Here is a 56779-nt window from a genome sequence, read left to right as displayed (position 1 = left end):
GGCTTGACCGCGCTTGACGGTGCCACCGGGACGAACGCGAAAACGCTTCTTCGCGCTGCTCTTGGTCTTCATTTTGGGCATGTGAATGCTCCTTTTTCATTTGTGCTCGTGAGGCGCCGCGAACCTTCCGCGGACTTGCTGGCCCCGAGCCACTTTTTGAGAGCCCTCCAAGGAGAGCTCTTTTCGGTCCGCTGCTTATGCAACCGACCTCGATCGGACAGGAAGACAAAGCCTGCCCGATCAATCCTGTCCTGTGACAACCCGACGTGCTGGTGCCCGTCAGGCCGCCGGCTGGGCGGAGGACTCCGCCACAGCCTTGGGAGCACCGCCACCCGCTTTCTTCTTGCCGGGCGCAATCATCATGATCATCTGCCGCCCTTCCAGCTTGGGGAACTGCTCAACGATGATGGCATCGCCCAGTTCATCCCTGATGCGGTTGAGAAGTGCGAGACCCAACTCTTGATGGGTAATTTCTCGCCCACGGAACCGCAGCGTGATCTTGCATTTGTCCCCGTCGTCGAGAAAACGACGAATGTTGCGCATCTTGATGTTGTAGTCACCGTCGTCGGTACCGGGACGGAACTTGACTTCCTTGATCTCAATGACCGTCTGCTTGGCCTTGGCTTCGGCGGCCTTCTTCTGCTCCTGGTACTTGAACTTGCCGTAGTCCATCAGCCGGCACACCGGCGGATTTGCCGTGGCCGCGATCTCGACCAAATCCACGTCCAGCTCGCCGGCCATGCGCAACGCTTCCTGGAGACTCACGATGCCCAAAGGCTCGTTTTCGGGGCCGTTGAGGCGAACCTCGGGGGCCATGATTTCCCGGTTCAGACGGTGTGCACGCTCTTCACGCTGGCGGCGGTCGCGAAAGTTGGTAGCTATGGTGAGTTCCTTGACGTGGGCGATTCAGACAACACAAAAACCCCGACGGGCACACACAGGGAACTGTGGCTAAGGGGCCTTCCGGAGCGTTTGAAATCAAACCTTGGAGGAAACGTCTGTCGCAATCAGATCGGAGAAGCTCTCCAGCGACATGACACCGAGGTCTTTGTTACCTCGTGCCCGCACAGCCACAGCACCAGAAGCCTTCTCCTTGTCGCCCACGACAAGAATGTAAGGCAGCTTTTGCAACGCGTGCTCCCGTATTTTATACGTAATTTTTTCGTTCCGCAGGTCTGTTTCGACCCTAAGCCCTTGTTTTTGCAGTGTTTTCGCCACTTGTTGGACGTAGTCGGCCTGCGCATCGGTGATCCCGGCCACCACAACCTGTACCGGTGCAAGCCACACCGGCAGTGCACCGGCGTGCTGCTCGATCAGAATGCCGATGAAACGCTCCAGGCTACCCACAATGGCGCGGTGCAGCATGATGGGGCGATGCCTTGAGCCATCTTCTCCGACAAACTCGGCATCCAGCCGCTCGGGCAGGTTTGGATCCACCTGAATCGTTCCGCACTGCCACTCTCGGCCCAGCGCATCTTTGAGCGTGTACTCGATCTTCGGGCCGTAGAAGGCACCTTCCCCCGGAAGGTATTCGAATTCGCAACCAGAGGCCTTCAACCCATTGGCCAGCGCCGCCTCTGCCCGATCCCAACTTTCCTCGGTACCGATTCGCTTTTCGGGGCGGGTCGACAGCTTGTAGATGATGTCGGTGAAGCCGAAGTCCCGGTACACCTTCTGAAGCAATGTGGTGAAGGCCACCACCTCGGACTGAATCTGGTCCTCCAAGCAGAAAATGTGACCATCATCCTGGGTGAACGCGCGCACCCGCATGATGCCGTGCAACCCGCCAGAGGGCTCATTGCGATGGCATTGGCCGAACTCGCCGTAGCGCAAGGGGAGGTCGCGATAACTTTTGATGCCTTGCTTGAAGATGATGATGTGGCCCGGACAGTTCATCGGCTTGAGCGCGTAGTCGCGCTTTTCCGAGTCGGTCACAAACATGTTCTCCCGGTACTTGTCCCAGTGCCCCGTTTTCTCCCACAACGCCTTGTCCAGGATCTGGGGGCCCTTGACCTCTTGGTAGCCATTGTCCCGGTACACGCCGCGCATGTACTGCTCCACCGCCTGCCAAACGGTCCACCCCTTGGGATGCCAGAACACGGTACCAGGCGAATGTTCATCAAGGTGGAACAGATCGAGCTCCCGACCGAGTTTTCGATGATCCCGCTTTTCGGCCTCCTCCAGCATGGTCAGATACTGCTGCAGCTCGTCCTTGGTGGCCCAGGCAGTGCCGTAGATGCGTTGCAGCATCTCGTTCCGGTGATCGCCTCGCCAATACGCTCCAGCGACCTTCATCAGCTTGAAGTGCTTGAGCTTGCCGGTACTGGGCACGTGCGGGCCACGACACAGATCCTCAAACCGCCCCTCACGGTAGAGGGACACATCTTCGTTGCTGGGGATGCTGGCGATGATCTCGGCCTTGTAGTGCTCACCCAAGGACTTGAAGTACGCCACAGCCTCGTCGCGCGGCAGCACCCGCCGAACGACAGGCTCATCCTTGCCAGCGAGTTCCGCCATCTTCCTTTCAATGGCCGCAAGATCCTCGGGCGTGAACGGACGCTTGTAAGAGAAGTCGTAGTAGAAACCATGCTCGATCACCGGACCGATCGTGACCTGCGCCTCGGGAAACAACTCCTTGACGGCATAGGCGAGCAAGTGCGCCGTGGAGTGGCGGATCATGTCCAGACCGTCCGCATCCTTGGCCGTGACGATGGCCAGCGAGGCGTCCTCGGTGATTTGGAAGCTGGTGTCCACCAGCTTGCCATCGACCTTGCCGCCAAGAGCGGCCTTGGCCAGACCAGCACCGATGGAAGCGGCCACGTCGGCCACTGTCACCGAGCCGGGAAACTGGCGCTGAGAACCATCGGGAAGCGTGATATTGGGCATGGGCTTGTCTGAAAACAAAAAAAAAGCGCGGCAGGGGCCGCGCTTTGAGAGAACCAGGACAGGAGTGAAAGGCAGGCGCGAACTGCTGACCTCAAAGGGCCACGAAGAAGAACTCCGATGTAGTTCGCGGTGTCATAACCTGCTGCATCCTTCGACGCCCAAACCGATGGGCTCGTTTTAGATTCTCGCACAGTTCAGGCCAGATGCATGCGCATGGCGAAGTGCTGCTACATTGAACCGATCACTCCGCAAGCGGATGCGCCCTGAATCCGGTGACCCCAGATCTTCGCCATGTCGTTCACACCCCTGCGAGTTCTTATCACCAATATCCGCCTAGATGGCCGCAGCGGCACCGAAATCGTCGTCCGCAATCTGGCCAGAGGTCTGAAGGCGGCAGGCCACCTGCCGATGGTCTACAGCCCACGGCTGGGCGCAGTGGCCGAGGGACTTCGGGCAGAAGGCATTCCAGTGTTCTCACGGATCGAACAGATCCGTACAGAGCCTGACATCATCCACGGACATCACGTGATCCAGACCGGGGTCGCCGTCATCCGTTTCCCGCAGGTTCCAGCGCTTTTCGTCTGTCACGACTTCGTGGCATGGCATGACGAACCGCCGCACCTGGAGAACTTGGTGCGTTTTGTGGCCGTGGGCGATGCGACGAGGGACCGGCTCACAATCGGATGCGGCATCGATCCGGCACGGGTCAGCGTCATCGAGAACGCTACCGATATGCAGTTGTTCCTGCCCGGACCGCCACCCGCCATGCCAGCGCGCCGGGCTCTGGTGATGCTCAAGGGCGCCGGGCAGATGGATCCCATCATGGCCGCCTGTAGACAGCGCGGCATTGAGCTACAGGTCGCGGGCTCATTCATCGGCCAGTTGCACGAGCACCCCGAACAGTTGTTCCCGAGCCAGGACCTCGTGTTTGCCAGTGGCCTGACGGCCATCGAGGCCATGGCATGCCTGCGTCCATTGATTCTTTGCGATCACCGAGGCCTGGCTGGTTTCGTGACCCCTGCCCGCTTCGACGCATGGAAGGCGCAGAACTTCGGTTTGAGAGCACTCTCACGCCCGCTGAACGAAGAGACAGTGCTAGAAGAAATCGATCGTGTTCAGGCAGAGGCCGCGACGGCAGTGGGCCTGCGCGTCCGCCAGGAATGCGCGCTTGAACCCTGGGTGGACCGGTATCTGGAGATGTATCGGCGCTGCATCGACGAGGGCCGCGCCGGGCCGCGCTTGGCATCTGCAGCCGCCATGGCCCGGCACATCGAGCAATGGAGCTCTGCAACTGCTGCAGCGACCGAGCGTGAGAGGAACTTGCAGGAATTCAGCCAGACCATGGCCCTGACTGGCCTGACCCCGTTGACACCGGGTGTGCGTACAGCGACCAACGACACCCGACTCCTGTCGCTGTCAGGCTTTCATCAGGCAGAGCCTTGGGGTTGCTGGAGTGCCCGATCGCCTGCGTTGATCACTGCCTTGCGCCCCACATCTGATCAGCCCCAGTGGTTGCGTGTGGACTATGTACCCTATCTGTCTGCAGCAATCCGCACGCGCCATACTCTTTGTTCAATCAATGGTCGGCAGGCTGCTAACTGGACCGACGAAGGCGATCAACCCGATGGCATACGAACCCGCTATCTGCCGGTCGGTAACGCCTTGAACAATACCGGCGCCCTGTTTCTTACCATTGAGACGTCCCACGCCCGCTCCCCAAAGGAAGACGGCCGGGGAGAAGACCCGCGTCATTTGGGCCTTGGCATTGTCGCCGTGACACTGATTCATGCCGACCAATTGCCCTCGGAGGCCGCTACGGCAGTCGAGCCCACGGATCCGAACAGCGGTGGCGATCTGTGTACGGTGGTCCTGTCACACAAGGCACCGGCCACTCTGGTCGACGCGGTTCGCTCGCTGTTGGCCCAGCAGGACGCACGTGACATCCTGGTGGTGAACTCGGGTGGAGGCGGTGCGGCGGCCGCGCTGAAGCAGGCCGGCATCCCCGTCCGGGTTATCGAGCACGACGCGCGACTCTATCCAGGCGGCGCCCGCAACATGGGTGTCGCGGCCACCACCCACCGTTATGTGGCCTTTCTGGCCTGCGATTGCTTGGCCAGCCCCGGCTGGGTGAGCGAACGTCTGGCAGCGCACAAGGAAGGGCATGCCGCCGTGGCCAGCGCGCTGCTATGTCACCGTCCGCGGCACCCGGTCGCCCTCGCGGCGCACCTGACCTTGTTCTGTCGGCGCATGCCGCGTGTCGCCCCCGTGCTGGCGCAGTGCTACGGAGCATCGTACGAGCGCCGCCTTTTCGAGGAGCACGGCTGCTTCCGTGACGACATCGAAGGAGGGGAAGACACTGACTTCCATCGACGGCTACCCGATGATCAACGACCGGTCTGGCGACCCGGCGTACGCACCATTCACCGAGGCCCTTCCTCCTTGACCGGCTTCCTTGTTGACCAATACCGGCGCGGCAGGCGCGCCTCCAACGCTTGGCGGGCCATCGCCGGGCGCAGCCGCTCCTCGTTCGCATGGGGCATCCTCGGGCGCATCGGCTTGACGATCCACGTCTCCCTGCGGGTCTGCGAACCGCGTTCGCGCTTGAGCACCTGGGCTGCTCTTCCGCTGATCGCGGTCGGCGGACTGGTGTACGCCGCGGGAGCCGTGTCCACGCCCCATACAGCCACCGCTTCATCGACCTGATCCACTCCTGCCCATGATCACCGTGCACCACGCCCCCCGATGGCCCACGCATGACCAACGCGTCTTCGCTGCATTCAGTTTCCGCTACGACGCCCAGCTTGTTCCCGATCTCCTGGCCAATATCCAGCCCATGGTCGATGGCTGGGTGGCTTGGGACGACCGAAGCAGCAAGGCCTTCTACAGCGACGAACCGACGCGTCGCCATGCGCTGCTCCAAGCGGCGCAGGCGGCGTCCGCGGACTGGGTGCTGGCAGTCGATCCGGATGAGCGGTTTGAAGCGGGCCTTTCAGACGCCATGGCGTCTCTGACGCAGGTGCCGGGTCCCCTCGCGTACTCGTTCGCTGTGCGCGAGATGTATTCTCCGCTGCACTACCGGGTCGATGGCGTCTGGGGCACCAAGCGACAGACCCGGCTGTTCCGTCTGCCCCCGCAGTGGCAGCCCCAACCCAGGCCCTTGCACACGCCTTGGGATCAAATGATCCCGCAGGTCAAGATCATCGAAACGGACTTCAACCTGTACCACCTGAAAATGCTAACGCCCGAACGACGGCGAGCTCGGGCAGCCCTCTACACCCATCTGGACCCCGAGTGGAGGTACCAGCCGATCGGTTATGACTATCTGGCGGACGACTCGGGTGCTTTGTTGGAGGCCATCCCGCATGCTAAGGCTTACCTTCCGCCCCATGTGGATGATGGCGGTCTATGGATGCCGCCCCTGCGCGGCTGAAAAAAAACGCGGCAGAAGCCGCGCCGTACTATTCGACCAGAATGAGATATCCGGCCTATCCGCTTAGATCAGTTGCACTGGGTTTCCAGCCATCCCGGGATCACGCAACTGGTTCCACCTTTGGCAACACAGTCTGACATTGCTCGGGAGTCGGCCACTTCCTTTGACGACCCGCTGGCAGCGCCCCAGACGTTGTTGTTCCCGCGCGCCGCGGATCCACACGTACCGTTTCCGGAGAACTCCAGGATGACCTCGCATCCCATGCCGGTTCCCACCAGGCGCGCACATTGAGCCAAAGCATCGCTGTTGGCCTCAGGCTGGGAAGCGTAGTTTGTCACAATGGTTCCCACACCGTTGATAGTGTTCACCGCAATGGCTCCACGCGCGGTGGCTTCCCCCCCTCCACCACATCCAGCCATAGTCAGGGACATTGTCAAAACAGATACCAACTTCCATTTGCTCAACACTTGGACTCTCCTGATTTGTAGTGCCGGAACCGCGCACCTTAGCTTGCAAATTCTCCCACGGCCAGCGAGGAATTTCCCCGAAGAGCGCGTCAATGTCTGTAATTGACGACAGAACCGGCATGACCAAAAAGACCAATCCCCGGGCTCGCAAGTCTGCAAGCCCGGGGATTGAATGAGCACTCTGGCGCCTTGGGCGCCAGCATGATCAGTGGAACTGTTCTTCTTCAGTAGATCCGGTCAGGGCCTTCACGGAGGAAGAACCACCCTGGATCACGGTGGTGACGTCGTCGAAATAGCCGGCGCCAACTTCCTGCTGGTGCGACACGAAGGTGTATCCCTTCTCGCGAGCTTTGAATTCCGGCTCCTGCACCATCTCGGTGTAGTGCTTCATCCCTTCGCCACGAGCGTAAGCATGGGCAAACTGGAAGGTGTTGAACCAGTTGATGTGGATACCGGCCAGCGTAATGAACTGGTACTTATACCCCAGAGCGGACAGATCGTCCTGGAACTTGGCGATCTGCTTGTCGTCCAGGTTTTTCTTCCAGTTGAACGAGGGCGAGCAGTTGTAGGACAGCAGCTTGCCCGGACAGGCAGCGTGCACCGCCTGAGCGAACTCACGGGCGAAGCCGATGTCGGGCACACCGGTTTCGCACCACACCAAGTCCGCGTAAGGTGCGTAGGCGACACCCCGGCTGATGGCCTGCTCCAGACCGTTCTTGACGCGGTAGAAGCCTTCTTGCGTACGCTCGCCGGTCAGGAAGGGCTTGTCGTTGGCATCATGGTCGCTGGTGATCAAGTTGGCGGCTTCGGCGTCGGTGCGGGCCAGCACGATGGTAGGCACACCCATGACGTCGGCGGCAAAACGCGCTGCGATCAGCTTTTCAATGGCCTCCTGGGTCGGCACCAGCACTTTGCCGCCCATATGACCGCACTTCTTCACAGCGGCGAGCTGGTCTTCGAAGTGCACGCCGGCGGCACCGGCAGCGATCATGTTCTTCATGAGTTCGAAGGCGTTCAGAACACCACCGAAACCGGCTTCCGCGTCGGCCACGATAGGCAGGAAATAGTCGATGAATTCGGCAGAACCCGGCTCGATGCCACGGCTCCACTGGATCTCGTCGGCACGCTTGAAGGTGTTGTTGATGCGGCGGACCATGGTCGGCACCGAGTCGTAGGCGTACAGCGACTGGTCGGGGTACATGGTCTCGGAGGTGTTGCCGTCGGCGGCGACCTGCCAGCCCGAGAGGTACACGGCCTCCAGGCCGGCCTTGGCCTGCTGCATCGCCTGGCCGGCGGTGATCGCGCCGAAGGCGTTCACGTAGCCCTTCTTGGCGCCGCCATTCACCTTCTCCCACAGCTTCTCTGCGCCACGTTGAGCCAGCGTGTACTCAGGTTGCATGGAGCCGCGAAGACGCACCACGTCGGCAGCGGAATAACCACGCTTGACCAGCTTCCAACGGGGATTGGTCGCCCAGTCTTTCTCCAGGGCTTCGATTTGCTGCTGACGGCTCAGTTGTTCTTTGAGGGATTGAGGCATTTGCGACTCTCCATGAGGTTGATGAATGGGACGGCCTGTTGCTGCTGCAGACTGGGGCCGATGGGAGAACTTTAAGTCTTATAGAAGACTTTTGGAAGCTCTTATGTCTTATATAAGACAGAAAATAAAATGTTTAAAATCAAAGATGTTCTTCATAACTTCTGCATAGTGAAATCATCTCTCTTGTATTGAGAAATTTTTTTGCAGCGCAACACAAGTCATTTTGTAATGCAAAATTGTGTAACTCCATACGGGAACCAATAGGCCACCATGGGCTGAGGCATGATGCGGGCCCTATGCCCGCACAGATTCACCCGCAAACTGCACCTGCAAAACTGGGCGCGTACATCTGCCTCGCAGCCAGCATGGCCCTGGTGGGCAGCTATGTCGCCTTGTCCAAACCTTTGGTTGCCGCTTTTCCAGTGTTCTTGCTGGCGTGGCTCCGCTTCGGCATCGGAGGGCTCGCCATGTGGCAATGGTTGCAAAAGCCCGCAACCGAACCCCAGTTGTCCGCTCGCACCCGACGCCTGCTGTTTCTTGAGTCGTTCCTGGGCAACTTCCTGTTTTCGATCTGCATGCTGTTTGGCGTATCAATGACCACAGCGGTATCTGCCGGCGTGGTGATGTCGTCGATCCCGGCGGTGGTAGCGGTGCTCAGCTGGTTGTTCCTGAAGGAGCGCATTGGCAAACGCACGGCTTTGGGCATCGCGTGCGCTGCGGCGGGCATCGGACTCTTTTCCATGCAGAAAGATGGCTCGACTGTATATGCCGGGGCCGTTGGCTGGCTGGGCCTCGGTCAACAGTTCTGGGGCAATCTGCTGGTGTTCGCAGCCGTGGTGTGCGAAGCGTCCTATGTGGTCATCGGAAAGCGCCTGACCGAGGGCCTTGGACCCAAGCGGATCTCGGCCATCATCAACCTCTGGGGCTTTGTGCTTGTCACGCCCCTGGGACTGTGGACAGCTCGAAGCTTCGACTTCTCTTCCATCAGGGTGTCCCTGTGGGGGTTGCTGATTTTTTATGCACTGGCCGCCAGTGTCTGGACGGTCTGGCTCTGGATGACAGGCCTCAGGACCGTGCCCGCGGCCCGTGCCGGGGTGTTCACGGTGATGCTGCCAATCAGTGCAGCGGCGATCGGCGTGCTGTTCATGGGTGAAACCCTGACACCGGTTCAGATGCTTGCTTTTGGCATCGCCTTGCTGGGCCTGGTTCTGGCGACTCTGCCAGGACGCTCAAGCTGAGGTGCTCAGGCGCACCACAGTCCGGTGGGATTGGTGATGCCCATCCAGAGCGCCCAGCCAGAAGTCGCAGCCAGTGCCGCGCCCGCCAGCCGGACACCCCAGCCACCGGACCGATCCCCCCGCAAACGCAGCAAAAGCCAGGGGCCCATGGTCAATGAAAGCGATGTCCCGGCGGAGAAAAGCGCCATGACCATTGCACCTTCCCATGCATTGGCGGACAGGGAGGCCACCATCAGTGCCGAGTACAGCAACCCGCATGGCATCATTGCCCATGCGATACCCAGCACGGCTGGCGCCTTGGCCCCCAGGCGCCCCAGCACCGGACGCGCCTTGCGCCAGAGGCCCTGAGCCACACCGTCGAGCCATGCCGGCTGGCGGGCCTGCCAAATCAGCACCATCCCGAGCAACATTGCTGCCACGTGGAACATCGTCCAGACCGGCCGGATCACCGACGTGTTGGTTCCCAGCCAAGCCAGGCCCTGCACGGAACCTGCGGCCAAGGCCCCGAACAAGGAATAGCCCAGCAATCGACCAGCCTGAAAGGTGAGCAAAGCGAAAGTGCTCTGGCGCCCTGCCCCACCACGGCTGATGCCCGCACACGCAGCACCACACATGGCCACGCAGTGGGGACCACCTGCGATCCCCATGAACAGCGCCGTCAGGGCCATGGATGTTTGCATGCGAGGACTCTAGCAGCCACCAAGCTCGCGCCGGGCCGCAACCCTAGGAATCAGATGATCTTGGAGAACCGCGCCCGGTCCTGGTCGACCTGAAGGTTCTTGTCGAAAACCATCGCAATCGCGCGAACCAGGTACCACCCTGCAGGCGTGACCTCCACACCTGACTCGTCGATGCGGACCAGGCCGTGTTCGGCATAGCCGGCCAACACCTCCAGCTCGCGTGCAAAGTAGCTCTTGCAATCGATCAGGTGCCCGAGATTGATCGATTCGAACTGAAGCTGCCCCTGGCACATCAGGGACATGATCACAGAGCGGCGCAGCAGATCGTCCCTCGTCAGCGCCAACCCGCGCACGATCGGCAGGCGGCCCTGGTCGAGCGCGTCGTAGTATTCCTCGATCGTTTTGGCGTTCTGGCTGTAGGTCGCGCCAATACGACCGATGGCAGACACACCCAATGCGATCAGGTCGCAATCGGGCTGCGTGCTGTAGCCCTGGAAGTTGCGGTGCAGACGCCCCTGCCGCTTGGCCACCGCCAAGGCATCGGTCGGCAGCGCAAAGTGGTCCATGCCGACATAGACATATCCGGCATCGCTCATGGCATCCAGCGACGCTGACAGCATCGACAGCTTGTCTCCCGCGCTGGGCAGCTCGGCCGCCACGATCCGGCGCTGCGGCTTGAAACGGGCCGGAAGGTGGGCGTAGGCGTACAGAGCAATCCGGTCAGGGCGCAGCTGGTTGACCTGAGCGAGTGTGCGAGCAAACGACTCGGGCGTCTGCAGCGGTAAACCGTAGATGAGATCCACGTTGACCGACTCGAATCCGATCTTGCGAGCGGTATCGACCAGCGCAAACACCTTTTCGACTGGTTGCACCCGGTGCACCGCTTTCTGAACAGCGGGGTCGAAATCCTGAACACCAAAGCTCAGGCGATTGAAACCCAGCCTGGCCAAGGTCTGCAGCCGCTGATCCGTCACCGTACGGGGATCGACTTCAATGGAGTACTCGCCTCCAGGCACCAGCGTGAAGTTGCGACGGATCATGGTCAGCAGATCTTCCAGCTCCGCATCGGACAGAAAGGTCGGGGTCCCTCCTCCCAGATGCAGCTGGGACACAGCGTGGCCCTTGCCGAAATGCTGTACCTGCAGCTCCACCTCCCGGGACAGGTACCTCAGGTACTCTGCCGCACGCTCGTGGTGCTTGGTGATGACTTTGTTGCAGGCGCAGTAGTAGCAAACGGATTCGCAGAAAGGAATGTGAACGTACAGCGACAGGGGCAACGCAAGCGACCCGGCGCGACGCTGCTCCAGCGCCTGGATGTAGTCGCTCTCCGTGAACGCCTCCACAAAGCGGTCGGCGGTGGGATACGAGGTGTATCGGGGGCCCGGGATATCGAACCGCTTGAGCAATTCGTCGGAAATGGCGTGACTCACAAACAATTCTCCAGTTCTCGATGCGAATGTGCACCAATGCAGAAACCGCTCCCTTGATCAAGATCAAGGGCTGTCCAAGCCTCGGGTTTTCCCCCCTTCTCGCAACGAAGATAAGCGTCTTTGCCTTGCTGGCACTTGTGACCATGCGTTAAGCTTCGGGAGAAATCTGGAAGATTTATGGATATTCACAGCATCAAAGTCGCCTGTTCCAGCTGCAACCTTCGCGAGTTGTGTTTACCCATGGGCCTCAACCCCGAGGAAATGGACAAGCTGGACACCGTGATCTCCACGCGCAGACGGATCAAACGGGGGGCGGCTCTTTTCAACACAGGCGACAAGTTCACATCGCTTTACGCGGTGCGCTCAGGCTTCTTCAAGACCTGTGTCACCACCGCAGATGGCAGGGATCAGGTCACCGGTTTTCAGATGACGGGAGAAATCATCGGCATGGACGGCATCGTCAGCGACCGTCATTCGTGCGATGCGATTGCCTTGGAGGATGCGGAGGTCTGCGTGATGCCGTTCGACCAGGTGGAGGAACTCTCGCGAGAGTTCACCACGCTGCAGCACCATGTGCACAAGATCATGAGCCGCGAGATCGTCCGCGATCACAGTGTCATGCTGCTGCTCGGAAGCATGCGCGCCGAAGAGCGTCTTGCCGCGTTTCTGCTCAACCTGGTTCAGCGCCTGCACGCCCGTGGCTTCTCCCAGTCGGAGCTCATCCTTCGCATGACACGGGAGGAGATTGGAAGTTATCTGGGCATGAAGCTCGAAACCGTGAGCCGAACCTTCTCGAAGTTCGTGGAAGAAGGCATCATCGAAGTCAAACAGCGCTACGTGCACATCAAGAACACCGATGCGCTCAAGCAGATCGTGAATCCCCAGACCTGCCGCTGAAGCAGGTCGTTCTTCCCAAAAGAAAACGCTCTGGCCTCAGCAGATCAGCAGCAACCGCCGTTGCGGGCGCAGTCCTGCGGACGCTCCGCTTCGGGCACCGGGCAGCGGTTGACTTCGAACGGAGACATGGAGAGCAGAGTCGTGAGTGCACTCGACGCCATGGTGACTCCCCAGAACACAAAGAACGCCAAGGTGTAGATGGCTTGGCGGGACAGGTCCAGCGGGCTGCCAAACCAGTGGAGATCACCCGGGTCTACCATGGCAAATACGATCATCTCCAGCACCGCAGCGACCAGAAACGCTGGCCAGGCTATCCACATCCACCGCTGGGCCTTCATGAGTCGTCTCCTTCACTCTTGTATTGCAGCGTCCAGTGGTGCGGCGGCGGCCTACTTGTCTGGTGTGGTCGGCACGACCGGTGAAGCCGCGTGGTTGCGGGCCTGATTTGCAGGTTGCATCTTGGCCATGGCATCGATTTTGGCCTGCCCCTCCAGCCTCTGGGCGGCCGCGAGGTCGCGCTCGTAGTCGGACTTGTTGAGAACCGGGTCGGGGTTCTTCACGGCGATGACCACAGTGACCAGTCCCGCAACGATCACCGCGAGCGGGCCACCCACCACCAGCCACATGTGGGGCACCTTCCACCACGGTGTGCCGGGATGGTGACTTGAATTGGCTGACATGAGCTGTTCCATAAATGGGATGAATTTCAGTTTAGCGCGGAACGATGAAGACCGCCTTCTCCACCACCTCCGACACCCGATCTCCGGAGGATCGGACGGTGAACCGGATGGGATGCGAACCGGGTGGGACCGAGTTGGGAGGTATCTGCACACGCACAGCCGCAGAACGCACCTCCGTGGATAGCACATCCACTTCGGTTTCCGAAGCGATCATGACCCCCTCCAATCCATCAACAATGATCCGGTAGCGTTGTGGCGACTCGGTCGCGTTCATGATCTGCACGCGGAATACGTTCTCGATGCGTCCCTGCTCCACCATGCGGGCCAGCGTTCCCCGGTCGCGTATGACGTCGACCTTCAGAGGTGTGCGCAGAAAAAGGCTGACAAAGACCGCCAGCGTGATGACGGCCAGAATGCCGGTGTAGACGAGCACCCGGGGGCGGAAGGCGTGACGGACCATCTGCTCCCGTGACCACCCCTTGGCCATGCCGTTCTGCGTCGAGTACTTGACCAGTCCCCGCGGGTAGCCCACCTTGTCCATCACCTCATCGCATACGTCGATGCAAGCACCACAGCCGATGCACTCGTACTGCAGTCCGTTGCGGATGTCGATGCCCGTCGGACAGACTTGCACGCACAGCGTGCAGTCGACACAGGCCCCCAAGCCGAGCGCTTTGGGGTCTGCTTTCTTGGATCTCGCCCCACGCGGTTCCCCGCGCGCCTTGTCGTAGGTCACGATCATCGTGTCCTTGTCGAACATGGCGCTCTGGAAGCGGGCGTAGGGGCACATGTACTTGCAGACCTGCTCGCGCATGAATCCCGCGTTGCCGTAGGTCGCGAAGCCGTAGAAGAAGATCCAGAAGCTTTGCCAGGGCCCCAGCGAGGCGGCCATGCTGAGGCTCGCGAGCTCCCGGATGGGTGTGAAGTAGCCCACAAAGGTGAAGCCCGTCCAGAGAGCGAACAGGATCCACAGGGCATGCTTGAGTGCACGTTTGCTGAACTTGCGCGCATCCAGGCTTGCTTCGTCCAGCCGGATTCTTGCCGAGCGGTCCCCCTCCACCTTCTTCTCTATCCAGAGGAAGATTTCGGTGTAGACCGTCTGGGGACAGGCGTAACCACACCACAGGCGACCTGCGACCGCCGTGAACAGGAACAAGGCCAGAGCGGAAATGACCAGCAGGCCGGTCAGGTAGATGAAGTCCTGTGGATAGAGGACGAGTCCGAAAATGTAGAAGCGGCGCGCCTCGAGATCGAAGAGCACCGCTTGGCGGGCATTCCACTCCAGCCAGGGCAATCCGTAAAAGATGATCTGGGTGAACCAGACCAGTGCCCAGCGCCACCTGGAGAACAGACCGGACACTGATCGGGGATGGATCTTCTTGCGCGAGGCGTAGAGGGAAACCATCACCTCATCGTCCTCGGGGACACCTTTCGGCGTCTCCGGGACGATGGGAATCACGGGAGTCTGGATGGTGTCGGCAGCGGCTGGGGCAGGAGCACTCACGGATGACCTGAAATGGAGAAGGTGAGTGGATTCAGGCCATCACTGTTTGGCTGCAGGCTTGTTGGACAGACCCCAGACATAAGAAGCCAGCACATTGATCTGGGCCTCGTTCAGCAGTGCTGCCTGAGGCGGCATGTGGTTGTTGAAGCCATTGTTGACGGCACGGATGATCGCCTCTTCGCCCCAGCCGTGCAGCCACACACCGTCGGTGAGGTTGGGCGCACCCACCGCTGCCATGCCCTTGCCTTCCGGGCCGTGGCAGGCTGCGCAGGCAGCGAACTTGACCTTGCCCTGCGAAGCGCGGACCGAGTCGCTCGGGCTGCCCGAGAGGCTGAGCACGTAGTGGGCCACGTCCTTGACGTCTTCAGGCCCCCCCACGGCGGCGGCCATCGGAGGCATCACGCCGGTACGACCTTGCGCAATCGTGGTCTTGATGTAGGCGTGGTCGGAACCACCCAGCCAGTCGCCGTCGGCGAGGTTGGGGAAGGACTTGGCACCGCGGGCGTCGGAACCGTGGCACTGCGCGCAGTAGTTCATGAACAGGCGCTCGCCAATGGCCATGGCCTGGGCGTCGGCCGCAATGTCCTCAGGCTTCATGCCGTTGTACTTTGCGTAGATCGGGGCGATGGCGTCCTCGACCTTTTTCACTTCGGCCGCATGCTGTCCCTGGGACGACCAGCCCAGGGCACCCTGGAACTTGCCGAACATCGGATAGAGGGCGCCATAGACGAGGCCAAAGACCACGGTGATGATGAACAGGTACACCCACCACTTGGGAAGCGGGTTGTTCATTTCACGCAGGTCACCGTCCCACACGTGTCCCGTGGTGTTGTCGGCGTGGGTGGCCGCCTTGGTCGTGCCGCTGATGTACAGCAGCACCGCGCAGGCAATGATGCTGACGAGCGTGATGCCGGCCACGTACAGGTGCCAGAAGTCGCTGATGAAGTCGCTCATGATGTTTTCTCGTGTTCGTTCCGCAAGCGTTTAGTCGTCCTGGAAGGGAAGCTGGGCCGCCTCTTCGAAGTCGCGCTGATTGCGTTTGGACCAGGCCCAGACCAGGATGCCGACAAAGGTCAGCAGGCTGATCGTCGTGACGATGCTGCGAAGATCGTTGATGTCCATGGTCTCGCCCCTTACTGGGTCTTGCCGTCGGCGGCGGGCACGGCGGGTTGGGCGGCTTCGGCAGCAGGGGCTGCCGGGGCTGCATCAGCAGCGGGCGCCGCGGCTGCAGGAGCAAGCTTGGCGGCACTGCGTGCGGTGCCCAGCACTTGCAGGTAGGCGATCACAGCGTCCAGCTCGGTCTTGCCTTTGACTTCTTCCACGGACTTGGCGATTTCCTCGTCGCTGTAGGGCGCACCCAGGGTGCGCAGGGCCTTCATGCGGGCAGGAATGCCTTCGGCGTTGACAGTCTTCTCAACCAGCCAAGGATAGGCCGGCATGTTGGACTCGGGCACCACATCGCGCGGATTGTTCAGGTGGGCACGGTGCCACTCGTCGCTGTAGCGACCACCCACGCGGTGAAGATCGGGACCGGTGCGCTTCGAACCCCACTGGAAGGGGTGGTCGTAGACGTACTCGCCGGCCACCGAGTAGGGACCGTAGCGCAGCGTCTCGGCCTGGAAGGGACGGATCATCTGCGAGTGGCAGTTGTAGCAACCTTCCTTGACGTAGACGTCGCGGCCCGCCACTTGCAGTGCGGTGTAAGGCTTGAGCCCTTCGATCGGCTGGGTGGTGGACTTCTGAAAGAACAGGGGAACGATTTCCACCAGACCGCCGACGGCCACCACGAGGGTGATCAGGACGATCATCAGGAAGTTGCTGGTCTCGATCCGGGCGTGACCGCTCATGTGTTCATTGCTGGCCATGTTGTTCTTCTCCTCAGGCGTGGGCGGGGTTGACGGCCATGACGGGGGCGTTGTGGGCCTTGCCCTGCAGCGCGGTCATGATCACGTTCCAGAGCATCACGATCATGCCGGTCAGGTACAGCAGACCACCGACCAGACGGATCACGTAGAACGGGAAGGTGGCCTTGACCGATTCGACAAAGGTGTAGGTCAGGCTGCCATCGGGGTTGACCGAGCGCCACATCAGGCCTTGCATCACACCGGCGATCCACATCGCGGCGATGTACAGCACGATGCCGATGGTGGCGATCCAGAAGTGCAGTTCGATGGCGGGCACCGAGTACATCTTCTTCTGGCCGAACAGGCGCGGGATCAGGTAGTACAGGGAACCCATGGACACCAGACCCACCCAGCCCAGGGCGCCGGAGTGAACGTGGCCCACGGTCCAGTCGGTGTAGTGCGACAGGGCGTTGACGGTCTTGATGGACATCATCGGGCCTTCGAAGGTGGACATGCCGTAGAACGACAGGGACACGATCAGGAAGCGCAGGATGGGATCGTCACGCAGCTTGTGCCAGGCACCCGAGAGGGTCATGATGCCGTTGATCATGCCGCCCCAGCTGGGGGCCAGCAGGATGAGGGAGAACACCATGCCGACCGACTGCGCCCAGTCGGGCAGCGCGGTGTAGTGCAAGTGGTGGGGACCCGCCCACATGTAGGTGAAGATCAGGGCCCAGAAGTGCACGATCGACAGGCGGTACGAGTACACCGGACGCTCGGCCTGCTTGGGGATGAAGTAGTACATCATGCCCAGGAAGGCGGCGGTCAGGAAGAAGCCCACCGCATTGTGGCCATACCACCATTGCACCATCGCGTCCTGCACGCCTGCGTAAGCGGAGTAGGACTTGAACAGGCTCACCGGAAGCGCCGCGCTGTTGACGATGTGCAGCAGGGCCACGGCGATGATGAAGGCGCCGAAGAACCAGTTGGCCACGTAGATGTGCTTGACCTTGCGGATGCCGACCGTGCCGAAGAAGACGATGGCGTAAGCCACCCAGGTCACGGCGATCAGCAGGTCAATCGGCCACTCCAGCTCGGCGTATTCCTTGCCACTGGTGATGCCCAGCGGCAGGGTGATGACCGCAGAGACGATGACGATGTTCCAGCCGATGAAGGTGAACCACGCCAGCGCGTTGGAAAACAGCGGTGTGTGGCATGTCCGCTGGACAACGTAGTAGCTCGTGGCGAACAGCACGCAACCGCCAAAGGCGAAGATCACGGCGTTCGTGTGCAGCGGCCGCAGGCGGCCGTAGGTGATCCATTCGATCCCCATGTTGAGCTCGGGCCAGGTCAGCTGGGCCGCGATGATGACGCCCACCAGCATGCCCACCACGCCGTAGATCACGGCTGCGATGGAGAACCAGCGCACGACGCTGTCGTTGTAGACCGCCGGTTGGCCGGTCTTTGTTGTCACGGACATACAGAACTCCTCTATTAATGCCACCGGCGAAGTGTCCACATGTAACTCCGTGGACGCCTTGACTTACGTCAATCGCCTCTAAGAATGCGCTCGCCCTCACGCTCGACGTTGTCGAACTGACCTGCATGAAGTGCCCACCAGAACACCCCGATGATCGCGAAGACCAGCACGATAGAGACGGGTATCAACAGATACAGGATGTCCATACCGAATCCTTTAAAAAAATCTCAATCTGATACTCCCGGCCACCAGCTCAGACACTGGACTGCTCTCGCGGCTCCGCAGCCAGTCGCAGCGCGTTGAGGATCACCAGCAGCGAGCTCCCCGCCATGCCAAGACCGGCCAGCCAAGGGGGCATCCAGCCGACCAGCGCCAGGGGGACGCACACGAGGTTGTAGAGCGCGGCCCATACCAGGTTCTGACGGACGATGCGCATCGTGAACCGGGCCTGCCGCAGGGTCAACACCACGTCCTGCACCTTGCCGCCTTGCAGGATGAAGTCGGATTGCGCTTGCGCCAGCGGTGCCGCATGACCCAGCGCGAACGAGGTGTCGGCCCTGGCCAGCACCGGACCGTCGTTGAGCCCATCGCCCACCATGGCCACCCGGTGGCCCTGCGCCTGCATGGACTCGATCTGCGCCAGCTTCTGCTCGGGTGAGGCACCAGCCACCACGTTCTGGACGCCCACGGCCTCACCCACCACTGTGGCTGCCGCCTCCCGGTCTCCCGAGAGCAGCCAGGTGCGCAACCCGGACCGGTGCAGGGCCGCCACGGCCGGGGCGGCGTCCTCGCGCACACCTTCGCTGAGATCAAAGCTGGCCAGCCATCCTCGGGCATCCGACAGGTGAACGCGGCCCACAGGCGCTTCCTTGCCATCGCCGGCCAGGCCGCAGAACGCCGCTGACCCCATGCGAAGCAAATCACCCTGCACATTCCGCGCGGACAGTCCCTGCCCCGCCACCTCGGTCACGTCGGACCAACCCGCCGATCCGGTGACCAGGCCTGCATCGCGCGCAAACGCCACGACCGCGCGGGACACCGGGTGCAGGGACCCTTCGGCCAATGAGGCGGCCAGCGCCCGCACCCGGTGAGGGTCCATCCCCTCGCGAACCCGAAGGCCTGTCACCTCCAGACGGTCGTGCGTGAGCGTCCCGGTCTTGTCGAACACCACCGCGTCCACCTCTGCCAGCGTCTCGAAGGCCTGTAACCGGCGCACGAGAATGCCGCGCCGGGCCAGCGCACCCGCCGAACTCAACATCGCCGCCGGCGTGGCCAGCGACAGCGCACAAGGACAGGTCACGATGAGCACGGCCACGGCGACAGCCAGCGCCTTCGAATGGTCGACCTGCCACCAGTAAGCGAACGCCAATACAGCCGCCGCCAGCACCAGTACCAGGAAAGGCGCCGCAATGCGGTCGGCCAGCACGGCCAGACGCGGCTTCTCGGTGGAGGCCCTTTCCATCAGCGCCACGATCTGCGCGAAACGGGTGTCGCGTCCCAGGCGCAGCACCTCGACCAGCACTGGCCCCGCCAGGTTGTAACTGCCCGCCACCACGCCCTCACCCTGTCGGCGGGTCACAGGATCGGACTCGCCAGTGAGCAGCGCCTCGTCCACGGTCGCGGTGTCGCTGAGCAGCCGCCCGTCACCCGGGAAAGCCTGACCCGCCTGCACCCGCACCACATCGCCCATCGACAGACGACGCACCGAGAGGGACTCGAAACGGCCATCGGAAGTCTGCCGCTCGCACACCTCCGGCAGGCGGTTCATCAGCGCATCCAGCGCCCCGGCGGTGCGGTCCCTGGCCTTCAGTTCCAGATACCGCCCCCCCAGCAGGAAGAACACAAACATGGTGAGGGAGTCGAACCAGACCTCGTGACCCCAAGGCCCGGTCGGATCGAACGTGGCGGCCGAGCTGGCCAGGAAGGCCACGAGGATGCCGATGGACACCGGCGTGTCCATGCCGACCCGGCCCAGCTTGAGATCACGCCAGGCGCCCCTGAAAAAAGGCCCGCTGGCAAAGGTGACCACGGGGACGCTCAGCACCCAGCTGGCCCAGCGCAGCAATTGGTCGATGTCGGCCGGCATCTCGCCCGGCTCGGCCACGTAGGCTGGCCACGCGTACATCATCACCTGCATGGCACAGAAGCCGGCCACGAACAGGCGCCAGAGCGCCAGCCGGGTTTCCTTCAGACGCTCGGAGATGGACAGTGCCTGCTGCAGCGGCAGCAACCGGTACCCAGTCTGTCCCACGGCTTCGGCCAGAGAAGACATGCGCGTGGCACCTGGCTCCCACTGCAGCATCAGGCGCCGCGTGGCGGCATGCACCCGCGCACTGCGCACGCCGGGCAGGTCCTGCAGTGCGTACTCGACAGTGTCGGCACAGGCGGCGCAGTACATGCCCTGCACCAGGAGCACCGATTCGGCCACCGTTTGGCCGTCGATTTCTTTGAATTCGGTGAAGTCGTTCTGCTCCACCGGATCGTCGAGCACCGAAAAGTCGTCGATGACGGTCAGCGGTCCGCGGTGGCGCCCAAACGGGTCTTCCCCGCGCTGCGCCAGGGCAGACGGCTCGTTGCCCGGCAAAAGCCCCGCCGGGGACGCGGTGGCGGCCTCATTCATGCCGCAAGGGTAATTCAGGCCGCTTTTCATACGGTTGATTTAAGTCAACCGCTACCCAGCAGTCAATGCGTAGCCTATATTGTCTTTCCAACCACAACACACCGGAGATCAGCATGTACAAGCGAATCCTCGTGGCCACCGATGGCTCCAAACTGTCCAACATGGCGGTGGAACACGCCATCGGTCTGGCCGACATCACCGGCGCCGAGGTCGTGGCCCTGAAAGTGGTGCCGCGTTACCCGCAAACCTACTTCGAGGGCGGTGTGGCCCTGGCGGCCGCGGAAGTGGCGCGCATCGAGAAGCAGTGGAACGACGAAGCCATGGAAGCGGTCAACGCGGTAAAGGCCGCGGGCCAGAAGCGGGAGGTCAAGGTCAAGCCGATCACCGTCAAGTCCGACCTGATCGCAGAAGCCATCATTGCCGCGGCCAAGCGCAACAAGGTGGACCTGATCGTGATGGCCTCACATGGCCGCAAGGGCATCAAGCGCCTGCTGCTGGGCAGCGAAACACAGCAGGTGCTGACGCACTCGCACATTCCCGTGCTGGTCTTGAGGTAACCGCCCGGCGCGTTTTCTTTTTCAGGCGAACGAGCCCCTGTACTGTTCGCGCAGCAGGTTCTTCTGCACTTTGCCCATGGTGTTGCGCGGCAGTTCGGCCACCACCATGCAGCGCTTGGGAATCTTGAAGTTGGCGAGTTTCGCCTTGAGTTCGGCGATCACCCGGTCCGGTTCCACGACCGCCCCGGGTTTGGGGATGATGACCGCGACGCCGACCTCGCCGAAGTCGGGATGCGGCACGCCGATCACCGCACTCTCGGCCACACCCGGCATGTCGTTGATGTAGCCCTCGATCTCGGCCGGGTAGACGTTGTAGCCGCCGGAGATGATCAGGTCCTTGCTGCGGCCGACAATCGTGACGTAGCCGCGCTCGTCCACCTTGCCCACATCACCGGTCCGGAAAAAACCGTCGGCGGTGAATTCCTCGGCTGTTTTCTCGGGCATCCGCCAGTAGCCCTTGAACACGTTCGGGCCTTTGACCTGGATGCCACCGATCTCACCCGGCTTCACGGGATGACCGTCGTCCTCCATCACGCGCAGCGTCACGCCCGGCAACGGAAAGCCCACCGTGCCGCCGCGCCGCTCGGTAGCGCCGCCGTAGCGTACGTCCGGCCCGCAAGGGTTGGAGGTCAGCATCACAGTTTCGCTCATGCCGTAGCGCTCCAGGATGGTGTGGCCGGTGCGGGCCTGCCATTCTGTGAAGGTCTCGATCAGCAGCGGCGCCGAACCCGAGATGAACAGGCGCATGTGCGCCGCCTGCGCCTTCGTGAGCGTGGGCTCGACCAGCATGCGCACGTAGAGCGTGGGCACCCCCATGAAGACCGTGGCTTCCGGGAACCGGCTGATCGCCAGCTTCGGGTCGAACTTGCCCAGCCAGATCATCTTGCTGCCGTTGATGAGCGCGCCGTGGATGGCCACGAACAGGCCATGCACGTGGAAGATGGGCAGCGCGTGGATCAGCACGTCGCCCTCCTGCCACTGCCAGTACTCGCGCAGCATCACCGCGTTGCTGCGCATGTTGCCGTGCGTGAGCATGGCGCCCTTGCTGCGGCCGGTGGTGCCGCTGGTGTAGAGGATGGCGGCCAGGTCGTCGTCGCTGCGGACCGCGGGCGTGTGGCGGTCGCTGTGGTGCGCGGCGCGCTCCAGGAGGCTGCCGGTGCGGTCATCGCCCAGCGTGAACACGTACTGCGTGCCGGCGGTGAAGGCGATCTTGCTGACCCAGCCGTGGTTCTTCGGGCTGCAGACCATGACCGCCGGTTCCGCATTGCCGATGAAGTATTCGATCTCGGCGCTCTGGTAGGCGGTGTTCAGCGGCAGGAAGACATGGCCCGCGCGCAGCGTGGCCAGGTACAGCACCATGGCCTCGACCGATTTTTCCACCTGCACGGCGATGCGCGAGGCGGGCGGCAGGTCCAGCGAATCCAGCAGGTTGGCCACCATGGCGGTGGCGCGGTCCAGGTCGCGCCAGGAATAGCTCAGGCCGTTGTCGGTCTCCACCGCGGTGCGGTCCAGGTCGGCAGGGAAAGCGTCGCGCAGCGCGACGAACAGGTTCTGGTTGCTCATGGTCGGGCGTGAGAGTAGGTCAGAAGTTCGGGGGCCGTTTGGCCAGGAAGGCGGCGATGCCTTCGCGGTGTTCGGCGCTGTCGGCGTAGTCGTAGGCGGTGGGCACCAGGGCCTCGGCGCCCTGCCCGCGCGCCAGCACCCGCAAGGCCTGCTTGTTCAGGCGGGCCGCCTGCGGCGCCAGCCGCGCGATGCGCAGGACGCGCTGCTGCACTTCGGCGGGCACCTCGGCGTCGTGCACCACGGTCTGCAGGAAGCCGCGGGCCAGCAGGATCGGCGCATCGAGCACCGCCGCCTCCAGCAGCATCTGCCGCGCCGAAGCCAGCCCCACCTCGCGCGCCACCAGTTCGGCCTCGCGCGGCGCCATGGGAAAACCCAGCTTGGCAATCGGTGCACCAAAGCGCGCGCCCTGCCCTGCGATGCGGATGTCGCAGCAACTGGCGATCTCCACGCCCGCCCCAATGCAGTTGCCTTCGATCTGCGCGATCACGGGCAGGTCGCAGGCCAGCAGGGCCGAGAGCCCGCCCCACACGTCGTTCTCGTGAAAGTCGCGCAGGCCCTCGGGGTGGAAACGGAAGTCGGTGTACTCGGCGATGTCACCGCCCGCACAGAAATGCCTGCCCTCACCCGCCACCACCACCGCCCTCAGGTCGGTGCGCGCCTGAAGGTCGGTGAAGACCTGCCGGAGTTCACGCCACATCGCACGCGACATGGCGTTGAACTTGGACGGGTTGCTCAGGGTGACGCGGGCGATGGCGTCTTCGAGGTGCAGGCGGATGTGACCGGACATGGGCAGACGTGTGGATGCAGATCAGTCGAGTTTCGCACCCGAAGCCTTGACCACCTGCGCCCACTTCTTCAGTTCGGTCTTGACGAATCCGTCGAACTGGGCGCCGGTGAGGTTGGGGAACTCGGCCCCCTGGGAGGCCCATACCGTCTTCGCCTCGTCGGCCTGCACCGCCTTGCGGATCTCTTCGACGGCACGCGCCTGTGCATCGGCCGGCGTGCCTTTGGGTGCCCAGATGCCATACCAGGTGGTCACCGTGTACTCGGGAAGACCCAGCTCGGCCGCGCAGGGTACATCCGGGAAGGCCGCGTTGCGCTTGGTGCCGGAGACCATCAGCGCCTTGATGCGGCCGCCCTTGATGTGGCCCGCCGACGAGCCCAGGCCGTCGAACATCATGTCCACGTTGCCGGCGATCAGGTCGTTGAGCGCCGGACCCGCGCCGCGGTACGGGATGTGGGTGATGAAGGTCTTGCTCTGCTGCTTGAACAGCTCGCCAGCGAGATGGTGCGAGGTGCCGCCGCCGGCCGAGCCGTAATTGAGCTTGCCGGGGTTGGCCTTGATCTCGGACAGGAAGGCCTTGAAGTCCATCCCGCCGTGCTTCTTGGCATTGACCACCAGCACCTGCGGCACGCTGGCCACCAGGATGAGCGGCACCAGATCGCGCTCCAGGTCGTAGTCCAGCTTGGGGTACATGCTGGGCGCGATGGTGTGGTGCACCGCGCCCATGAACAGGGTGTAGCCGTCCGGTGCGGCCTTGGCGGCGATGCCGGCGCCCAATGTTCCGCCAGCGCCGCCGCGGTTGTCGATCACCAGGGATTTGCCGCTGATCTTGGTGAACTGTGCCGCCATCGGGCGCGCGAAGGCATCGGTGCCCCCCCCAGCCGGAAAAGGCACGACCATCGTGACCGGCTTGGAGGGCCAGGTGCTCTGGGCATGGCCCACTGTGCCGTACACCGCGGCACTGGCCGCGACCGCGCGCAGCACATCGCGCCGCTTGAATCCTTGCTGTTGCATGGGTTTGTCTCCGTTGTGGTTGTGGTGAAAGCGTTTCGCGTCAGGGCAGCAGGTCCTTGATCGCGGGGGCGACGGGCACCTTCCCCTGTGCCAGGGCGGCCCGGTTCTTGTCGAGTCTCTTGACGTCGTAGAGGTAATTGACCATCAGGCCATAAGACTGCTTGAGTCCCTTGGCTGACGGGTCGGCGGCCCAGTTCAGGCGCTCGATGCGCGCACCGTTGCCCAGGTGGAACCGCGCCACCGCATCCAGCGGCTTGCCCTCCTGAAGTTCTTGTGCCAGGTAGCGAGCTGCCCACTGTTTGAGAGCCACCCGCGGCGGCGACTTCTCCTCCAGTTCAAGCGCCACCTCCCAGGCCTGCAGCAGCTCGGCGGGCGCGTGCCTGTTCAGCCAGGCGCGCAGCCCCGGGATCGGTGAGAGCGTGGCGAAGGTCTTGAGGCGGGGAAACTCCTCGTGCAGGCTCTCGACCACACGCTTGATCAGCGAGTCCCCGAAGCTCACGCCGCGCAGCCCCAGCTGCGTGTTGCTGATGGAATAGAAAATCGCCGTGGTCGCACGGTCTAGATCGGCCGGGGCGGCGGACTCGTCGAGCAGCGGTGTGATGCTGGAGGCGATCTCATTGATCAGCGCCACCTCGACGAAGATCAGCGGCTCGCCCGGCAGGCGCGGGTGGAAAAAGCCGTAGCAGCGACGGTCGCTGTCCAGGCGGTTCTTCACGTCTCCCCAGCTGCGGATGTCGTGCACCGCCTCGTACTTGATCAGCTTTTCCACCAGCGACGCAGGTGAGTCCCAGCTGATGCGGCGCAACTCCAGGAAGCCGACATCGAACCAAGTGGAGAACATGTACTCCATCTCCACGTCCAGCGCGAGCAGGCGCTTGTCGGTCTTGAGCTGGGGCTGCATCTCGGCGCGCAGGTTGACCAGGAAAGGAATGCCGTCCGGATGCGCGCTGAAGCGTTGCAGCAGCCGCCGGCGCGGCGACACGGTGGCACGGCGGTACAGCACCTCGGCGGCGGCTTCGTCCGGCGTGCCCACCGCGGCCGCGTATTGTTGCTGCGCCGTCTTGACCTGCTCCGGGTCGGCCACGAAACGCTCGCTCATGAGCAGCCACAGGTCGCGGCGGTGGGCCGGCGAAGCGCTGGCGTACCAGTCAATGAGCTCCCCCGCACGGCGGCCGCCCTCCACCTCGCTGACCAGCGGGTCCACGATGCCCTTGAGCTCGTCGAGCTTGTGGCGCAGCGCGCGGGGCGAGAGGGCCTCTTCTCCCTGACGCAGACGGGCCTTGAGCCGCTCCTGAGTAGACCGCGCCGGCGGTGGCGGAGGCCCCCCGGCCGGCGCGCGCAGGCGCGAAACACGTTCGCTCAGCCATTCCCGGGTGTTCATGCGGAAATCCTCGAAGTGTGGAGACGGGCGAGGTCGCGCAGCGCCACGCGCTGGCGGGTCAGGTGGGTTCGCATGGCTGCCTCTGCGCCCTCGGCGTCCCTGGCCTTGAGCGCGGCGTACACCGCCATGTGTTCCGACAGGCTCTGCTCCAGCCGGCCGGGTGCGTGCAGCTGCTGCAGGCGCGCGAGCTTGACGATCTTGCGCAGGTCGCCGATCACCTGCGCCAGCCAGCGGTTGTTGGCCAGCACGATGATGGCCTCGTGGATCGCGAAATTGGTCTCGTAGTACTCAGTGATGCGCTTGGCCTTGGCGCTGCGCTGCAGGCGGTCGTGCAGCTGCTCCAGCGCCAGCAGGTCCGCGTCGGTCGCGTTGTTGGCGGCTTCGAACGCGCACCGCCCCTCCAAGAGGGCGATGACCGGGAAGATCTCGTCCAGATCCCGTTCGGTGATCTCGCTGACGAAACAGCCGCGTCGCGGCTCATGCCGCACCAGGCCTTCGGCGGTCAGAACCTTGAGGGCCTCTCGCAAGGGGGTGCGCGAAATCGACAGCTCCGCACAAAGCGCAGGCTCGTCGATGAAGCGTCCCGGCGCCAGGTCGCCGGCAAAGATCCGGTCGCGCAGCTTGGCGGCCACCTCGTCGTGCAGGGAATTGAGCACCAGTCGCATGACGAACACCCTTCATGATTACCTGTAATTACAGATAATTCTAGAAACTCCGTCAACGGGCACAAACCCGTGCAAACCCTCGCAACAGGCGCGATAGGCTCAGCCGCGCCGCCCAGCCCACATCCACAGCGCGGCACCGCCCAGGATCATGGGCACACACAGCCACTGCCCCATGCTCATGCCCAGGGACAGCAGTCCCAGGTGCGCGTCCGGCTCCCTGAAAAATTCGGCAAAGAAGCGGAACAGGCCGTAGCCGAACAGGAATGCGCCGCCCACCTGCCCCGTCGCACGCGGCTTGCGCGCGTACCACCACAACAGAACAAACAGCAGCAATCCTTCCAGCAGGAACTGGTAGACCTGCGAGGGATGCCGCGGCAGGTCGCCCGCGCCGCGAAACACCATGGCCCAGGGCAGCGACGGGTCGGCCACCCGCCCCCAGAGTTCGCCGTTGATGAAATTTCCCACCCGCCCGGCCGCCAGACCGGTGGGCACGCACGGTGCCACGAAGTCCATCACCTGCAGCCAGGGGCGCCCGCGGCTGCGCGCGTACCAGGCCATCGCCACCAGCACGCCCAGCATGCCGCCGTGAAAACTCATGCCGCCCTCCCAGACCGCAAAGATCTCCAGCGGATGGCTGAGGTAATAGGCGGGCTTGTAGAACAGGCAATACCCGAGGCGGCCACCCAGCACCACCCCCATGACCCCGAGAAACAGGATGTCCTCGACATCCTTGCCCTCCCAAGGCCTGGGCGTGCGGATGGAGGCAAAAGGCTCGTGCTTCAGGCGGGCACGCCCGAGCAGGATGAACAGCCCGAAGGCAGCGAGGTAGGTCAGCCCGTACCAGTGGACGGCCAGCGGGCCAAGCTGCAGGGCGACGGGATCAATCTGGGGATGAATCAGCATGGCCTGCGATTGTGCACGCAGGCCATGACCTGATCCGGTCAGTCGAGCATGGACAGGTCGCGGACGGCCCCTTTGTCGGCAGACGTCGCCAGCAAAGCATAGGCTTTGAGTGCGGCCGTGACCTTTCGCGGGCGCGGTTGGACCGGCTTCCAGCCCTTGGCATCCTGTTCGGCGCGGCGCTGGGCCAGTTCCTCGTCGCTCACCAGCACATTGATGCTGCGGCTGGGAATGTCGATGCGGATGCGGTCGCCATTGCGCACAAGACCAATGGCGCCACCGGCCGCCGCCTCGGGCGAGACGTGGCCGATGGACAGGCCCGAGGTACCACCCGAGAAGCGGCCGTCGGTCAGCAGTGCGCAGGCCTTGCCCAGGCCCTTGGACTTGATGTAGCTCGTGGGGTAGAGCATCTCCTGCATGCCGGGGCCGCCCTTGGGGCCTTCGTAGCGAACGATGACCACGTCACCGGCCTTCACCTTGTCGGCGAGGATGTCTGCCACCGCCTCGTCCTGCGACTCGGTGACGTAGGCCGAGCCCTCGAACACCAGGATGGACTCGTCCACGCCCGCCGTCTTGACCACGCAACCGTCCAGAGCGATGTTGCCACGCAGCACCGCCAGGCCCCCCTCTTTCGAGAACGCGTGGTCGAAGGAGCGGATACACCCCTCGGCCCGGTCCAGGTCCAGGCTCGGCCAGCGGGTCGCCTGGCTGAAAGCGACCTGCGTGGGAATGCCGGCCGGGCCGGCCATGTAGAAGGTCTTGACGGCGTCCGAGGGATTGCGCGCGATGTCCCACTGGTCCAGCGCGTCCTTCATGGTCTTGCTGTGGATCGTCGGCACGTCGGTGTGCAGCTTGCCCGCACGATCAAGTTCACCCAGGATGGCCATAATGCCTCCGGCGCGGTGAACGTCTTCGATGTGGTACTTGTTGGTGTTGGGCGCGACCTTGCACAGCTGCGGCACGACGCGCGAGAGGCGGTCGATGTCGGCCATGGTGAAGTCGATCCCGGCTTCCTGCGCGATGGCCAGCAGGTGCAGGATGGTGTTGGTCGAGCCGCCCATGGCGATGTCCAGCGTGATCGCATTCTCGAAGGCCTTGAAGCCCACCGATCGCGGCAACACCGCCTCGTCGCCTTGCTCGTAATAACGCTCACACAGCGTCACGGCCAAACGGCCCGCCTGCTTGAACAGCTGCTCGCGATCCGCATGCGTGGCCACCACCGTGCCATTGCCGGGCAGCGAAAGGCCGAGCGCTTCGGTCAGGCAGTTCATGGAGTTGGCGGTGAACATGCCTGAGCAGGAGCCGCAGGTCGGGCAGGCCGAGCGCTCGACCTCGGCCAGGTCGGCCTCGCTCACCTTGCTGTCCACGGCCATCACCATCGCATCGACCAGATCGAGCTTCTTGATCTCGATGGTCTGGGTCTGCGGATTGGCCAGCTTGGCCTTGCCGGCCTCCATCGGGCCACCAGAGACGAACACCACGGGAATGTTCAGTCGCATCGCGGCCATCAGCATGCCAGGGGTGATCTTGTCGCAGTTGGAGATGCACACCAGCGCGTCGGCACAGTGGGCATTGACCATGTACTCCACCGAGTCGGCGATCAGGTCGCGGCTGGGCAGCGAATACAGCATGCCGTCGTGGCCCATGGCAATGCCGTCGTCCACGGCGATGGTGTTGAACTCCTTGGCCACGCCCCCCGCGGCCTCGATCTCGCGTGCGACGAGCTGGCCCAGGTCTTTGAGGTGGACGTGCCCGGGCACGAACTGAGTGAAGCTGTTGGCGACGGCGATGATGGGCTTGGCAAAGTCGCCGTCCTTCATGCCGGTGGCGCGCCAGAGGGCGCGGGCTCCGGCCATGTTGCGGCCGGCGGTGGAGGTCTTGGAACGGTAGGCGGGCATGGGGCGAGAGACGTTGGTGTTCGGATCGCGAGCGGAGAGAACGGGATTATCCCGCAGCGCCCATCGCCACAAAACGGAAAGCCCGGCCGGAGCAAGGGGGACGCGAAGCGGTGCGGTTCAGCGCCTGCGTGTCCGGATGCCGAGGGCCTCCCGCTGCTTGTCGATGCGCGCCTGCTTCTTCCGGTCCATCTTCTCCACCTCTTTGCGCTTGGTGTAGCCGGTGGTGTCTGCCCATGCCCACCAGGCCACCGTCAATCCGAAAGGCACGGCGACCCACCACCAGGACACGCCGGCCATGAAACCGATCTCCAGATACCTCATCAGCAACAGGCCAATTCCGAGAATCAGCAAATACATCACACCCTCCGGTAAAGGTCCGATAAAGCCGGGCAAACTTCTGTAAAGGAGCTTCGGTCGCCCCCCGCCGACTCGCTAGAATCGCCGCTCGTGAGCTTCTCACTTCTACCCACGAGGACAACACCATGAAACGCGCTCTGATGATTATGGCTGCGATGGCGGCAATTTCCACCTCTGCCATGGCTGATCAGGCTCTGGCCACCGCCAAGAACTGCATGGCCTGCCATGCAGTCGACAAGAAGCTGGTGGGCCCCTCCTACAAGGACGTCGCCAAGAAGTACGCGGGCGATGCCAAGGCCGCCGACATGCTGGCGAACAAGATCGTCAAGGGTGGCTCCGGCGTCTGGGGCGCGATCCCCATGCCGGCCAACACGCAGGTCAGCGACGCCGAAGCCAAGAAGCTGGCCGCCTGGGTGCTGAGCCAGAAGTAATCGGTCTGCCGACAAACCAATAAAACAATAAAAAAAAGCCCGCTGGAGTCCAGCGGGCTTTTTTTTATTGGGCGCCACGGCGCATGAAGCGCCGGGCACTCAGCGGCCGTCAGTTGTTCTCGGACAGCTGGTCCAGGATGGCCGGGTTCTCCAGCGTGGAGGTGTCCTGGGTGATGGCCTCGCCCTTGGCGATCGACCGCAGCAGGCGGCGCATGATCTTGCCGGAACGGGTCTTGGGCAGATTGTCGCCAAAGCGGATGTCCTTGGGCTTGGCGATCGGGCCGATCTCCTTGCCGACCCAGTCTCGCAGTTCCTTGGCGATCGCCTTGGCCTCATCGCCGGTGGGACGGGCCCGCTTGAGCACCACGAAGGCCACGATGGCTTCGCCGGTCAGATCGTCCGGACGTCCCACCACGGCGGCTTCGGCCACCAGATCGGTCTTGCCAACCAAGGCCGACTCGATTTCCATCGTGCCCATGCGGTGACCCGACACGTTCAGCACATCGTCGATGCGGCCGGTGATGCGGAAGTAACCCCGGTCGGCGCTGCGCACGGCGCCATCACCGGCCAGGTAATACCCCTTGAGCTCTTCGGGGAAGTAGCTCTTCTTGAAACGCTCCGGGTCGCCCCAGATCGTGCGGATCATCGAAGGCCAGGGCTTCTTGACCACCAGGATGCCACCCGCGCCGTTGGGCACATCGTTGCCCGTCTCATCCACAATGGCGGCAGTGATGCCCGGCAGCGGCAGCGTGCAGGAACCCGGCACCAGCGGCGTGGCACCCGGCAGCGGGGTGATCATGTGGCCGCCGGTCTCGGTCTGCCAGAAGGTGTCCACGATCGGGCAACGCTCACCGCCCACGTGCTTGTAGTACCACATCCAGGCCTCGGGGTTGATCGGTTCACCGACCGAACCCATCAGGCGCAGACTGGTCAGGTCCCAGTTCTTGGGGTGCACCTTCTCGTCGCCTTCGGCGGCCTTGATCAACGAGCGGATGGCCGTCGGGGCGGTGTAGAAGATCGTGCACTTGTGCTTCTCGATCATCTGCCAGAAGCGGCCGGCGTTCGGGTAGGTCGGCACGCCTTCGAACACGATCTGCGTGGCGCCCGCGGCCAGCGGACCGTAGGCCACGTAGCTGTGACCGGTGATCCAGCCGATGTCGGCCGTGCACCAGAACACATCACTGTCCTTCAGGTCGAAGGTCCAGTTCATGGTCATGTTGGCCCACAGCAGGTAGCCGCCGGTGCTGTGCTGCACGCCCTTGGGCTTGCCGGTGGAACCGGAGGTGTAGAGCACGAACAGCGGATGCTCGGCGCTCACCATCTCCGCCGGGCAGTCGCTCGACTGGCCCGCCATCACATCGTGCATGAAGCTGTCGCGACCGGCCACCATGTTGCAGGCGGTCGGCGTGCGCTGGAACACGATCACGTCCTTGATCGTGTCGCAACCGCCCATGGCGATGCCTTCGTCCACGATGGACTTCAGCGGCAGTTCCTTGCCGCCGCGCAGTTGGTAGTTGGCGGTGATCACGGCGACGGCGCCAGCGTCCTGGATGCGTTCCTGCAGCGCCTTGGCGGAGAAGCCGCCGAACACCACACTGTGCGTGGCACCGATACGGGCGCAGGCCTGCATGGCCACCACGCCCTCAATGGTCATGGGCATGTAGATGACGACGCGGTCACCCTTCTTCACGCCGCGCGCCTTCAGCGCGTTCGCAAACTGCGACACTTTCGCCAGCAGTTCCTTGTAAGTGACCTTCGTGACCTCGCCACCGTCGGCCTCGAAGATGATCGCCGTCTTGTTCTCCACCGGCGTACCCATGTGGCGGTCCAGGCAGTTGTAGGAGGCGTTCAGTTCGCCGTCCTCGAACCACTTGTAGAAGGGCTTGTTGGACTCGTCCAGCACCTTGGTGAAGGGCTTGTGCCAGGACAGGGTTTCACGGGCACGCTGGGCCCAGAAGCCCTCGAAGTCTTTCTCCGCCTCCGCGCACAGGGCGTTGTAGGCCTCCATCCCCGAAATCCGGGCAGCCTTGCGTGTGGCTTCGGACGGTTCGAAGACGCGGTTTTCGACCAGGGTGGATTCAATCGACGACGAAGGCGTGGACATGTACAGGTCTCCTCTGGGGGTGGGGAACAAAGAACCGGGCGAATGTGCGCAAGGGCTCTTACGAGCCACTTACATGGACTGGCGCATCCTGAGACCATTTGCAGTCACCCCGATGGCGGGGGCTTCTACAATTCCGAACAGTGCGCAAGCCCTGAGCCAGCGCGAGTCTAATCCCTACCCTGCCCATGAGCGACCCCGTCAAAACCCCCGGTTCCACACGCGCCCTCCCCAATCTGATTTTCGCCAGCCGCTGGCTGCAACTGCCGCTCTACATCGGCCTGATCGCGGCCCAGGCGATCTATGTCTACCACTTCTGGGTGGAGCTGGTTCACCTGATCGAAGCGGCCTTCGGCAACCAGAACGCGCTCGCCGCTCTCGTCAAGAGCATTGGCTACAAGGACAGCTTCGAGGTCACCGCCCTGAACGAGACCATCATCATGCTGGTGGTGCTGGCGCTGATCGACGTGGTGATGATCAGCAACCTGCTCATCATGGTGATCGTCGGCGGCTACGAGACCTTCGTCAGCCGCATGCACTTGGAAGACCACCCCGACCAGCCGGAATGGCTGAGCCATGTCAACGCCTCGGTGCTCAAGGTCAAGCTTGCCACCGCCATCATCGGCATCAGCTCCATCCACCTGCTCAAGACCTTCATCAACGCCGCCAATTACGACCAGAAGGTGCTGATGTGGCAGACCATCATCCACGTGGTCTTCCTGCTCAGCGCCATGGCCATCGCAGCCACCGACCGGATCATGCACCCGGTGGCCGACAAGGCCGACCACTGATTCTTCGACAGCCCCAGAACGGAACCGCCCCATGACCACCATCCGCCAGAACGATCTCATCGAGTCGATCGCCGCTGCGCTGCAGTACATCAGCTACTACCATCCGGCCGACTACATCGCCCACCTCGCCCGCGCTTACGAGCGCGAACAGAGCGCCGCCGCCAAGGACGCCATCGCGCAGATCCTCACGAATTCGCGCATGTGCGCCGAAGGCAAGCGGCCGATCTGCCAGGACACAGGCATCGTCAACGTGTTCCTCAAGATCGGCATGGACGTGAAATGGGAGGGCTTCACCGGCAGCATCCAGGACGCCATCGACGAAGGCGTGCGCCGCGGCTACAACAACCCGGACAACAAGCTGCGAGCTTCGGTGCTGAGCGATCCGATCTTCGAGCGCAAGAACACCAAGGACAACACGCCGGCCGTCGTGTTCATGGACGTCGTGCCGGGTGACAAGGTCGACGTCATCGTCGCGGCCAAGGGCGGCGGTTCGGAAAACAAGTCCAAGGTCTACATGCTCAACCCGAGCGACAACATCGTCGACTGGGTGCTCAAGACCGTGCCCACCATGGGTGCCGGCTGGTGCCCGCCGGGCATGCTCGGCATCGGCGTCGGCGGCACCGCCGAGAAGGCGGCGCTGCTGGCCAAGGAAGCGCTGATGGACGACATCGACATGTACGAACTTCTGCAGCGCGGCCCGCAGAACAAGCTTGAAGAACTGCGCATCGAGCTGTACGAGAAGGTCAACGCGCTGGGCATCGGCGCTCAGGGCCTGGGCGGCCTGACCACCGTGCTGGACGTCAAGATCAAGACCTACCCCACGCATGCCGCTTCCAAGCCGATCGCGATGATCCCGAACTGCGCGGCCACGCGCCATGCCCACTTCGTGATGGACGGCTCCGGCCCGGTCTATATGGACGCGCCTAGCCTGGACCTGTGGCCCAACGTGCACTGGGCACCCGACTACAACAAGAGCAAACGCGTCGACCTCAACACCTTGACCAAGGAAGAAGTGGCCAGCTGGAAGCCGGGCCAGACCCTGCTGCTCAACGGCAAGATGCTGACCGGCCGAGACGCCGCGCACAAGCGCATCCAGGACATGCTGGCCAAGGGCGAGACCTTGCCGGTGGACTTCACCAACCGTGTCATCTACTACGTGGGCCCGGTCGATCCGGTGCGCGAAGAGGTCGTCGGCCCCGCCGGCCCGACCACCGCCACTCGCATGGACAAGTTCACCCGCATGATGCTGGAGAAGACCGGCCTCATCGCCATGGTGGGCAAGGCCGAGCGCGGCCCTACCGCCATCGACGCCATCAAGGACGCCAAGAGCGCCTACCTGATGGCCGTGGGCGGCAGCGCCTACCTGGTCTCCAAGGCCATCAAGGCCGCCAAGGTGGTGGGCTTCGAGGACCTGGGCATGGAAGCGATCTACGAATTCGACGTCGTCGACATGCCGGTCACGGTGGCGGTCGACGCCGGCGGCACCAGCGCCCACATCACCGGTCCGGCCGAGTGGGAGAAGCGCATCGCCTACGGCGAATTCAAGGGCATTCCGGTCGCTGCCGCTTGAAGACCGTCGGCGTCTTCGACAGCGGCGTCGGCGGGCTGAGCGTGCTGCGCGCACTCCTGGCTGAAATGCCGCAGGCGCACTACGTGTACCTTGCCGATGGGGCCCACGCCCCCTACGGCGAGCGCAGCCCGCTGCAGGTGGCCGAGCGCGCCCATCGCATCACCGACGGGCTGCGCCACCACTTCGGCATCGATGCGCTGGTGGTCGCCTGCAACACGGCCACGGCGCTTGCCATCGAAGGCCTCCGCGCAGAGCATCCGGAGTGGCCGATCGTGGGAGTCGAACCGGCGCTCAAACCGGCCGCCGCCCTCACCCGAACCGGCCATGTCGGCGTCATGGCCACGAGGGGCACCGTCGAGAGCGATCGATACGCCCGGCTGCGCGAGCGCTTGGAAGGCGGCTCAGGCTCACCATTGCACTTCAGCAGCCAAGCCTGCGACGGGCTGGCCGACGCCATCGAGCGCGATGACAAAGCGGCCATACAGACCCTCTGCAAACGGTACTGGGAGGCGCTCAAGGCCAGTGAAAAGAATCTCCCGGAAATCGACACCCTCGTGCTGGGCTGCACCCACTATCCATTCGCCGCCGACGAGCTGCGTGCGCTCATCGGTCCGGAGGTTGCACTGGTGGAGACCGGCGCGCCGGTGGCGCGCCGCACTCAGGCGGTGCTGAAAGACCTGCCGGCACGCAAACACGGCTCCGGTGTGCATCCAGGTGTCACATTGCTCTCGACTGGAGATCCGCAACCCTTGGCCCGTGCGGCCCACCGGTGGCTGGGCCTCGACGTTTCCGGTCAGCAGTTCACTTGCTGATCTGGCGCCCGCGAACCAATGCGGTCAGGTTGCAGAGGCCAGCGCTGCCTGCCGCCCGCGCTCAACATTTACCCGCTGGAGCAGCAACCATCCGATGAAGAACAAGGCAGCGGTGGACGCGATCGCCAGTCGCTGGTTGCCACCTGTGCCCCAGGCGATGGCACCATAGGTCAACGGACCGATGATGCTGGCCAGTCGTGTGGCAAAGGTCCACAGCCCATAGAACTCGGCCAGTTGCGCGGCCGGCGCGAACAGTCCGGCAAGGGCCCGCCCGGCCGACTGGCTCGACCCCATGCACAGGCCGGCAATGGCCGCTGCGTACCAGAAACCCCCTTTGGTGGTCGTGAGAGCGGCGATCACACAGGTCGCCATCCATCCCAGCAGCGTCACGCTCAAGGCACGTTTGTGTCCGATCCTGTCTTGCCAATGGCCAAAGGCGAAAGCGCCAACAGCCGCGGCAATGTTCAGCACAAAGATCAGCACCATGGTCTCCTGCTGGACAAAACCGATCACCTGCTCCGCGTAGATGGCGGCCAGCGCGATGGTGACGGCCACGCCACCCTGATAGGCCACCGCACAGGCCATCAGCCACATGAAGTCCCGGTACTCGCGGGCGCGGCGGTAGGTCACCAACAACTGGGACCAGGCATGACCGACTCCCCCACCGGCATGGCGAGGCGCCCGCTCATGCAACCACACAAAGGTGCACAAGGACGCGATGGAGAACACCCCCGCAGTGATCCACATCGTCTTGGGAACGAACTGTGTCGCCTGCTGTCCAGCCGCCTGCGCCTGGATCACAAGCATGAGGCTCAAGCCCAGTGCCAGCATGCCACCAAGGTAACCGAAGCTCCATCCCCAGCCACTGACCCGTCCGAGCGCCTCCGGACGGGCCAACTCGGGCAGGAACGCCGCACTCAGCGATTCTCCCCATGAAAAAAAGACGTTGGACGACACGATGAGGATCATGCCGAGGACGACATCCCCGGGCCCCACCTGGGACAAGCCCAACGTGGCCAGGACGCAGCCGATGGTGCTCACGGCCAGAAGACGCTTCTTGGCGCCGCGGCGGTCCGCCCAGGCACCCATCACTGGCATGGTGAGCATCACGATTGCGTAAGAGAGGCTCAGACTCGCGGTCCATGCAAGGGTGGCCCACGAAGCCCCCTGTGCCACCGCCCCCACGAAGTACGCAGAAAAAACGGCCGTAAGAACGACCGTTGTATACCCGGAGTTGGCGAAGTCGTACATGGCCCAGGCAAACACCTCGCGCTTTCGCACGCCAGGGTTCAGGGCATTGGCCACCGCCCTCGGCATGGGTCAGTGAAGGTGGCGCGGCTTGCGCCCTCCTCCATGCCCCGATGAACCACCGTGGCCACGGGGCGGACGGCCCAACTGCATCGAATTCACGAGGGCGTCGAACCGCTGGTTGAACAGCCGGTCGATCGAGGCCACCACGTCGTTGAGCTCCGACGCATCGAAATGCCGCTCCATGATGTGCACCACGTCCTGCACCAGCAGATCGCGCTGAACCTGCATGATGGCAGCCGGTGTAGGCCCGACAAAGCACATCATGAAGTCGTCGCGCGCTTCTTCATCTTCGGGTGCTTCTTCTTCATCGAACTCGGTGTCGTAGAACGACACCTCGATCGGCGCTCCGGCGGAAGCGATTTCGTTCAGCCCCATACAGGCTTCTTCGATCACCTGCCTGAAGTCCTCGTCGCCTGGAACCGTCCAGCACATCTGCAGTACATGCTCCTGGGCGTCAAAACGGATACCCGGCTCGTCCTCATAGGCACTCTCGGCCGCAGCAGCCAGGGAACGTGCGCCGGCGTACTGCCAAAGGGGCTTGAGCGCGTCCTGAATCTGGGCATAGGCCACGTCCTCGCGCAGAGGAACATCCCCGTGCACATGGATCTCGAACGGCGCGTTGTATCGGGTCATGGAAACTCACTGTAGCGGCGAAAGCGCCCCACGCATAGTCGGGCGGTGGGCGTGGTGCCTCGAACCGGAATCGAACCGGTACGACCGGTTAGGGTCGGCGGATTTTAAGTCCGCTGTGTCTACCAATTTCACCATCGAGGCGGACTGCGAGGCATTGTCGCAGGTTCATCCGGGGCGACTCCTGCGGATCTCCGGCAGAGGCCACGCACACGGGCCCGAAAAGAAAAACGGGAAGCAATGCTTCCCGTTTGTGATGAGTGGAGCGGGAAACGAGGTTCGAACTCGCGACCTCAACCTTGGCAAGGTTGCGCTCTACCAACTGAGCTATTCCCGCAAAAATCCAGTACGACTGGAGGCGCGATCCGGAGTCGAACCGGACTAGACGGATTTGCAATCCGTTGCATAACCGCTTTGCTATCGCGCCCGATTCACCACCGCGGAGACCGCGGAGATGCAACCGACAAAAAAGGGAAGCCGGGCTTCCCTTTTCAAACTGGAGCGGGAAACGAGGTTCGAACTCGCGACCTCAACCTTGGCAAGGTTGCGCTCTACCAACTGAGCTATTCCCGCAGTTTTCTGACGATTGGTGAAGTTCGTCAGAAGCTGAAATTCTAGCGCAAAAAACGAGTCTTTTTCAAGACCCCCCTCATTTTTTGCTCAGTGTTTGACTGCACCAGGCGCCGGCGCAGGGGTACTCCCAGCGGCAGCGGCGACCTGCGCCGCCACCTCCTCTTCGGTCAGGGGCACGGGCTGCCGTTCAAGGGCAATTGACAGCACCTTGTCGATCCATTTGACGGGAACGATCTCCAGACCCTGCTTGACGTTTTCGGGGATCTCGGCGAGGTCCTTGACGTTCTCTTCAGGAATGATCACGGTCTTGATGCCCCCACGAAGGGCCGCCAGCATTTTTTCTTTCAGGCCACCAATTGCGGTGACCTCGCCTCGCAGGGTGATCTCACCCGTCATGGCGACATCGGCCCGCACCGGGATGCCGGTCAGCGCCGACACCAGAGCGGTGGTCATGGCCGCCCCGGCACTGGGTCCGTCCTTGGGCGTCGCTCCATCGGGAACGTGGATGTGAATGTCGCGCTTGTCAAATTGCTCGTCCTTGATGCCGAGTTGACGCGCGCGGCTGCGGACCACGGTTCGCGCAGCCTCCACGGACTCCTTCATAACGTCACCCAGCGAACCGGTACGAATGGTGCCACCCTTGCCCGGCATGATGGCGACCTCAATGGTCAGCAGGTCGCCACCCACCTCGGTCCACGCCAACCCGACCACCTGCCCCACCTGGTTCTGCTGCTCGACACGGCCGTAGGTGTACTTACGCACGCCCAGGAAGTCGCTAAGGTTGTCGGCATCGACCACCACCGTCGGCGCGTATTTCTTGAGCAGCAGACCCTTGACCACCTTGCGGCAGATCTTGGAGAGCTCGCGCTCAAGCGAGCGCACGCCGGCTTCGCGTGTGTAGTAGCGCACGATGTCGCGCACCGCCTCTTCCTTGACTTCCAGCTCGCCGTCGCGAATGCCGTTGTTCTTCACCTGCTTGGGCAGCAGGTAACGCATGGCGATGTTGGTTTTTTCGTCTTCGGTGTAGCCCGATAGGCGAATCACCTCCATCCGGTCCAGCAGAGCCGGTGGGATGTTCATCGAGTTGGATGTCGCCACGAACATCACATCCGACAGATCGAAGTCGACCTCGACGTAGTGATCGCCAAAGGTATGGTTCTGCTCGGGGTCGAGCACCTCCAGCAGCGCAGAGGACGGGTCGCCGCGGAAGTCGGTCCCCAGCTTGTCGATTTCATCCAGCAGGAACAGCGGATTGCGGGTGCCGACCTTGGACAGGCTCTGGAGCACCTTGCCGGGCATGGCACCGATGTAGGTGCGCCGGTGACCGCGAATCTCTGCCTCATCGCGCATGCCGCCAAGCGCCATGCGCACGTATTTGCGCCCGGTCGCTTTGGCCACCGACTGGCCGAGCGAAGTTTTGCCCACCCCGGGAGGGCCCACCAGGCACAGAATCGGCGCCTTGACCTTGTCGACGCGCTGCTGCACCGCGAGATATTCAAGGATGCGGTCCTTGACCTTCTCCAGGCCATAGTGGTCTTCGTTCAGGACGCCCTCGGCATAGGCCAGATCGTGCTTGATCTTGGTCTTCTTGCTCCACGGCAGGGCCACCAGCGCATCGATGTAGTTGCGCACCACCGTGGCCTCGGCCGACATGGGAGACATCAGCTTGAGCTTCTTGAACTCGGCCTCTGCCTTCTTGCGCGCCTCGGCGGGCATCTTGGCAGCCTTGATCTTCTTCTCGATCTCCTCGATGTCGGCGCCTTCCTCGCCTTCGCCGAGTTCCTTCTGGATAGCCTTGACCTGCTCGTTCAGATAGAAATCGCGCTGGTTCTTCTCCATCTGGCGCTTGACGCGACCACGAATCTTCTTGTCGACGTTCAGGATGTCGACCTCGCGCTCCAGCTGTTCAAACAGGTTTTCCAGCCGCTTGTTGATCGGGTCGAGATCCAGCACCACCTGCTTGGACTCCAGCTTCAGGGGCAGGTGTGCAGCGATCGTGTCGGCCAGCCGCCCGGGATCGTCGATGCTGGAGATCGAGGTCAGGATCTCCGAAGGGATCTTCTTGTTCAGTTTGACGTACTGGTCAAACTGCTGCATCACGGCCCGGCGCAACGCCTCCAGTTCATTGGTCTGCGTGACAGAGCGTTCCTGCGACGGGTCGATGGGCGTGACATGGGCCACGAAGTGGCTTTCTCCGTCCGCAATCGACAGCACCTTGGCGCGCTGAACCCCTTCGACCAGCACTTTGACCGTGCCGTCGGGCAGCTTGAGCATCTGCAGGATGGTGGCCACACACCCCATCTCGAACATGTCTTCAGTGGACGGCTCGTCTTTGGCGGCTGCCTTCTGTGCCACCAGCATGATGCGGCGCTCGGCCTCCATGGCGGCCTCCAGCGCCTTGATGCTCTTGGGCCGTCCGACAAACAGCGGAATCACCATGTGGGGAAAGACCACCACATCGCGCAAAGGCAACAGTGGCAGGTCTACGGGCGTGCTGGGCAGGGGGACTTGTCCGGACATATCAGACCTCTAGATGTTTGACAGGCGAAAGCGGGTGCCGCACACCGCTTGCTCTCGCCCTCTCGACGCACGCAATCAGGCCTGCTTGGCCGCTTCGCGGTACACCAGCAGGGGCGGCTTGTTCTCTTCGATGGTGGACTCGTCGACCACCACCTTCTCCACATTGCTCATCCCTGGCAGTTCGAACATGGTGTCGATCAGGGCGTTTTCCAGTATGGAACGCAGGCCCCTGGCACCGGTCTTTCGCACCAGCGCCTTGCGGGCAATCGCCTTGAGGGCAGCGGGCCGCACTTCCAGATCAGCGCCTTCCATCGCAAGTAGCCGCGAAAACTGCTTGACCACCGCGTTTTTGGGTTCGGTGAGGATTTCAACCAGAGCTTCTTCGCTGAGTTCTGCCAGACTGGCAATCACAGGCAGACGGCCGACCAGTTCCGGGATCAGCCCGAACTTGATCAGGTCCTCCGGCTCAATGTCCTTGAAAGCTTCGGTCAGGCTGCGCTGCTGCTTGCTCTTGACCACCGCACCGAAACCCATACCCGACGCCTCGGTGCGGTTCTCGATGATCTTTTCCAGACCCGCGAAGGCGCCGCCACAGATGAACAGGATGTTGGTGGTGTCGACCTGCAGAAAATCCTGGTTGGGGTGTTTGCGGCCACCCTGTGGCGGCACGCTGGCCATGGTGCCTTCGACCAGCTTCAGCAGCGCCTGCTGAACCCCCTCGCCCGAGACGTCGCGCGTGATCGACGGGTTGTCCGACTTGCGCGTGATCTTGTCGATCTCGTCGATGTAAACGATGCCTTGTTGAGCGCGCTCGACATCGTAGTTGCAGCTTTGCAGGAGCTTGGCGACGATGTTCTCGACATCCTCGCCGACGTACCCGGCCTCGGTCAGGGTGGTCGCGTCTGCCATGACGAACGGCACGTTGAGCATGCGGGCCATGGTCTGAGCCAGCAGGGTCTTGCCCGAGCCGGTGGGCCCGATCAACAGGATGTTGCTCTTGGCCAGCTCGACGTCGTCCTTGCGCGCGGACTGCTTGTGCCGCAGACGCTTGTAATGGTTGTAGACCGCGACCGCCAGCGCGCGCTTGGCGGTTTCCTGTCCGATGACGTAGCTGTCGAGATTGGCTTTCAGGTCGGCCGGTGTCGGCAGATCGTCGGACGCCGTCTTGACCGACTCCAGCCCGGGCAACTCGTCACGGATGATGTCGTTGCACAGATCGATGCATTCATCGCAGATGAACACCGACGGACCTGCGATGAGCTTCTTCACCTCATGCTGGCTTTTGCCGCAGAACGAGCAATAGAGTGCCTTTTCGCCGGAAGCGGCTTTTTTGTCGGCCATGGTCTGGAGGTGGTGCTACCTGGTGGAGGAAACGTTGGAAACAATGATAGTTCAAGCCCGCCGGGCCCGAAACCAAGGAAAAGGGCCCCATTCAGGGCGAAATCCGCTGCTGGAAGGGCTCTTGTTCATGATGGTATTGGTCGCGACGGCCGATCAGCCCGCCACCGGACGCTTCTCGATCACCTTGTCAATCAGACCGTACTCAGCCGATTCGGCGGCGCTGAGGTAGTAGTCGCGCTCGGTGTCTCGCTCGATCTTTTCCAGCGGCTGGCCGGTGCGCTCGGCCAGGATCTTGTTGAGCTGCTCGCGGGTCTTGAGGATCTCGCGCGCGTGGATCTCGATCTCGGTCGCCTGGCCTTGCGTGCCACCCAGCGGCTGGTGAATCATGATCTTCGAGTTCGGCAGAGCGAAACGCTTGCCCTTGGCGCCGGCTGCCAGCAGGAAGGCCCCCATGCTGGCGGCCATGCCGGTGCAGAGCGTGGACACGTCCGGCTTGATGAAATTCATGGTGTCGAAAATTGCCATGCCGGCGCTCACCGAGCCCCCCGGGGAGTTGATGTAGAAGGAGATGTCCTTGTCGGGGTTCTCGCTCTCCAGGAACAGCAGTTGCGCCACCACCAGGTTGGCCGACTGGTCGTTCACCGGCCCCACGAGGAAGATCACGCGCTCCTTGAGCAGACGCGAATAGATGTCGTAGGCGCGTTCGCCGCGGCCCGACTGCTCGATCACCATGGGCACCATGCCCAGACCCTGAATGTCCATTGCGCTCATGCGTTTCTCCATATGTGAGTGCGTGAATGTCACTACTGTAACCAACCCGACAAAGCCGCGAGCCGGGCGTCGGTTTTGCCTGAGGCTTGCATATGGCGTGCCCATGACAAAACACAAGGTGGCCCCAAAACAAGAAGGGCGGATCGCTCCGCCCTTCCGATGTCCTGTCACGGCGACGGGCGCCGCGCAGACCCTCAGGCCTGGCCCATCAGTTCGTCGAAACCGACCGCCTTGTCGGTCACCTTGGCCTTGGACAGCACGAACTCGGTGACGTTGTTCTCGATCACCACCGCCTCGACCTCGGCCATCCGGCGGTTATCGCTGGTGTACCAACGCACCACATCGGCCGGCTTCTCGTAGGAGGAGGCCAGCTCTTCGATGTGGGCCTTGATCTGCTCGGGCTTGGCATGCAGCTCATGCGCGCGGACCAGTTCGGCCACCACCAGGCCCAGGCGCACGCGGCGCTCGGCCTGCTCCTGGAACAGCTCGGCGGGGATCGGGGCTTTGTCGGCGTCCTTGATGCCGCGCTGCTTGAGGTCGGCACGGGCACCCTCGACGAGGCGGTCGACCTCGGACTGCACCACCGACTTCGGCAGGTCCAGCTCGGCCTTGGCCACCAGGGCGTCCATCACGGCCTGCTTGTTGCGGGCCTGGACGCGGAACTTGACTTCGCGCTCCAGGTTCTTCTTGATGTCGGCGCGCAGGGCCTCGACCGTGCCATCGGCAATGCCCAGCGACTTCGCCAGCGCCTCGTCCACTTCGGGCAGGTGGGCGGCTTCGATCTTGTTGACCGTCACCAGGAAGTCTGCGGTCTTGCCGGCCACGTCCTTGCCGTGGTAATCGGCCGGGAACGGCAGCGGGAAGGTCTTGGACTCACCCGACTTCATGCCGCGCACGGCGTCTTCAAATTCCTTGAGCATCTGGCCGTCGCCGACGATGAACTGGAAGCCCTCGGCCTTGCCACCCTCAAAGGCTTCGCCGTCGATCTTGCCGGCGAAGTCGATGGTCACGCGGTCGCCGTCGGCCGCGGCCTGGTCGGCGGCGCGCTGGGCGAAGGTGCGGCGCTGCTTGCGCAGGATGTCCAGCGTGCGGTCGATGGCAGCGTCGCTCACCTCGGTACTGACCTTTTCGATCTCGGCGGTCGACAGGTCACCTATCTTCACTTCGGGGTAGACCTCGAACACCGCGTCGAAGGTCAGCTGACCTTCGGGAGCGCCTTCCTTCTCGGTGATCTGGGGCTGACCGGCCACGCGCAGCTTGGCCTCGCCGGCAGCATTGGCGAACGCCTCGCCGACCTTGTCGTTCATGACCTCGTAGTGCACCGAATAGCCATAGCGCTGGGCCACCACGTTCATCGGCACCTTGCCCGGACGGAAGCCGTCCATCTTCACATCGCGGGCCAGGCGCTTGAGGCGCTTGGCCACCTCGTTCTGGATCACGTCGGCCGGCAGCGTCAGGGTGATCTTGCGCTCCAGCTTCTCCAGGGTTTCAACGGTCACGGTCATGGTTATCTCCATTCAGGAAAGCGGTCGACCAGCGAGGCCGGCCGGTGAGGATCTGTCTGTCGGTGCTGTGGTGCGCGGGGGGGGACTCGAACCCCCACACCATTGCTGGCGTCAGGACCTAAACCTGGTGCGTCTACCAATTTCGCCACCCGCGCGCCTGACACGCGGCGCCCACAGGCGCCGCAGGCGACCACCTGGATGCACGGGCGCCGCCGACGGCAACCTTCTATTGTATCCGTGCTCAGGAACCCTTCCGGACCCTGAACCATGCGGCGTACATCGCCGGCAGTGCCAGCAGCGTCAGCACGGTCGCGACGATCAACCCGCCCATGATGGCCACGGCCATCGGACCCCAGAACACGCTGCGGGAGAGCGGGATCATGGCCAGCACGGCCGCCGCCGCGGTCAGCACGATAGGCCGCATGCGGCGCACCGCGGCTTCGACGATGGCGTCCCAGGCCGGCACGCCGCGGGCACGGTCCTGCTCGATCTGGTCGATCAGGATCACCGAATTGCGCTGGATCATGCCCATGAGTGCGATCACGCCCAGCAGCGCCACGAAGCCGAACGGGCGGTTGAGCAGCAGCAGCGCGCCAGCCACCCCGGCCATGCCCAGCGGCCCGGTCAGGAAGACCAGCAGCGAACGGCTGAAGCTCTGCAGCTGCAGCATCAGCAGGGTGAAGGTGATGAAGAGCATGACCGGCATGCCGGCGGCGATCGACGACGAGCCCTTGCTGCTCTCCTCCACAGCGCCCGCCACCTGGACGTGGTAGCCGGTCAGCCCTTTGGCCAGCCAGCCAGCCTCCGCCTTGCGCAGCGCCGGGAGCAGTTCGGCGGTCACGGTGGCGCCCTGCAGACCCTCGACCACATCGCCCTGCACCGTGATCGCGTAGTCCCGGTTCTCGCGCCACATCACGCCCGGCTCCCAGCCGAACACCGGCTTCGCAATCTGCGACAGCGGAATGCTTTTGCCGCTGGCGGTCGGGATGTAGGCGTTGTCCAGGCTGGTGATCGCATCGCGCTCGGAGAGCGGCTGGCGCAGCACGATGTCGATCAGCTTGTCGCCGTCGCGGTACTGGCCGACGGTGCTGCCGCTGAGGATGGTGCGGGTGGCGTTGGCAATCGACTGGCTCGACACACCCAGCGCACGGGCCTTGGTCTGGTCGACCTTCAGACGCAGCGCCTTCACCGACTCATTCCAGTTGTCATTGACGCCGCGCATGCTGGAACTGGCCCGAATGATGCCCTTGACCTCGTCGGCCAGACCACGCAGCACCGCGGGGTCGGTGCCCACCACGCGGAACTGCACCGGGTACGGCACGGGAGGACCGTTGGGCAGCAGCTTCACCCGCCCTCTCACTTCGGGGAACTCGGTGGCCAGCAGCTCGGGCAACGCCTTGCGGATGCGCTCACGGGTCACGAGATCTTCGGGCAGCACGATCATCTGCGACACGTTGGTCTGCGGAAAGATCTGGTCCAGGGGCAGGTAGAAGCGGGGTACGCCCGATCCCACCCAGGTACTGACGCTCAGTACGCCAGGCTCACGGGCCAGGCGGGCCTCGACCCGCCGCGCCACCTCGTCCGTGGCGGCCACGCTGGCGCCTTCGGGCAGCCAGATGTCGACCAGCACCTCGGGCCGAGCGGAGTCGGGAAAGAACTGCTGCTGCACCTTGCCCATGCCCACCATGCCCAGCACGAAGGTGGCAATGGTCAGGCCGATGGTGATCCAGCGGTGCTCGACGCACCAGTTCACCAGCGCCCGGAATCTGACGTAGAAAGGACCGTCGAACACCTCGTGCGCTGGCCCGGTGTGGGCCTTGACCTTGAGCAGCCGCACGCCCAGGTAGGGCACAAACATCACCGCCACCACCCACGAAATGACCAGAGCAATCACGGTGACCGCGAAGATCGCGAAGGTGTATTCGCCGACGGTCGAGTTGGCCAGCCCGATGGGCAGGAAACCAGCCGCCGTGATCAGCGTGCCGGTGAGCATGGGCATCGCGGTCGCGTCCCAGGTGAAGGTGGCCGCCTTCATCATGGAATAGCCCTCTTCCAGCTTGCGCACCATCATCTCGACCGCAATGATCGCGTCGTCCACCAGCAGGCCCAGCGCGATGATCAGCGAGCCCAGCGAGATTTTGTGCAGACCGATGTTCCAGTAGCGCATGGCCAGGAAAGTGATCGCCAGCACCAGCGGAATCGTGATGAGCACCACCAGGCCGGGACGCACGTCCAGCACGTAGCGTCGCAGGCCTGTGCCGCCCTCGCGGCGGTGCAGACCCAGGCTCACGAAGCTGACCGCCAGCACGATCAGCACCGCCTCGATCAGCACCTTGACGAACTCATTGACCGAGCGGCTGACGGCGCTGGGCTGGTCCTGCACCTGCACCAGCTCCATGCCCGCAGGCAGGTGGCTGCGGATGTCGGTCAGCGCGGTTTGAAGGGCCTCACCCAGCGCAATGATGTCGCCGCCCTTGGACATGGAAATGCCCAGCGCGATGCTGTCCATGCCGTTGTGGCGCACCATCACCTGCGGCGGGTCGATGTAGCCTTGGCGGATCTGCGCGATGTCCCCCAGGCGCAGCTGGGTACCGTTGGCGGCGCGAATGGGCATGGCACGCAGTTGCTCCACCGAGCCGAACGCCCCGGCCACGCGCACCTGCACCACGTCGTGCGGGGCCTGCACGGTGCCGGCCGGCTCGACCGCGTTCTGCTGGCCCAGCGCCGCCAGCACCTGCTGCATGTCCAGCCCCAGGGTTGCCAGACGCTGGTGAGAGATCTCGATGAACAGCTTCTCGTCCTGGACGCCGAACAGCTCGACCTTGTTCACGTCCTTCACACGCAGCAGTTTCTGGCGCACCTCGTCGGCGACGCGCTTGCGCTCGGCCGGCGTGAAGCCGTCGCCCTGCAGGGCGTAGATGACGCCGAACACATCACCGAACTCGTCGTTGAAGAACGGCCCGACCACGCCCTGCGGCAAGGTGGCGCGCATGTCGCCCACCTTCTTGCGCGCGGTGTACCAGGTCTGCTGGATTTCCGAAGCCGGCGAGTTGTCTCGCACCTGGAACAGGATCAGCGTCTCGCCCGGCTTGGAATAGCTGCGGATCTTGTCCGCATAGGGCACCTCCTGCAGCGTCTTCTCGATGCGGTCGGCCACCTGTTCGGACACCTGCTGCGCGGTCGCGCCCGGCCAGTAGGCGCGCACCACCATGGCGCGGAAGGTGAACGGAGGGTCCTCGTCCTGCCCGAGCTGAAAGTACGCCGCCACGCCCAGCAGCATCAGCACGATCATCAGGTAGCGGGTGAAGGCCTGGTGGTCCAGCGCCCACTGGGACAGGTTCATGCGCGAGATCCAGGAATCGCGCGCTTCGGAGGTGTTGGGATGGCTCTGGCTCATCGTCCACCTCAGGGCTTGCCGGCCGCGGCGAAGCGGGTGACCTGCTGGCCGGGAGAGAGCACATGCACACCGGCCGCGACGATTTCTTCACCGTCCTTGAGGCCGGACACCACCAGCATCTCGTTGCCGTCGGCGCCGGACACCTCGACGGTCCGCATGTTCACCCGGCTGCTGGCGGGATCGAATACCCAGACAGCCGTGTCCTTGCCGCCTCCGGTCGCCTGGATCAGGGCACTGGTGGGCAAGCGCACCGGCGCGGGGGCGGCCGGAGCAGCGCCGGCGTCGTCGGCGAATGCCACCGACACTGTGGCACCGAGCGCGACGCGGGCATCGGCGGACAGACCGAGCTTGACCTGGAAGGTCCGGGTCAGCGGATCGGCGCTGGCCGCGATCTCGCGCACCTGCGCAGCCAGTGGCTCCAATGCGTCCCGGGCGGAGGTCCACGGCCGCACCTGGGCGGTCTGGCCGACCTTCAGCCGCGACACCCGGTCTTCGGGCACCGCGATCACCGCGTCGCGCGCACCATCGCGCGCCAGCCGAACCACCGGCGTGCCCGCCGCAATCACCTGCCCCACCTCGGCCTCCACCGCCAGCACCACACCAGGACCGTCGGCAACCAGCCGGGCATAGCCCGCCTGATTGCCCTGGACCGCGCCCTGGGCACGGGCCTGGCGCAGCGCCGCCTCGGCCGCGTCGAGTGCGGCCTGCCGGCGCTCGATCTCGGCCCCGCTCACGAAACCCTGGGCCTTCAGGTCGGAGAAGCGCTTGAAGTCGGCGGCGGCCAGATCGCGCTGGGTCTGGGCTGCGACGATCTGGGCCTGCGCGGCCTGCGCCGCGAGCGCCAGATCCTGGGCATCCAGCTGGGCCAGCAACTGCCCGGCCACCACACGCTGACCCACCTCCACGGGCCGCTGCACCAGCTTGCCGCCCACGCGAAAACCCAGACGAGACTCGGTGCGCGCCCGAACCTCACCCGCATACCCGAACTGGGACTGGGCCGCCGAGCGGGACACGGTCATCAGCTTCACCGCCCGAACCGGCTCCTGGGGCGCTTCGGGACGGGAACAGGCGCCCACCAACAGGGCGAACATCAGGACGGGGACATACAGCGGTGTCTTCATGGCAACGGCGGTGTGCGGTGGGGATGGCGGTGGACCGGTCGTCATATTAATGACTGACCGGTTAGTAACCAATTCTAGTGCAATCGGCGTTCCGGTGTCGACGCACAATCCGGCGACTGTGCCTGTCGTACAGACCCGTCTTCGGCCCTTCCCCGTCAACCCCTGCAGCGCCCGCCGCCCATGTCACCGTCCGCCAGCCCAATGACCAGCGAGGTCGGCCACTATGAAAATTTTCCGGTGGCGTCCTGGCTCTGCCCGGCAGCGATCCGCCCCGCGGTGGTGGCCATCTACCACTTCGCGCGAACCGCCGACGACCTCGCCGACGAGGGTCAGGCCTCGGCGTCCGAGCGCCTGGATCAGCTCTTGGCCTACCGGGCCGCGCTGGCCCAGTGCCTGTCGGGCCAGCCGCACGAAGCAGCGCGGTGGCCTCAGGTGTTCGGCCCGCTGGCCCGCGCGATCGAGCACCACCGGCTGCCGGGCGCGCTGCTCCACGACCTGCTCAGCGCTTTCGAGCAGGACGTCCGCCACACCGCCAGCGGCCATGTGTACGCCGACACCGCCGAACTGCTGGCCTATTGCCGCTTGTCGGCCAACCCGGTCGGGCGCCTGCTCCTGCATCTGTACGGCATCCACGACGATGCGTCGCTGCGCCAGAGCGACGCGGTGTGCAGCGCGCTGCAGCTGATCAATTTCTGGCAGGACATCTCGGTGGACCACGCCCGGGGACGGCACTACCTGCCCGCCGATGCGCTGCAGCGCCAAGGGCTGCGGCTGGAAGACTTCTCGGCCGGCGCGGCGCCCGAGGTGCAGGCACGCTGCCAAAAGGTGGTGTGCCGGCTGTGCGAAGAAGCCCGGACGCTGATGCTTGACGGGGCCCCGCTCGCGCGCCGCATTCCCGGCCGGGCCGGCTGGGAACTTCGTCTGGTGGTCCAGGGCGGCATGCGCATCCTGGACAAGATGGCCGCCATCGACCACCGCAGCTGGTTGCAGCGGCCGAGTGTCGGCAAGGCCGACCTGCCGCTGATGCTTTGGCGGGCGCTGACCGGCGCCAACCTCAGCCTGCGTCGGCCGGCAGACTGAAACCGAAACGCGCGCCTTCGCCGGGGCGGGCCGTGGCCCAGACCCTGCCGCCATGGCATTCGACAATGCGCCGCACCAGGGCCAGCCCCACCCCTAGGCCCGGTTCCGGCACGCCCTGTGCGCGCTGGAACAGCCCGAACAGCTCGGCCGCCTTCTCAGGCTCGAACCCCAGGCCGTTGTCGTGCACAAAGTATGCGTGGCCTCCCGGCACGGCTTCGTAACAAACCTCGATGCAGGGCTGGTCATGGCTGAGGGCGTGGCGCAGCGCGTTGTCCAGCAACTCTTCCCAGACGCGGCGCAGCAGCGCCGCGTCGGCGCGTGCGGGCGGCAGCCCCGGCGCCAACACACACGACACCACGGGGCCGCGCTGGCCCAGCTGCAGGTCGCGGAGCACCACCTGCACCATCTGGCCCACGTCCACACGGACCGGATGAAGGTCCGCCGCCTGCAGCCGCGCCAGCGCCGAGACGGACTCCATCAGGTGTTGCAAGCGCCGGGTGGAGTCCATGACCTTGTGCGACAGCCTCGTGACCTGGCCCGGCTGGCCGGCATAAACGGGATCGCCCAAGAGCTGTGCGTAGCTCGCCACGTGTCGCAGCGAGGTGCGCAGGTCGTGGGCAAGCGCGTGGGAAATGTCGCGCAGCGTCTGCTCGGCCGAGGCCAGCCGGGCGGCGATGGATGGGTCGCCTACGGTGCCGGTGCCCGACGGCGATGCCGGGTCCGACCGCAGCGCGAGCGGGTGGTGGAAATCTCTGGACGAAGTCATCACAGGAATGCGGCGTCTGAACGAAGGCAAAAGAACTGCACCGAGGCGAGCCCTGGACACTAACCGCTGTCCGCTTGCCAACCTTTGCTTTCATGCAACTGGGCTCCGGGCCGGGCGCCTTTATTTGGTGCAAATGTGACGGCGCTCGCAGTTCCCTGCGCCGCCCCTGGAACCTCTGTGGCAAACCCCGAAGACTGATCCGGCCCCGAAGTCCTGTGGACCTCAAGCCCGGGAGGGGCGCGCCGATGAATCAGAAACGGCGCGTCAAGAACCAAGCCACGCGACGGCCACCGCCCACCGCCCGATCCATGCCGCCCTCTGAAGCTCTTTCCGCCGTTCCCCCGCCCCGATGCCTGGCCTGCGCGGCGCGCATGAGCTGCCTGATCGGCCAGATGCCGCGCCCGCAGCAGGACCGTCTGGGTGCGCTGATCCGGGAGCAGCGGTTTCGCAAAGGTGAAGTCCTGCAGGCCGAAGCCGCAGACGCCGAGGTGGTGCGCACCATCAAGCTCGGCACCGTGATGCTCACCCGCTCGGGCCCGGACCAGGTGCTGCGCCCGGTGGCGCTGGTCGGGCGCGGGCATCTCCTGGGACTGATGGGCCTGCTGGGCCAGAACACCCAGGTCGGTGCGCAGGCGCTTTCACCGGGACGAATCTGCGACGTGCCGGTCGCGGCCATGCGCAGCGCCCTGTGCAAGGACCCCGCACTCCAGGACATGCTGAACCTGCAGATCGGCGCAACCATCGCCCGGCTGGCCGACTGGGGCCAGACGATGCGACTGCGCGGCCTGCACCGCCAGCTGGTGGCCACGCTGCTCCTGCTGGCGCACGAACAGGGCACACGCATGGTCCGCATTCCCAGCCACATCGCCCTCTCCGAGCTGCTCAGGACCACGCGCGAGTCGGTCGCCCGCACGCTGCGGCAGCTGGAAGACCAGGGCCACCTGCAGCGCAACGACCGCTGGCACGTGACATTGGCGCCTGGTCACGATCGCGTGTTCACCGAGGGTTAAAGGTCGCGACCAGGCCTTCTTTGTCAGACCTTCTTCGAATAGGCGCTGCACCAGCCACCCGTGGCCACCGCCTTGCCCGGAAAAATGCCGCAGGGACCTGAGGGCGCATCGGGCTTGCCGGTGTAGAGCGCGCAGTTGCCGCACTTCTGGGTGGCTGCGTGCTTGGGGAATTTCTTCCCGTCGGCCTTGTTGGTGTCCGCGACATAGCCCAGGGCCACGGGCTGGGCGTCTTTCTCGTTGACCATGGGCAAGGTCTGGGCCTGCGCCGTGACGGCGGACAGGAGGGCCGACCCGGCGGCCACCTGGAGCATGAACACGCGACGACTGGAATTCTTCATGGATACCTCGTGGGGTGGTGTGCGAAATCGCGTTCGCAGCGTAGACACGAGGACTGAAGATCGACTTAACGCACAAATCACTTGGCAACGGCCGGCAGCAACAGCGAGCGCAGGCTCGCCGCGTCGCCGTTGAACACGTTGCCATCGATCGGCGCCTGCACGCCCGGGGTCAGCCAGGTTTCGGTGTACTGCCACAAGGTCCAGGTGGACCAGCCCTCGGGTACCGTCGGCGCGGACACCCCGTACTGGGCGACCCACAGCGGACGCCCCGGGAAGTGCTGGCGCATTGCGTGGTTCCAGAAGTTGGGGCCGGTGTAGATGATGGCTGGCCGGCCATAGTGCGCCTCCAGCGCGGCCAGGAAGGCAGCGAACTGGGTGTGCAGGTCACCGTCGACCGGCGCCTTGATACGCTCGATGTCCACCACCGGGGGCATGTCGCCGGGTTGCAGCTCCACATTTCGAATGAACCAGGCCGCCTGCGCAGCGCCGTCGTCGTTGGTCTCATAGAAGTGGTAGCCACCGCGCAGCAGGCCGGCCTGCTTCGCGGCGCGGAAGCTGTCGGCAAATGCGGGGTCCAGGTAGTCCAGGCCGTCCGTCGCCTTGATGAAGACGAAGTGCACGCCGCTCGCCCGCAGCGCAGCCCAGTCGACGGCCATGTTGTGGTGCGAGGTGTCCACTCCCCGCGGCTGCTCGACCGGCGTTGCCGCGCCGGCCATGCCCGCGCCCCAACAGACCAGCAGGAGGCCACATTGGGCGAGGAAACGGCGAACGGAGGGGAGAAACAGGTGTGTGGGCAGCATGCCCCGAAGTATCGGGTCTTGCCAGTGCATCTTTAAATGGGGCGGAAGCGGCTGCGTACACTTGGCCCCCACACCATGCCCATGAACCCGCAAGACTACGCCCAGCAGAAGGCCGCAGCCTCCGGCAGCAGCTTCTATTACGCCTTCCTGTTCCTGCCGCCCGAGCGCCGCGCCGCCATCACGGCCTTCTACGCCTTCTGCCGCGAGGTCGACGATGTCGTCGACGAGGTCAGCGACCTGGGCGTGGCGCAGGCCAAGCTGGCCTGGTGGCGCCAGCAGGTGGCACAGGCTTTTGCGTCCCGCGCCGACCACCCCGCCCTGCAGGCCCTGATGCCGCACACCGCCACCTTCGGCATCGAAGCCCGACACCTTCTGGCCGTGATCGACGGCTGCCAGATGGACCTGGACCAGAGCCGCTACCTCGACTTCGCGAACCTGCAGCAGTACTGCCACCTGGTGGCCGGCATCGTGGGCGAGGTGGCGGCACGCATCTTCGGCCAGACCGACCCGCGCACCACCGACTACGCGCACAAGCTCGGCCTGGCCTTCCAGCTGACCAACATCGTGCGCGACGTGGGTGAGGACGCGGCGCGCGGCCGCATCTACCTGCCGGTCAACGAGCTGCAGCGCTTCGATGTGAAGGCCCACGAGCTGATCAAGCGCGGTGCCGCCCCCGGTATGGACACCGCGGACTTCCACCGGCGCTTCCGCGAGCTGATGCGCTTCCAGTGCGAGCGCGCGCTCAAGACCTACGACGAGGCGCTGGGCTTGCTGCCCGAGTCCGACCGCCGCGCCCAGAAACCGGGCCTGATGATGGCCAGCATCTACCGCACCCTGTTGCAGGAGATCGCCGCCGACCCCGTGCTGGTGCTGACGCAGCGCGTGAGCCTGACCCCGCTGCGCAAGTTCTGGCTGGCGTGGAAAGTCCAGGCGCTGGGAAGACTGTGAAGATCGGCATCGTCGGCGCCGGCTGGGCGGGTCTGGCCGCCGCTGTCGAGGCCATGGCGCTCGGCGCCGACGTCACCCTCTTCGAAGCCACCCGCGCGCCCGGCGGCCGCGCGCGCGCCCTGCCCGCCCACAGGCCCGACGGCGTGCCGCTGCGGCTGGACAACGGACAACACATCCTGATCGGCGCCTACCGCGAAACCCTGGGGCTGATGCAGCGCCTGGGCGTGGCGCCGGAACAGTCCCTGCTCGGCACACCCCTGTCCCTGCCCTACCCCGATGGCAGCGGCCTGCAGACGCCGGCCTGGGCCGCGCGCTGGCCGGCGCCGCTGGACGCGGTGGCGGCGATCCTCACCGCTCGCGGCTGGCGCGGGTCCGAACGCCTGGCGCTGGTCCGCGCCTCGCTGGCCTGGCAGCGCTCGGGTTTTGTCTGCGCGCCTGCGCTCACGGTGGGCGAGCTGTGCCGCGCCCTGCCCGGGCGGGTGATGGACGAACTGATCGAGCCGCTGTGCGTCTCGGCGCTCAACCTGCCCGCGACGCAGGCCAGCGCCCAGGTGTTCCTGACCGTCATGCGCGATGCGCTCTTCGGTCAGGGCTTCGGGCGCTGGTCGGCCTCGGCCCTGTTGCTGCCGCGCGAGGACCTGGGCGCGCTGCTGCCCGATGCCGCCTGCCGCCGTCTCGGCGCGCGGGTGCGGCTGGGCACGCGGGTCGCGATGCTCACAGAGCAAGGTCCCGGCTGGACGCTGGCGGGCGACGGCTGGTCGGAAAACTTCGACCGGGTGATCTGGGCCACCGCGGCCAGCCCGGCCGCCTCGGCCATCGGCGCGACCACCGAGGCGAACCCCAGCGACGCCGCGCGGCGCGACTGGGCGGCTCAAACCCGCCAGCTGGACTTCACCGCCATCACCACCGTCTACGCCTGGGCGCCTGGCGTCCGCCTTTCCGCGCCGATGGTCGCGCTGCGCAGCGGCCCCGGCGCGCCGGCGCAGTTTGCTTTCGACCGCGGCCAGCTGCGCCCGAACGATGCGTCCGCCCAGGGGGTGCTGGCCTTCGTGATCAGCGCCAGCGAAGGCGAACGCGACGAATTGCAGCAACGGGTGCTGGCACAGGCTGCCCAACAGCTGGGGCTGCGGAATCTGCAAGCCATCCAGACGGTGGTGGAAAAACGCGCCACCTTCGCCTGCACGCCCGCGCTGCAGCGCCCGGCCATCGCCATAGCGCCGGGGCTCTTGGCGGCGGGCGACTACGTCGACGGCCCCTACCCGGCCACGATCGAAGGTGCGGTGCGCAGCGGTCTGGCGGCGGCGCGGCTGGCCTGCGCGGCCTGACCTGAGGTCGCCTCAGCGGTCCAGCGCCTGCGCCGCGTGAAACGCCGGCCGGCGCACACAGGCCTTGACCCAGTCGCGCGTCAGCGGGTGGGCGTCCATCAGCCCGCGCGCCGGCCGCAGCCACTGCAGCACGCTGGCCACGCACAGGTCGGCCACGGTGAAACGGTCGGCGGCCAAGTGGGCCTCGCCCCGCGCCTGCTGGCGCGCCAGATGCTGCTCCATCACGCGCAGCGGCACCGCCAGCCGGCGCTCGGCGGCGTCGGCCAGCTCGGGCTTGCGCCGCCCCTCGGGCATCACCACGCGGTGCATCAGCACGCTCAGCGCATCCGCCTCGCACTCGCCCATCACCCAGAAGCTCCAGCGCAGCGCCTCGGCGTCCTCGCGCGGCGTGGCCGGCGTGATCGACACGCCGTCGGCGGCGCCGTGGTGGCGCGCGACGTAGAGCGCACAAGCCATGCTCTCCCACACCACCACCTCGCCCTCCGGCCGCGCGTCCACCACCACCGGGATGTGGCCGTTGGGGTTGAGCGCCAGGAACTCGGGCGTGCGTGTCGCACCGCCCTGGTAGGGCGTGGGCACGTGCTGGAAGTCGAGGCCCAACTCGGTCGCCGCCCACAGCGGCCGCAGCGCGCGCGAAGCCGCAATCCCGTGGATGCTCAGCGTCAAGCGCCCGCCCCCAGCGCACGGCACAGCGCGTGCAGGTCGCTCACCGTGAGGTGCGGCACCAGCGGCGCGTGGCCCCAGGCGTGGCCGGCGCGGTTCACCCAGGCCAGCTGCATGCCGGCGTTCAGCGCGCCCACGCCGTCCAGGTGCGCGTCGTCGCCGATGTGCAGCACCTCGTGCGGCGCCACGCCCGCGGCCCCGGCGGCGGCGTGGAAGATGCGCGGGTCGGGCTTGCCGACACCGAACTCCTTCGCGCTCACCGACGCACGGAAGTGCGCACCGATGCCCACGCGGTGCACGTCGGCGTTGCCGTTGGACAGCGCCACCACCGGAAAGCGCGCGCTCAGAAAGGCGAGCATCGGCAGCGCGTCGTCGAACAGGTCCACGCGCTGACGCTCGGCAAAAAACACCTCGAAAGCCGGCTCGGCCAGAGCGGGGTCGTCGCCACCGCGCCGCAGCACCCGGCGGATCGCCTCCAGCCGCAGCGCCGTCATGTCGTGCGCCAGGTCGGGCCGCTCGGCGTTCAGTCGCTCGCGCACCTCGCGCAGCACCGCGCGGTCGCGGCACAGGGCGCCCGTGGCCGGCGCGTTCGCTTCCAGCCAGTCCTGCAGCACCCGCTCGGCGCGTTCGATGGTAGGCCAGATCGGCCAGAGCGTGTCGTCCAGATCGAGCGTGATGGCGCGGATGCGGCCGAGGTCCAGACCCCGGTCAGATGTGTGATGTTGCGGGTGCTCGGGGGTCTTCATGGCTGCGGGAGAATAGCGCATGCCCTTCCAGACCGAACCCGCTTTCAAGCATGGCCAGGCGCCGCGCACGGCCATCGTGCTCGCCAACCTCGGCACCCCCGACGAACCCACCGCACCGGCCCTGCGCCGCTACCTTGCGGAGTTCCTGGGCGACCCCCGCGTGGTGGAGATTCCGCGCGCGGTGTGGATGCTGATCCTGCACGGCATCATCCTGCGTGTGCGGCCCAAGAAGTCGGCCGCCAAGTACGCCAGCATCTGGACGCCCGAAGGCTCGCCGCTGAAGGTCTGGACCGAGAAGCAGGCCACGCTGCTGCGCGGCTACCTCGGCGAACGCGGCCACCAGGTCACCGTGCGCTACGCCATGCGCTACGGCAATCCGTCGATCCCGTCCGTGCTGGACGAACTGAAGGCCCAGGG

General features: G+C 64.3%; 52 protein-coding genes and 5 tRNA genes (2 of these 57 cut by a window edge). 14 read left to right on the top strand and 43 right to left on the bottom strand.

Features of this window, described 5'->3' with window-relative positions; all coding sequences use genetic code 11:
• The 3 genes from rpmI to thrS form a co-directional block, all read right to left on the bottom strand.
• Positions 1 to 81, bottom strand: the 5' end (the start) of a protein-coding gene (gene rpmI, locus RCO38_RS07570; RefSeq protein ID WP_066151481.1) for a 50S ribosomal protein L35. Its footprint begins 123 nt before the window's first position; only the first 81 of its 204 coding nucleotides appear in the window; the start codon lies at positions 79 to 81; its stop codon lies beyond the left edge, outside the window.
• Between the two features lie 198 nt (positions 82 to 279).
• The gene (gene infC, locus RCO38_RS07565; protein WP_308328069.1) at positions 280 to 882 is read right to left on the bottom strand and encodes a translation initiation factor IF-3; all 603 of its coding nucleotides are present in this window, start codon (positions 880 to 882) and stop codon (positions 280 to 282) included.
• Between the two features lie 96 nt (positions 883 to 978).
• Complete coding sequence (thrS, locus tag RCO38_RS07560) at positions 979 to 2886, bottom strand: threonine--tRNA ligase (RefSeq protein WP_308327688.1); 1908 nt, start codon at positions 2884 to 2886, stop codon at positions 979 to 981.
• A gap of 291 nt (positions 2887 to 3177) precedes the next feature.
• On the opposite strand from thrS, the gene RCO38_RS07555 reads away from it, so the two are divergent.
• The gene (locus RCO38_RS07555; protein ID WP_308327687.1) at positions 3178 to 5589 is read left to right on the top strand and encodes a glycosyltransferase; all 2412 of its coding nucleotides are present in this window, start codon (positions 3178 to 3180) and stop codon (positions 5587 to 5589) included.
• Between the two features lie 13 nt (positions 5590 to 5602).
• A complete protein-coding gene (locus RCO38_RS07550) occupies positions 5603 to 6316 on the top strand; it encodes a hypothetical protein (protein ID WP_308327686.1) in 714 nt (237 codons plus the stop codon).
• 68 nt (positions 6317 to 6384) lie between these two features.
• Here the strand turns inward: RCO38_RS07550 and RCO38_RS24275 are convergent, their stop codons facing one another.
• Positions 6385 to 6735, bottom strand: a complete 351-nt coding sequence (locus RCO38_RS24275; RefSeq protein ID WP_374694531.1) for a DUF4189 domain-containing protein — start codon at positions 6733 to 6735, stop codon at positions 6385 to 6387.
• 253 nt (positions 6736 to 6988) lie between these two features.
• Positions 6989 to 8320 carry an isocitrate lyase gene (gene aceA, locus RCO38_RS07545; RefSeq protein WP_308327685.1) on the bottom strand — a complete coding sequence of 444 codons (1332 nt, stop codon included), beginning with the start codon at positions 8318 to 8320 and terminating at the stop codon, positions 6989 to 6991.
• Positions 8321 to 8616: 296 nt separating this feature from the next.
• On the opposite strand from aceA, the gene RCO38_RS07540 reads away from it, so the two are divergent.
• Positions 8617 to 9558 carry a DMT family transporter gene (locus RCO38_RS07540; RefSeq protein WP_308327684.1) on the top strand — a complete coding sequence of 314 codons (942 nt, stop codon included), beginning with the start codon at positions 8617 to 8619 and terminating at the stop codon, positions 9556 to 9558.
• 5 nt (positions 9559 to 9563) lie between these two features.
• On the opposite strand, the gene RCO38_RS07535 is transcribed toward RCO38_RS07540, so the two are convergent.
• Both RCO38_RS07535 and hemN read right to left on the bottom strand, forming a co-directional pair.
• Positions 9564 to 10238 carry a sulfite exporter TauE/SafE family protein gene (locus RCO38_RS07535; RefSeq protein ID WP_308327683.1) on the bottom strand — a complete coding sequence of 225 codons (675 nt, stop codon included), beginning with the start codon at positions 10236 to 10238 and terminating at the stop codon, positions 9564 to 9566.
• Between the two features lie 50 nt (positions 10239 to 10288).
• Positions 10289 to 11668: an oxygen-independent coproporphyrinogen III oxidase gene (gene hemN, locus RCO38_RS07530; protein WP_308327682.1), complete on the bottom strand. Its 1380-nt coding sequence runs from the start codon at positions 11666 to 11668 to the stop codon at positions 10289 to 10291.
• Positions 11669 to 11845: 177 nt separating this feature from the next.
• Here hemN and fnr point away from each other — a divergent pair, with 177 nt between their 5' ends.
• Positions 11846 to 12565 carry a fumarate/nitrate reduction transcriptional regulator Fnr gene (fnr, locus tag RCO38_RS07525; RefSeq protein ID WP_308327681.1) on the top strand — a complete coding sequence of 240 codons (720 nt, stop codon included), beginning with the start codon at positions 11846 to 11848 and terminating at the stop codon, positions 12563 to 12565.
• A 44-nt stretch (positions 12566 to 12609) separates the two neighbouring features.
• Here the strand turns inward: fnr and RCO38_RS07520 are convergent, their stop codons facing one another.
• The 9 genes from RCO38_RS07520 to RCO38_RS07480 all read right to left on the bottom strand — a co-directional run bounded on the left by RCO38_RS07520 (position 12610) and on the right by RCO38_RS07480 (position 20693).
• A complete protein-coding gene (locus RCO38_RS07520) occupies positions 12610 to 12903 on the bottom strand; it encodes a hypothetical protein (protein ID WP_308327680.1) in 294 nt (97 codons plus the stop codon).
• Positions 12904 to 12954: 51 nt separating this feature from the next.
• Positions 12955 to 13191 (bottom strand): FixH family protein, encoded by a 237-nt coding sequence (locus RCO38_RS07515; RefSeq protein WP_308327679.1) that lies wholly within the window; start codon positions 13189 to 13191, stop codon positions 12955 to 12957.
• Between the two features lie 85 nt (positions 13192 to 13276).
• Positions 13277 to 14650, bottom strand: a complete 1374-nt coding sequence (gene ccoG, locus RCO38_RS07510; RefSeq protein WP_308328068.1) for a cytochrome c oxidase accessory protein CcoG — start codon at positions 14648 to 14650, stop codon at positions 13277 to 13279.
• A gap of 138 nt (positions 14651 to 14788) precedes the next feature.
• A complete protein-coding gene (gene ccoP, locus RCO38_RS07505) occupies positions 14789 to 15703 on the bottom strand; it encodes a cytochrome-c oxidase, cbb3-type subunit III (RefSeq protein WP_308327678.1) in 915 nt (304 codons plus the stop codon).
• A gap of 30 nt (positions 15704 to 15733) precedes the next feature.
• Positions 15734 to 15871, bottom strand: coding sequence for a cbb3-type cytochrome oxidase subunit 3 (locus RCO38_RS07500; RefSeq protein WP_066151511.1), 138 nt, complete (start codon positions 15869 to 15871; stop codon positions 15734 to 15736).
• A gap of 11 nt (positions 15872 to 15882) precedes the next feature.
• Positions 15883 to 16614 carry a cytochrome-c oxidase, cbb3-type subunit II gene (ccoO, locus tag RCO38_RS07495; protein WP_308327677.1) on the bottom strand — a complete coding sequence of 244 codons (732 nt, stop codon included), beginning with the start codon at positions 16612 to 16614 and terminating at the stop codon, positions 15883 to 15885.
• A gap of 13 nt (positions 16615 to 16627) precedes the next feature.
• Positions 16628 to 18073, bottom strand: a complete 1446-nt coding sequence (ccoN, locus tag RCO38_RS07490; RefSeq protein WP_308327676.1) for a cytochrome-c oxidase, cbb3-type subunit I — start codon at positions 18071 to 18073, stop codon at positions 16628 to 16630.
• A 68-nt stretch (positions 18074 to 18141) separates the two neighbouring features.
• A complete protein-coding gene (gene ccoS / locus RCO38_RS07485; protein WP_066151515.1) occupies positions 18142 to 18279 on the bottom strand; it encodes a cbb3-type cytochrome oxidase assembly protein CcoS in 138 nt (45 codons plus the stop codon).
• Positions 18280 to 18326: 47 nt separating this feature from the next.
• Complete coding sequence (locus RCO38_RS07480) at positions 18327 to 20693, bottom strand: heavy metal translocating P-type ATPase (RefSeq protein ID WP_308327675.1); 2367 nt, start codon at positions 20691 to 20693, stop codon at positions 18327 to 18329.
• 113 nt (positions 20694 to 20806) lie between these two features.
• Between RCO38_RS07480 and RCO38_RS07475 the strand changes: the two genes are divergently transcribed.
• A complete protein-coding gene (locus RCO38_RS07475; RefSeq protein ID WP_066151517.1) occupies positions 20807 to 21250 on the top strand; it encodes a universal stress protein in 444 nt (147 codons plus the stop codon).
• A 21-nt stretch (positions 21251 to 21271) separates the two neighbouring features.
• Here the strand turns inward: RCO38_RS07475 and RCO38_RS07470 are convergent, their stop codons facing one another.
• The 8 genes from RCO38_RS07470 to RCO38_RS07435 form a co-directional block, all read right to left on the bottom strand.
• Positions 21272 to 22813: a malonate--CoA ligase gene (locus tag RCO38_RS07470; protein ID WP_308327674.1), complete on the bottom strand. Its 1542-nt coding sequence runs from the start codon at positions 22811 to 22813 to the stop codon at positions 21272 to 21274.
• A 19-nt stretch (positions 22814 to 22832) separates the two neighbouring features.
• Positions 22833 to 23600, bottom strand: a complete 768-nt coding sequence (locus tag RCO38_RS07465) for an enoyl-CoA hydratase/isomerase family protein (protein ID WP_308327673.1) — start codon at positions 23598 to 23600, stop codon at positions 22833 to 22835.
• Positions 23601 to 23621: 21 nt separating this feature from the next.
• Positions 23622 to 24611 carry a Bug family tripartite tricarboxylate transporter substrate binding protein gene (locus RCO38_RS07460; RefSeq protein WP_308327672.1) on the bottom strand — a complete coding sequence of 330 codons (990 nt, stop codon included), beginning with the start codon at positions 24609 to 24611 and terminating at the stop codon, positions 23622 to 23624.
• A 40-nt stretch (positions 24612 to 24651) separates the two neighbouring features.
• The gene (locus RCO38_RS07455) at positions 24652 to 25992 is read right to left on the bottom strand and encodes a malonyl-CoA decarboxylase domain-containing protein (RefSeq protein WP_308327671.1); all 1341 of its coding nucleotides are present in this window, start codon (positions 25990 to 25992) and stop codon (positions 24652 to 24654) included.
• On the bottom strand, positions 25989 to 26657 hold the full coding sequence (locus RCO38_RS07450) for a GntR family transcriptional regulator (RefSeq protein ID WP_308327670.1): 669 nt from the start codon (positions 26655 to 26657) through the stop codon (positions 25989 to 25991). Before RCO38_RS07450 ends, RCO38_RS07455 begins: the two co-directional genes overlap by 4 nt.
• A 99-nt stretch (positions 26658 to 26756) precedes the next feature.
• Complete coding sequence (gene lgt / locus RCO38_RS07445; protein WP_308327669.1) at positions 26757 to 27560, bottom strand: prolipoprotein diacylglyceryl transferase; 804 nt, start codon at positions 27558 to 27560, stop codon at positions 26757 to 26759.
• Positions 27561 to 27598: 38 nt separating this feature from the next.
• On the bottom strand, positions 27599 to 29455 hold the full coding sequence (ilvD, locus tag RCO38_RS07440; RefSeq protein ID WP_308327668.1) for a dihydroxy-acid dehydratase: 1857 nt from the start codon (positions 29453 to 29455) through the stop codon (positions 27599 to 27601).
• Between the two features lie 117 nt (positions 29456 to 29572).
• Positions 29573 to 29812, bottom strand: coding sequence for a TIGR04438 family Trp-rich protein (locus tag RCO38_RS07435; protein WP_308327667.1), 240 nt, complete (start codon positions 29810 to 29812; stop codon positions 29573 to 29575).
• A gap of 125 nt (positions 29813 to 29937) precedes the next feature.
• On the opposite strand from RCO38_RS07435, the gene RCO38_RS07430 reads away from it, so the two are divergent.
• On the top strand, positions 29938 to 30243 hold the full coding sequence (locus RCO38_RS07430; RefSeq protein WP_308327666.1) for a c-type cytochrome: 306 nt from the start codon (positions 29938 to 29940) through the stop codon (positions 30241 to 30243).
• A gap of 109 nt (positions 30244 to 30352) precedes the next feature.
• Here the strand turns inward: RCO38_RS07430 and acs are convergent, their stop codons facing one another.
• Positions 30353 to 32347, bottom strand: coding sequence for an acetate--CoA ligase (gene acs / locus RCO38_RS07425; RefSeq protein ID WP_308327665.1), 1995 nt, complete (start codon positions 32345 to 32347; stop codon positions 30353 to 30355).
• A 185-nt stretch (positions 32348 to 32532) separates the two neighbouring features.
• Here acs and RCO38_RS07420 point away from each other — a divergent pair, with 185 nt between their 5' ends.
• Genes RCO38_RS07420 through murI form a run of 3 tightly spaced genes read left to right on the top strand, consistent with a single transcriptional unit; the run spans position 32533 to position 35517 of the window.
• Positions 32533 to 33135 (top strand): TIGR00645 family protein, encoded by a 603-nt coding sequence (locus RCO38_RS07420; RefSeq protein ID WP_308327664.1) that lies wholly within the window; start codon positions 32533 to 32535, stop codon positions 33133 to 33135.
• Between the two features lie 31 nt (positions 33136 to 33166).
• Positions 33167 to 34705, top strand: a complete 1539-nt coding sequence (locus tag RCO38_RS07415; RefSeq protein ID WP_308327663.1) for a fumarate hydratase — start codon at positions 33167 to 33169, stop codon at positions 34703 to 34705.
• The gene (gene murI / locus RCO38_RS07410; RefSeq protein WP_308327662.1) at positions 34702 to 35517 is read left to right on the top strand and encodes a glutamate racemase; all 816 of its coding nucleotides are present in this window, start codon (positions 34702 to 34704) and stop codon (positions 35515 to 35517) included. Before RCO38_RS07415 ends, murI begins: the two co-directional genes overlap by 4 nt.
• A gap of 24 nt (positions 35518 to 35541) precedes the next feature.
• On the opposite strand, the gene RCO38_RS07405 is transcribed toward murI, so the two are convergent.
• The 13 genes from RCO38_RS07405 to RCO38_RS07345 form a co-directional block, all read right to left on the bottom strand.
• Complete coding sequence (locus tag RCO38_RS07405) at positions 35542 to 36768, bottom strand: MFS transporter (RefSeq protein ID WP_308327661.1); 1227 nt, start codon at positions 36766 to 36768, stop codon at positions 35542 to 35544.
• Positions 36769 to 36837: 69 nt separating this feature from the next.
• Positions 36838 to 37461 (bottom strand): DUF6806 family protein, encoded by a 624-nt coding sequence (locus tag RCO38_RS07400; protein ID WP_133157047.1) that lies wholly within the window; start codon positions 37459 to 37461, stop codon positions 36838 to 36840.
• 52 nt (positions 37462 to 37513) lie between these two features.
• A tRNA-Leu gene (locus tag RCO38_RS07395) sits at positions 37514 to 37602 on the bottom strand.
• A gap of 117 nt (positions 37603 to 37719) precedes the next feature.
• Positions 37720 to 37795 (bottom strand) — tRNA-Gly (locus RCO38_RS07390).
• A gap of 16 nt (positions 37796 to 37811) precedes the next feature.
• Positions 37812 to 37885 (bottom strand) — tRNA-Cys (locus RCO38_RS07385).
• A 70-nt stretch (positions 37886 to 37955) separates the two neighbouring features.
• Positions 37956 to 38031 (bottom strand) — tRNA-Gly (locus RCO38_RS07380).
• Between the two features lie 87 nt (positions 38032 to 38118).
• Positions 38119 to 40551, bottom strand: coding sequence for an endopeptidase La (lon, locus tag RCO38_RS07375; RefSeq protein ID WP_308327660.1), 2433 nt, complete (start codon positions 40549 to 40551; stop codon positions 38119 to 38121).
• A gap of 75 nt (positions 40552 to 40626) precedes the next feature.
• Positions 40627 to 41892 (bottom strand): ATP-dependent Clp protease ATP-binding subunit ClpX, encoded by a 1266-nt coding sequence (clpX, locus tag RCO38_RS07370; RefSeq protein ID WP_308327659.1) that lies wholly within the window; start codon positions 41890 to 41892, stop codon positions 40627 to 40629.
• A 153-nt stretch (positions 41893 to 42045) separates the two neighbouring features.
• The gene (clpP, locus tag RCO38_RS07365) at positions 42046 to 42663 is read right to left on the bottom strand and encodes an ATP-dependent Clp endopeptidase proteolytic subunit ClpP (protein WP_308327658.1); all 618 of its coding nucleotides are present in this window, start codon (positions 42661 to 42663) and stop codon (positions 42046 to 42048) included.
• A gap of 194 nt (positions 42664 to 42857) precedes the next feature.
• Positions 42858 to 44168: a trigger factor gene (gene tig / locus RCO38_RS07360; protein WP_308327657.1), complete on the bottom strand. Its 1311-nt coding sequence runs from the start codon at positions 44166 to 44168 to the stop codon at positions 42858 to 42860.
• Between the two features lie 68 nt (positions 44169 to 44236).
• Positions 44237 to 44323, bottom strand: a tRNA-Leu gene (locus RCO38_RS07355).
• An 86-nt stretch (positions 44324 to 44409) separates the two neighbouring features.
• Positions 44410 to 47565 carry an efflux RND transporter permease subunit gene (locus RCO38_RS07350; RefSeq protein ID WP_308327656.1) on the bottom strand — a complete coding sequence of 1052 codons (3156 nt, stop codon included), beginning with the start codon at positions 47563 to 47565 and terminating at the stop codon, positions 44410 to 44412.
• Between the two features lie 8 nt (positions 47566 to 47573).
• Positions 47574 to 48686 (bottom strand): efflux RND transporter periplasmic adaptor subunit, encoded by a 1113-nt coding sequence (locus RCO38_RS07345; protein WP_308327655.1) that lies wholly within the window; start codon positions 48684 to 48686, stop codon positions 47574 to 47576.
• Positions 48687 to 48866: 180 nt separating this feature from the next.
• On the opposite strand from RCO38_RS07345, the gene hpnC reads away from it, so the two are divergent.
• Complete coding sequence (gene hpnC, locus RCO38_RS07340) at positions 48867 to 49766, top strand: squalene synthase HpnC (RefSeq protein WP_308327654.1); 900 nt, start codon at positions 48867 to 48869, stop codon at positions 49764 to 49766.
• On the opposite strand, the gene RCO38_RS07335 is transcribed toward hpnC, so the two are convergent.
• Positions 49741 to 50532, bottom strand: a complete 792-nt coding sequence (locus tag RCO38_RS07335) for a sensor histidine kinase (protein ID WP_308327653.1) — start codon at positions 50530 to 50532, stop codon at positions 49741 to 49743. The genes hpnC and RCO38_RS07335 overlap by 26 nt on opposite strands.
• A 371-nt stretch (positions 50533 to 50903) precedes the next feature.
• On the opposite strand from RCO38_RS07335, the gene RCO38_RS07330 reads away from it, so the two are divergent.
• Complete coding sequence (locus tag RCO38_RS07330; RefSeq protein ID WP_308327652.1) at positions 50904 to 51542, top strand: Crp/Fnr family transcriptional regulator; 639 nt, start codon at positions 50904 to 50906, stop codon at positions 51540 to 51542.
• Between the two features lie 23 nt (positions 51543 to 51565).
• Here RCO38_RS07330 and RCO38_RS07325 read toward each other — a convergent pair whose 3' ends face one another.
• A complete protein-coding gene (locus RCO38_RS07325) occupies positions 51566 to 51880 on the bottom strand; it encodes a high-potential iron-sulfur protein (protein ID WP_308327651.1) in 315 nt (104 codons plus the stop codon).
• A gap of 77 nt (positions 51881 to 51957) precedes the next feature.
• Positions 51958 to 52680 (bottom strand): glycoside hydrolase family 25 protein, encoded by a 723-nt coding sequence (locus tag RCO38_RS07320; RefSeq protein ID WP_308327650.1) that lies wholly within the window; start codon positions 52678 to 52680, stop codon positions 51958 to 51960.
• 81 nt (positions 52681 to 52761) lie between these two features.
• On the opposite strand from RCO38_RS07320, the gene hpnD reads away from it, so the two are divergent.
• Both hpnD and hpnE read left to right on the top strand, forming a co-directional pair.
• Complete coding sequence (gene hpnD / locus RCO38_RS07315) at positions 52762 to 53628, top strand: presqualene diphosphate synthase HpnD (RefSeq protein WP_308327649.1); 867 nt, start codon at positions 52762 to 52764, stop codon at positions 53626 to 53628.
• Positions 53625 to 54953, top strand: a complete 1329-nt coding sequence (hpnE, locus tag RCO38_RS07310; protein WP_308327648.1) for a hydroxysqualene dehydroxylase HpnE — start codon at positions 53625 to 53627, stop codon at positions 54951 to 54953. Before hpnD ends, hpnE begins: the two co-directional genes overlap by 4 nt.
• 12 nt (positions 54954 to 54965) lie before the next feature.
• On the opposite strand, the gene RCO38_RS07305 is transcribed toward hpnE, so the two are convergent.
• Together RCO38_RS07305 and RCO38_RS07300 are read right to left on the bottom strand one after the other, a co-directional pair.
• Positions 54966 to 55619: a glutathione S-transferase family protein gene (locus tag RCO38_RS07305; protein ID WP_308327647.1), complete on the bottom strand. Its 654-nt coding sequence runs from the start codon at positions 55617 to 55619 to the stop codon at positions 54966 to 54968.
• Complete coding sequence (locus tag RCO38_RS07300) at positions 55616 to 56362, bottom strand: HAD family hydrolase (RefSeq protein ID WP_308328067.1); 747 nt, start codon at positions 56360 to 56362, stop codon at positions 55616 to 55618. The genes RCO38_RS07305 and RCO38_RS07300 overlap by 4 nt, the downstream gene beginning before the upstream one ends.
• A gap of 19 nt (positions 56363 to 56381) precedes the next feature.
• Between RCO38_RS07300 and hemH the strand changes: the two genes are divergently transcribed.
• On the top strand, positions 56382 to 56779 hold the 5' portion of the coding sequence (gene hemH / locus RCO38_RS07295) for a ferrochelatase (RefSeq protein WP_308327645.1). The gene runs 694 nt beyond the window's last position; the window shows 398 of its 1092 coding nt (coding positions 1–398); the start codon lies at positions 56382 to 56384; its stop codon lies beyond the right edge, outside the window.

Source organism: Hydrogenophaga pseudoflava (assembly GCF_031020795.1).
GTDB classification, from domain to species: Bacteria; Pseudomonadota; Gammaproteobacteria; order Burkholderiales; family Burkholderiaceae_C; genus Hydrogenophaga; species Hydrogenophaga pseudoflava_A.
The sequence above is the reverse complement of the archived record's forward strand: the minus strand, read 5'-3'. Positions and strand labels throughout refer to the sequence as shown.

Coding starts and splice junctions, on each gene's coding strand:
- RCO38_RS07450 (WP_308327670.1), bottom strand. CDS start 26,657: ATGCGACTGGTGCTCAATTCCCTGCACGACGAGGTGGCCGCCAAGCTG.
- RCO38_RS07435 (WP_308327667.1), bottom strand. CDS start 29,812: ATGTATTTGCTGATTCTCGGAATTGGCCTGTTGCTGATGAGGTATCTG.
- RCO38_RS07515 (WP_308327679.1), bottom strand. CDS start 13,191: ATGTGGCTGGTGGTGGGTGGCCCGCTCGCGGTGATCGTTGCGGGACTG.
- RCO38_RS07480 (WP_308327675.1), bottom strand. CDS start 20,693: ATGAATGAGGCCGCCACCGCGTCCCCGGCGGGGCTTTTGCCGGGCAAC.
- ccoP (WP_308327678.1), bottom strand. CDS start 15,703: ATGAGCGACTTCATCAGCGACTTCTGGCACCTGTACGTGGCCGGCATC.
- RCO38_RS07400 (WP_133157047.1), bottom strand. CDS start 37,461: ATGACCCGATACAACGCGCCGTTCGAGATCCATGTGCACGGGGATGTT.
- lgt (WP_308327669.1), bottom strand. CDS start 27,560: ATGCTGATTCATCCCCAGATTGATCCCGTCGCCCTGCAGCTTGGCCCG.
- RCO38_RS07520 (WP_308327680.1), bottom strand. CDS start 12,903: ATGAAGGCCCAGCGGTGGATGTGGATAGCCTGGCCAGCGTTTCTGGTC.
- RCO38_RS24275 (WP_374694531.1), bottom strand. CDS start 6,735: ATGGCTGGATGTGGTGGAGGGGGGGAAGCCACCGCGCGTGGAGCCATT.
- RCO38_RS07420 (WP_308327664.1), top strand. CDS start 32,533: ATGAGCGACCCCGTCAAAACCCCCGGTTCCACACGCGCCCTCCCCAAT.
- clpP (WP_308327658.1), bottom strand. CDS start 42,663: ATGAGCGCAATGGACATTCAGGGTCTGGGCATGGTGCCCATGGTGATC.
- ccoS (WP_066151515.1), bottom strand. CDS start 18,279: ATGGACATCCTGTATCTGTTGATACCCGTCTCTATCGTGCTGGTCTTC.
- ccoO (WP_308327677.1), bottom strand. CDS start 16,614: ATGGCCAGCAATGAACACATGAGCGGTCACGCCCGGATCGAGACCAGC.
- RCO38_RS07405 (WP_308327661.1), bottom strand. CDS start 36,768: ATGTACGACTTCGCCAACTCCGGGTATACAACGGTCGTTCTTACGGCC.
- lon (WP_308327660.1), bottom strand. CDS start 40,551: ATGTCCGGACAAGTCCCCCTGCCCAGCACGCCCGTAGACCTGCCACTG.
- RCO38_RS07500 (WP_066151511.1), bottom strand. CDS start 15,871: ATGGACATCAACGATCTTCGCAGCATCGTCACGACGATCAGCCTGCTG.
- RCO38_RS07540 (WP_308327684.1), top strand. CDS start 8,617: ATGCCCGCACAGATTCACCCGCAAACTGCACCTGCAAAACTGGGCGCG.
- RCO38_RS07460 (WP_308327672.1), bottom strand. CDS start 24,611: ATGCAACAGCAAGGATTCAAGCGGCGCGATGTGCTGCGCGCGGTCGCG.
- clpX (WP_308327659.1), bottom strand. CDS start 41,892: ATGGCCGACAAAAAAGCCGCTTCCGGCGAAAAGGCACTCTATTGCTCG.
- RCO38_RS07550 (WP_308327686.1), top strand. CDS start 5,603: ATGATCACCGTGCACCACGCCCCCCGATGGCCCACGCATGACCAACGC.
- RCO38_RS07345 (WP_308327655.1), bottom strand. CDS start 48,686: ATGAAGACACCGCTGTATGTCCCCGTCCTGATGTTCGCCCTGTTGGTG.
- RCO38_RS07300 (WP_308328067.1), bottom strand. CDS start 56,362: ATGAAGACCCCCGAGCACCCGCAACATCACACATCTGACCGGGGTCTG.
- RCO38_RS07415 (WP_308327663.1), top strand. CDS start 33,167: ATGACCACCATCCGCCAGAACGATCTCATCGAGTCGATCGCCGCTGCG.
- acs (WP_308327665.1), bottom strand. CDS start 32,347: ATGTCCACGCCTTCGTCGTCGATTGAATCCACCCTGGTCGAAAACCGC.
- thrS (WP_308327688.1), bottom strand. CDS start 2,886: ATGCCCAATATCACGCTTCCCGATGGTTCTCAGCGCCAGTTTCCCGGC.
- RCO38_RS07335 (WP_308327653.1), bottom strand. CDS start 50,532: ATGACTTCGTCCAGAGATTTCCACCACCCGCTCGCGCTGCGGTCGGAC.
- fnr (WP_308327681.1), top strand. CDS start 11,846: ATGGATATTCACAGCATCAAAGTCGCCTGTTCCAGCTGCAACCTTCGC.
- RCO38_RS07325 (WP_308327651.1), bottom strand. CDS start 51,880: ATGAAGAATTCCAGTCGTCGCGTGTTCATGCTCCAGGTGGCCGCCGGG.
- RCO38_RS07350 (WP_308327656.1), bottom strand. CDS start 47,565: ATGAGCCAGAGCCATCCCAACACCTCCGAAGCGCGCGATTCCTGGATC.
- RCO38_RS07430 (WP_308327666.1), top strand. CDS start 29,938: ATGAAACGCGCTCTGATGATTATGGCTGCGATGGCGGCAATTTCCACC.
- RCO38_RS07330 (WP_308327652.1), top strand. CDS start 50,904: ATGAGCTGCCTGATCGGCCAGATGCCGCGCCCGCAGCAGGACCGTCTG.
- RCO38_RS07555 (WP_308327687.1), top strand. CDS start 3,178: ATGTCGTTCACACCCCTGCGAGTTCTTATCACCAATATCCGCCTAGAT.
- RCO38_RS07470 (WP_308327674.1), bottom strand. CDS start 22,813: ATGAGCAACCAGAACCTGTTCGTCGCGCTGCGCGACGCTTTCCCTGCC.
- ccoG (WP_308328068.1), bottom strand. CDS start 14,650: ATGGTTTCCCTCTACGCCTCGCGCAAGAAGATCCATCCCCGATCAGTG.
- RCO38_RS07320 (WP_308327650.1), bottom strand. CDS start 52,680: ATGCTGCCCACACACCTGTTTCTCCCCTCCGTTCGCCGTTTCCTCGCC.
- hpnC (WP_308327654.1), top strand. CDS start 48,867: ATGTCACCGTCCGCCAGCCCAATGACCAGCGAGGTCGGCCACTATGAA.
- RCO38_RS07475 (WP_066151517.1), top strand. CDS start 20,807: ATGTACAAGCGAATCCTCGTGGCCACCGATGGCTCCAAACTGTCCAAC.
- ilvD (WP_308327668.1), bottom strand. CDS start 29,455: ATGCCCGCCTACCGTTCCAAGACCTCCACCGCCGGCCGCAACATGGCC.
- RCO38_RS07455 (WP_308327671.1), bottom strand. CDS start 25,992: ATGAACACCCGGGAATGGCTGAGCGAACGTGTTTCGCGCCTGCGCGCG.
- RCO38_RS07465 (WP_308327673.1), bottom strand. CDS start 23,600: ATGTCCGGTCACATCCGCCTGCACCTCGAAGACGCCATCGCCCGCGTC.
- tig (WP_308327657.1), bottom strand. CDS start 44,168: ATGACCGTGACCGTTGAAACCCTGGAGAAGCTGGAGCGCAAGATCACC.
- hpnD (WP_308327649.1), top strand. CDS start 52,762: ATGAACCCGCAAGACTACGCCCAGCAGAAGGCCGCAGCCTCCGGCAGC.
- RCO38_RS07535 (WP_308327683.1), bottom strand. CDS start 10,238: ATGCAAACATCCATGGCCCTGACGGCGCTGTTCATGGGGATCGCAGGT.
- ccoN (WP_308327676.1), bottom strand. CDS start 18,073: ATGTCCGTGACAACAAAGACCGGCCAACCGGCGGTCTACAACGACAGC.
- aceA (WP_308327685.1), bottom strand. CDS start 8,320: ATGCCTCAATCCCTCAAAGAACAACTGAGCCGTCAGCAGCAAATCGAA.